Source organism: Cupriavidus sp. PB-02, from assembly GCF_058252315.1.
In genome coordinates, this window is record NZ_CM177694.1 from 3,391,875 (window position 1) to 3,446,500 (window position 54,626).

At 63.3% G+C, this 54,626-nt stretch carries 60 protein-coding genes, 1 tRNA gene and 1 pseudogene (2 of these 62 cut by a window edge); 13 read left to right on the plus strand and 49 right to left on the minus strand.

The annotated features are described in order from the left end of the window. From AC10V3_RS15910 to AC10V3_RS15930, 5 genes are all read right to left on the minus strand, one after another. On the minus strand, window positions 1–41 hold the start of the coding sequence (locus AC10V3_RS15910; protein ID WP_490922494.1) for an MFS transporter. Its footprint begins 1,195 nt before the window's first position; 41 of the gene's 1,236 nt are visible here — the first part of the coding sequence; its start codon is at window positions 39–41; the stop codon falls past the left edge of the window. Then, window positions 38–844, minus strand: coding sequence for a carbamoyltransferase C-terminal domain-containing protein (locus AC10V3_RS15915; RefSeq protein ID WP_490922495.1), 807 nt, complete (start codon window positions 842–844; stop codon window positions 38–40). Before AC10V3_RS15915 ends, AC10V3_RS15910 begins: the two co-directional genes overlap by 4 nt. A 251-nt stretch (window positions 845–1,095) precedes the next feature. After that, the gene (locus AC10V3_RS15920) at window positions 1,096–1,788 is read right to left on the minus strand and encodes a helix-turn-helix domain-containing protein (RefSeq protein WP_490922496.1); all 693 of its coding nucleotides are present in this window, start codon (window positions 1,786–1,788) and stop codon (window positions 1,096–1,098) included. Between the two features lie 15 nt (window positions 1,789–1,803). After that, window positions 1,804–3,174: an MFS transporter gene (locus AC10V3_RS15925; protein WP_490922497.1), complete on the minus strand. Its 1,371-nt coding sequence runs from the start codon at window positions 3,172–3,174 to the stop codon at window positions 1,804–1,806. Between the two features lie 274 nt (window positions 3,175–3,448). Then, entirely contained in the window at window positions 3,449–3,799 is a 351-nt protein-coding gene (locus tag AC10V3_RS15930; RefSeq protein ID WP_041681569.1) for a DUF2958 domain-containing protein, read from the minus strand. Between the two features lie 279 nt (window positions 3,800–4,078). Here AC10V3_RS15930 and AC10V3_RS15935 point away from each other — a divergent pair, with 279 nt between their 5' ends. Further along, window positions 4,079–4,486: a hypothetical protein gene (locus AC10V3_RS15935; RefSeq protein ID WP_022536244.1), complete on the plus strand. Its 408-nt coding sequence runs from the start codon at window positions 4,079–4,081 to the stop codon at window positions 4,484–4,486. Window positions 4,487–4,542: 56 nt separating this feature from the next. On the opposite strand, the pseudogene AC10V3_RS15940 reads toward AC10V3_RS15935, so the two are convergent. Together AC10V3_RS15940 and AC10V3_RS15945 are read right to left on the minus strand one after the other, a co-directional pair. Then, window positions 4,543–4,788: pseudogene (locus tag AC10V3_RS15940) on the minus strand (DUF2958 domain-containing protein); the annotation flags it as partial. A gap of 219 nt (window positions 4,789–5,007) precedes the next feature. Further along, a complete protein-coding gene (locus AC10V3_RS15945) occupies window positions 5,008–5,391 on the minus strand; it encodes a helix-turn-helix domain-containing protein (protein ID WP_454752300.1) in 384 nt (127 codons plus the stop codon). 280 nt (window positions 5,392–5,671) lie between these two features. On the opposite strand from AC10V3_RS15945, the gene AC10V3_RS15950 reads away from it, so the two are divergent. After that, on the plus strand, window positions 5,672–5,890 hold the full coding sequence (locus AC10V3_RS15950; RefSeq protein ID WP_490922500.1) for a hypothetical protein: 219 nt from the start codon (window positions 5,672–5,674) through the stop codon (window positions 5,888–5,890). Window positions 5,891–6,519: 629 nt separating this feature from the next. Here AC10V3_RS15950 and mobH read toward each other — a convergent pair. Continuing rightward, the gene (gene mobH / locus AC10V3_RS15955; RefSeq protein ID WP_490922502.1) at window positions 6,520–8,415 is read right to left on the minus strand and encodes a MobH family relaxase; all 1,896 of its coding nucleotides are present in this window, start codon (window positions 8,413–8,415) and stop codon (window positions 6,520–6,522) included. Window positions 8,416–8,621: 206 nt separating this feature from the next. Between mobH and AC10V3_RS15960 the strand changes: the two genes are divergently transcribed. The 3 genes from AC10V3_RS15960 to AC10V3_RS15970 all read left to right on the plus strand — a co-directional run bounded on the left by AC10V3_RS15960 (window position 8,622) and on the right by AC10V3_RS15970 (window position 9,744). Next, window positions 8,622–8,894, plus strand: a complete 273-nt coding sequence (locus AC10V3_RS15960; RefSeq protein ID WP_022536249.1) for a type II toxin-antitoxin system prevent-host-death family antitoxin — start codon at window positions 8,622–8,624, stop codon at window positions 8,892–8,894. Window positions 8,895–8,911: 17 nt separating this feature from the next. Further along, window positions 8,912–9,307, plus strand: a complete 396-nt coding sequence (locus AC10V3_RS15965) for a putative toxin-antitoxin system toxin component, PIN family (protein WP_454752303.1) — start codon at window positions 8,912–8,914, stop codon at window positions 9,305–9,307. 113 nt (window positions 9,308–9,420) lie between these two features. Further along, window positions 9,421–9,744, plus strand: a complete 324-nt coding sequence (locus tag AC10V3_RS15970; protein ID WP_490922504.1) for a DUF3742 family protein — start codon at window positions 9,421–9,423, stop codon at window positions 9,742–9,744. 20 nt (window positions 9,745–9,764) lie between these two features. Here AC10V3_RS15970 and tnpA read toward each other — a convergent pair whose 3' ends face one another. Continuing rightward, window positions 9,765–10,178, minus strand: a complete 414-nt coding sequence (tnpA, locus tag AC10V3_RS15975; RefSeq protein ID WP_374063612.1) for an IS200/IS605 family transposase — start codon at window positions 10,176–10,178, stop codon at window positions 9,765–9,767. Window positions 10,179–10,200: 22 nt separating this feature from the next. Here tnpA and AC10V3_RS15980 point away from each other — a divergent pair, with 22 nt between their 5' ends. Further along, entirely contained in the window at window positions 10,201–11,424 is a 1,224-nt protein-coding gene (locus tag AC10V3_RS15980; protein WP_022533340.1) for an RNA-guided endonuclease InsQ/TnpB family protein, read from the plus strand. A 159-nt stretch (window positions 11,425–11,583) separates the two neighbouring features. Here the strand turns inward: AC10V3_RS15980 and AC10V3_RS15985 are convergent, their stop codons facing one another. From AC10V3_RS15985 to AC10V3_RS16130, 30 genes are all read right to left on the minus strand, one after another. Next, window positions 11,584–13,101: a conjugal transfer protein TraG N-terminal domain-containing protein gene (locus AC10V3_RS15985; protein ID WP_490922505.1), complete on the minus strand. Its 1,518-nt coding sequence runs from the start codon at window positions 13,099–13,101 to the stop codon at window positions 11,584–11,586. Between the two features lie 15 nt (window positions 13,102–13,116). Next, window positions 13,117–13,422 (minus strand): hypothetical protein, encoded by a 306-nt coding sequence (locus tag AC10V3_RS15990; RefSeq protein WP_490923681.1) that lies wholly within the window; start codon window positions 13,420–13,422, stop codon window positions 13,117–13,119. Between the two features lie 44 nt (window positions 13,423–13,466). Beyond that, complete coding sequence (locus tag AC10V3_RS15995; protein ID WP_490922507.1) at window positions 13,467–14,870, minus strand: integrating conjugative element protein; 1,404 nt, start codon at window positions 14,868–14,870, stop codon at window positions 13,467–13,469. 10 nt (window positions 14,871–14,880) lie between these two features. Beyond that, a complete protein-coding gene (locus AC10V3_RS16000; protein WP_490922508.1) occupies window positions 14,881–15,831 on the minus strand; it encodes a TIGR03756 family integrating conjugative element protein in 951 nt (316 codons plus the stop codon). Beyond that, complete coding sequence (locus AC10V3_RS16005) at window positions 15,828–16,274, minus strand: TIGR03757 family integrating conjugative element protein (protein WP_490922509.1); 447 nt, start codon at window positions 16,272–16,274, stop codon at window positions 15,828–15,830. Before AC10V3_RS16005 ends, AC10V3_RS16000 begins: the two co-directional genes overlap by 4 nt. Window positions 16,275–16,466: 192 nt before the next feature. Beyond that, on the minus strand, window positions 16,467–16,958 hold the full coding sequence (locus AC10V3_RS16010) for a JAB domain-containing protein (RefSeq protein WP_041681127.1): 492 nt from the start codon (window positions 16,956–16,958) through the stop codon (window positions 16,467–16,469). 193 nt (window positions 16,959–17,151) lie between these two features. Beyond that, the gene (locus tag AC10V3_RS16015) at window positions 17,152–17,916 is read right to left on the minus strand and encodes a DsbA family protein (protein WP_490923682.1); all 765 of its coding nucleotides are present in this window, start codon (window positions 17,914–17,916) and stop codon (window positions 17,152–17,154) included. Window positions 17,917–17,926: 10 nt separating this feature from the next. Further along, on the minus strand, window positions 17,927–20,818 hold the full coding sequence (locus AC10V3_RS16020) for a conjugative transfer ATPase (RefSeq protein WP_490922511.1): 2,892 nt from the start codon (window positions 20,816–20,818) through the stop codon (window positions 17,927–17,929). After that, the gene (locus AC10V3_RS16025) at window positions 20,818–21,252 is read right to left on the minus strand and encodes a TIGR03751 family conjugal transfer lipoprotein (protein WP_022536260.1); all 435 of its coding nucleotides are present in this window, start codon (window positions 21,250–21,252) and stop codon (window positions 20,818–20,820) included. Before AC10V3_RS16025 ends, AC10V3_RS16020 begins: the two co-directional genes overlap by 1 nt. Then, window positions 21,233–22,714 carry a TIGR03752 family integrating conjugative element protein gene (locus tag AC10V3_RS16030; RefSeq protein WP_022536261.1) on the minus strand — a complete coding sequence of 494 codons (1,482 nt, stop codon included), beginning with the start codon at window positions 22,712–22,714 and terminating at the stop codon, window positions 21,233–21,235. Before AC10V3_RS16030 ends, AC10V3_RS16025 begins: the two co-directional genes overlap by 20 nt. Next, window positions 22,704–23,624, minus strand: coding sequence for a TIGR03749 family integrating conjugative element protein (locus AC10V3_RS16035; RefSeq protein ID WP_022536262.1), 921 nt, complete (start codon window positions 23,622–23,624; stop codon window positions 22,704–22,706). Before AC10V3_RS16035 ends, AC10V3_RS16030 begins: the two co-directional genes overlap by 11 nt. Continuing rightward, window positions 23,621–24,310 (minus strand): PFL_4703 family integrating conjugative element protein, encoded by a 690-nt coding sequence (locus AC10V3_RS16040; RefSeq protein WP_490922512.1) that lies wholly within the window; start codon window positions 24,308–24,310, stop codon window positions 23,621–23,623. The genes AC10V3_RS16035 and AC10V3_RS16040 overlap by 4 nt, the downstream gene beginning before the upstream one ends. Further along, on the minus strand, window positions 24,307–24,756 hold the full coding sequence (locus AC10V3_RS16045; protein ID WP_490922513.1) for a TIGR03750 family conjugal transfer protein: 450 nt from the start codon (window positions 24,754–24,756) through the stop codon (window positions 24,307–24,309). The genes AC10V3_RS16040 and AC10V3_RS16045 overlap by 4 nt, the downstream gene beginning before the upstream one ends. A gap of 12 nt (window positions 24,757–24,768) precedes the next feature. Then, the gene (locus tag AC10V3_RS16050) at window positions 24,769–25,131 is read right to left on the minus strand and encodes a TIGR03745 family integrating conjugative element membrane protein (protein WP_022536265.1); all 363 of its coding nucleotides are present in this window, start codon (window positions 25,129–25,131) and stop codon (window positions 24,769–24,771) included. A 23-nt stretch (window positions 25,132–25,154) separates the two neighbouring features. Then, window positions 25,155–25,394 (minus strand): TIGR03758 family integrating conjugative element protein, encoded by a 240-nt coding sequence (locus AC10V3_RS16055; RefSeq protein WP_490922515.1) that lies wholly within the window; start codon window positions 25,392–25,394, stop codon window positions 25,155–25,157. After that, window positions 25,391–25,759 (minus strand): integrative conjugative element protein, RAQPRD family, encoded by a 369-nt coding sequence (locus AC10V3_RS16060; RefSeq protein ID WP_490922516.1) that lies wholly within the window; start codon window positions 25,757–25,759, stop codon window positions 25,391–25,393. Before AC10V3_RS16060 ends, AC10V3_RS16055 begins: the two co-directional genes overlap by 4 nt. Before the next feature lie 554 nt (window positions 25,760–26,313). Continuing rightward, entirely contained in the window at window positions 26,314–27,063 is a 750-nt protein-coding gene (locus AC10V3_RS16065) for a TIGR03747 family integrating conjugative element membrane protein (protein ID WP_490922517.1), read from the minus strand. Next, entirely contained in the window at window positions 27,060–29,231 is a 2,172-nt protein-coding gene (traD, locus tag AC10V3_RS16070; RefSeq protein ID WP_490922518.1) for a type IV conjugative transfer system coupling protein TraD, read from the minus strand. The genes AC10V3_RS16065 and traD overlap by 4 nt, the downstream gene beginning before the upstream one ends. Before the next feature lie 15 nt (window positions 29,232–29,246). Next, window positions 29,247–29,783: an integrating conjugative element protein gene (locus AC10V3_RS16075; RefSeq protein WP_490922520.1), complete on the minus strand. Its 537-nt coding sequence runs from the start codon at window positions 29,781–29,783 to the stop codon at window positions 29,247–29,249. Then, window positions 29,780–30,367, minus strand: coding sequence for a lysozyme family protein (locus AC10V3_RS16080; protein WP_490922522.1), 588 nt, complete (start codon window positions 30,365–30,367; stop codon window positions 29,780–29,782). Before AC10V3_RS16080 ends, AC10V3_RS16075 begins: the two co-directional genes overlap by 4 nt. Beyond that, entirely contained in the window at window positions 30,352–31,047 is a 696-nt protein-coding gene (locus AC10V3_RS16085; RefSeq protein ID WP_490923683.1) for a TIGR03759 family integrating conjugative element protein, read from the minus strand. The genes AC10V3_RS16080 and AC10V3_RS16085 overlap by 16 nt, the downstream gene beginning before the upstream one ends. Before the next feature lie 45 nt (window positions 31,048–31,092). Next, window positions 31,093–31,746, minus strand: coding sequence for a hypothetical protein (locus tag AC10V3_RS16090; protein WP_490922523.1), 654 nt, complete (start codon window positions 31,744–31,746; stop codon window positions 31,093–31,095). After that, window positions 31,743–32,333 (minus strand): PFGI-1 class ICE element type IV pilus protein PilL2, encoded by a 591-nt coding sequence (pilL2, locus tag AC10V3_RS16095; protein ID WP_490922524.1) that lies wholly within the window; start codon window positions 32,331–32,333, stop codon window positions 31,743–31,745. Before pilL2 ends, AC10V3_RS16090 begins: the two co-directional genes overlap by 4 nt. A gap of 314 nt (window positions 32,334–32,647) precedes the next feature. Continuing rightward, window positions 32,648–33,442, minus strand: coding sequence for a GTPase (locus AC10V3_RS16100; protein ID WP_490922525.1), 795 nt, complete (start codon window positions 33,440–33,442; stop codon window positions 32,648–32,650). Window positions 33,443–34,905: 1,463 nt separating this feature from the next. Beyond that, window positions 34,906–35,214 carry a single stranded DNA-binding domain-containing protein gene (locus tag AC10V3_RS16105; RefSeq protein WP_490923684.1) on the minus strand — a complete coding sequence of 103 codons (309 nt, stop codon included), beginning with the start codon at window positions 35,212–35,214 and terminating at the stop codon, window positions 34,906–34,908. A 24-nt stretch (window positions 35,215–35,238) separates the two neighbouring features. Next, window positions 35,239–35,787: a DUF3158 family protein gene (locus AC10V3_RS16110; protein ID WP_490922527.1), complete on the minus strand. Its 549-nt coding sequence runs from the start codon at window positions 35,785–35,787 to the stop codon at window positions 35,239–35,241. Continuing rightward, window positions 35,784–36,560, minus strand: coding sequence for a PFL_4669 family integrating conjugative element protein (locus AC10V3_RS16115; protein ID WP_490922529.1), 777 nt, complete (start codon window positions 36,558–36,560; stop codon window positions 35,784–35,786). Before AC10V3_RS16115 ends, AC10V3_RS16110 begins: the two co-directional genes overlap by 4 nt. 343 nt (window positions 36,561–36,903) lie before the next feature. Then, window positions 36,904–37,611, minus strand: a complete 708-nt coding sequence (locus AC10V3_RS16120; RefSeq protein WP_490922530.1) for an OST-HTH/LOTUS domain-containing protein — start codon at window positions 37,609–37,611, stop codon at window positions 36,904–36,906. 394 nt (window positions 37,612–38,005) lie between these two features. After that, window positions 38,006–38,566: a DUF2857 domain-containing protein gene (locus tag AC10V3_RS16125; protein WP_349608013.1), complete on the minus strand. Its 561-nt coding sequence runs from the start codon at window positions 38,564–38,566 to the stop codon at window positions 38,006–38,008. 15 nt (window positions 38,567–38,581) lie between these two features. Then, the gene (locus AC10V3_RS16130) at window positions 38,582–40,252 is read right to left on the minus strand and encodes a ParB family protein (RefSeq protein WP_490923685.1); all 1,671 of its coding nucleotides are present in this window, start codon (window positions 40,250–40,252) and stop codon (window positions 38,582–38,584) included. A 650-nt stretch (window positions 40,253–40,902) separates the two neighbouring features. Between AC10V3_RS16130 and AC10V3_RS16135 the strand changes: the two genes are divergently transcribed. Continuing rightward, window positions 40,903–41,136: a hypothetical protein gene (locus AC10V3_RS16135; protein ID WP_490922532.1), complete on the plus strand. Its 234-nt coding sequence runs from the start codon at window positions 40,903–40,905 to the stop codon at window positions 41,134–41,136. Window positions 41,137–41,156: 20 nt separating this feature from the next. On the opposite strand, the gene AC10V3_RS16140 is transcribed toward AC10V3_RS16135, so the two are convergent. Next, window positions 41,157–41,462 carry a hypothetical protein gene (locus AC10V3_RS16140; RefSeq protein ID WP_490922534.1) on the minus strand — a complete coding sequence of 102 codons (306 nt, stop codon included), beginning with the start codon at window positions 41,460–41,462 and terminating at the stop codon, window positions 41,157–41,159. A 227-nt stretch (window positions 41,463–41,689) separates the two neighbouring features. Between AC10V3_RS16140 and AC10V3_RS16145 the strand changes: the two genes are divergently transcribed. After that, a complete protein-coding gene (locus tag AC10V3_RS16145) occupies window positions 41,690–42,550 on the plus strand; it encodes a transglutaminase-like domain-containing protein (RefSeq protein WP_490922536.1) in 861 nt (286 codons plus the stop codon). 170 nt (window positions 42,551–42,720) lie between these two features. Here AC10V3_RS16145 and rffA read toward each other — a convergent pair whose 3' ends face one another. From rffA to AC10V3_RS16175, 6 genes are all read right to left on the minus strand, one after another. Further along, a complete protein-coding gene (gene rffA / locus AC10V3_RS16150) occupies window positions 42,721–43,896 on the minus strand; it encodes a dTDP-4-amino-4,6-dideoxygalactose transaminase (RefSeq protein WP_490922537.1) in 1,176 nt (391 codons plus the stop codon). A 75-nt stretch (window positions 43,897–43,971) separates the two neighbouring features. Continuing rightward, a complete protein-coding gene (locus AC10V3_RS16155) occupies window positions 43,972–44,394 on the minus strand; it encodes a GtrA family protein (RefSeq protein WP_490922538.1) in 423 nt (140 codons plus the stop codon). 67 nt (window positions 44,395–44,461) lie between these two features. After that, complete coding sequence (locus AC10V3_RS16160) at window positions 44,462–45,133, minus strand: acetyltransferase (RefSeq protein WP_490922539.1); 672 nt, start codon at window positions 45,131–45,133, stop codon at window positions 44,462–44,464. Continuing rightward, window positions 45,130–46,059, minus strand: coding sequence for a glycosyltransferase (locus tag AC10V3_RS16165; RefSeq protein WP_490922541.1), 930 nt, complete (start codon window positions 46,057–46,059; stop codon window positions 45,130–45,132). The genes AC10V3_RS16160 and AC10V3_RS16165 overlap by 4 nt, the downstream gene beginning before the upstream one ends. A gap of 2 nt (window positions 46,060–46,061) precedes the next feature. Continuing rightward, window positions 46,062–46,751 carry a WbqC family protein gene (locus tag AC10V3_RS16170; protein WP_490922542.1) on the minus strand — a complete coding sequence of 230 codons (690 nt, stop codon included), beginning with the start codon at window positions 46,749–46,751 and terminating at the stop codon, window positions 46,062–46,064. Next, a complete protein-coding gene (locus AC10V3_RS16175; protein WP_490922544.1) occupies window positions 46,748–47,707 on the minus strand; it encodes a hypothetical protein in 960 nt (319 codons plus the stop codon). Before AC10V3_RS16175 ends, AC10V3_RS16170 begins: the two co-directional genes overlap by 4 nt. An 877-nt stretch (window positions 47,708–48,584) precedes the next feature. Between AC10V3_RS16175 and AC10V3_RS16180 the strand changes: the two genes are divergently transcribed. Further along, a tRNA-Gly gene (locus AC10V3_RS16180) sits at window positions 48,585–48,659 on the plus strand. 67 nt (window positions 48,660–48,726) lie between these two features. After that, the gene (trmB, locus tag AC10V3_RS16185; protein WP_490922545.1) at window positions 48,727–49,515 is read left to right on the plus strand and encodes a tRNA (guanosine(46)-N7)-methyltransferase TrmB; all 789 of its coding nucleotides are present in this window, start codon (window positions 48,727–48,729) and stop codon (window positions 49,513–49,515) included. 72 nt (window positions 49,516–49,587) lie between these two features. On the opposite strand, the gene AC10V3_RS16190 is transcribed toward trmB, so the two are convergent. The 3 genes from AC10V3_RS16190 to AC10V3_RS16200 form a co-directional block, all read right to left on the minus strand. Next, the gene (locus AC10V3_RS16190) at window positions 49,588–50,469 is read right to left on the minus strand and encodes an undecaprenyl-diphosphate phosphatase (protein ID WP_022536290.1); all 882 of its coding nucleotides are present in this window, start codon (window positions 50,467–50,469) and stop codon (window positions 49,588–49,590) included. Window positions 50,470–50,549: 80 nt separating this feature from the next. Next, on the minus strand, window positions 50,550–51,110 hold the full coding sequence (locus tag AC10V3_RS16195; protein ID WP_022536291.1) for a DUF1439 domain-containing protein: 561 nt from the start codon (window positions 51,108–51,110) through the stop codon (window positions 50,550–50,552). Window positions 51,111–51,165: 55 nt separating this feature from the next. Next, entirely contained in the window at window positions 51,166–51,471 is a 306-nt protein-coding gene (locus AC10V3_RS16200) for a YkgJ family cysteine cluster protein (protein WP_022536292.1), read from the minus strand. A gap of 264 nt (window positions 51,472–51,735) precedes the next feature. Between AC10V3_RS16200 and AC10V3_RS16205 the strand changes: the two genes are divergently transcribed. The 3 genes in view from AC10V3_RS16205 to AC10V3_RS16215 are tightly spaced (at most 7 nt apart) and all read left to right on the plus strand, a layout consistent with a single transcriptional unit that may run on beyond the window. Continuing rightward, window positions 51,736–52,533 (plus strand): TetR/AcrR family transcriptional regulator, encoded by a 798-nt coding sequence (locus tag AC10V3_RS16205; protein WP_490922546.1) that lies wholly within the window; start codon window positions 51,736–51,738, stop codon window positions 52,531–52,533. Continuing rightward, window positions 52,530–53,654 (plus strand): efflux RND transporter periplasmic adaptor subunit, encoded by a 1,125-nt coding sequence (locus AC10V3_RS16210; RefSeq protein WP_490922547.1) that lies wholly within the window; start codon window positions 52,530–52,532, stop codon window positions 53,652–53,654. Before AC10V3_RS16205 ends, AC10V3_RS16210 begins: the two co-directional genes overlap by 4 nt. Window positions 53,655–53,661: 7 nt before the next feature. After that, window positions 53,662–54,626: the 5' end (the start) of an efflux RND transporter permease subunit gene (locus AC10V3_RS16215; protein WP_490922548.1), read on the plus strand. 2,284 nt of this gene lie beyond the right edge of the window; the window shows 965 of its 3,249 coding nt (coding positions 1–965); the start codon lies at window positions 53,662–53,664; the stop codon falls past the right edge of the window.

Here is a 54,626-nt window from a genome sequence, read left to right on the forward strand (position 1 = left end):
GTAAGTGTGCGGTACCCCGGCACCGACTGCAGGTTGGTCATACGGTCATAGTGTTTGTGGACCTGCGGGGATCCCGACTGAACAGCACGCTGTTGATAGCGAAGCCATCCAGCCCCATGCTCTCCGCGTAGCGTACAAGATCGGATGTCCGATTGATGAAGCCAGTACCGTTGAAGTTCAGCGACGTGTTGCATAGCACCCCGAAATGCGTCAGCGCCTTGAACTTGGAAAGCAGTCGATACAACATTGGATTCTGTACGGCATTTACGGACTGGACCCGGGACGACCCGTCGACGTGGGTAACGGCCCGCAGCCGGTCGCGGGATTTCACCTTGCAGAAATAGAGCATGTACGGACTCGGGCGTTCCAGATCAAAGTGGGTCGCGATCTCTTCCTCCAGACATACAGGGGCAATTGGCCGGAAGGATTCTCGTCGCTTGATCGTATTCAGTCGGTCGAGCATCGTCTCGTCGAACGGCGCAGCGAGAATGGAGCGGTTTCCCAACGCTCGGGGCCCCATCTCGGCACGGCTGGCAACCCATCCCAGTACGTTGCCGCGCCGCAGCGCATCCGCGATGGCTTCCGTTCCGCCAGGCATCCGCGTGAACGGCCCAAGCTGGCGCGCCGTCGTGTATCCCACGTCATCCACAAATGTCTGGCCGCAATAGACGTTCCAGTTAAGCTTTGCATTCCCAGTAAGGTGCCATTGCGCATCGGCGGCCGAGCCGAGCGCGGAGCCGACGTCATTGGCACATGGAGGGATGAAAACATCGGAGAACAGCCCGGAATCCAGCCAGCGGCGATTCCATTCGCAGTTCAGTCCGCACCCGCTCCCAATCAGCAAGGAACGTTTCTCCCGCACCAGTTGGATTTTTCACACGTTCCCCCAGGCCGTGGAAATGACGTGCGCCGCCCTGCGGCAGGCGCGCAGTGCCACCTTCCACTTCGCCGCAGCGAGCTCGAGTGACACCGCCAACACCAGTACGTCACTACTACCCGTGTATGACTGATCGGTACGCATGATGTTCCTCCTGTGTGCAAACCTCAGCAGCTGATTGTAGGCGTCAGCTCGTGGAGTGCTTCGCTTCATAGGATCTACAGACGAATATCAACGGAAGTTGGCGTGGCGAATAGCTTGGGTTCCTTGCCTAGCGGAAACCCGATCACGTACAGGACGTTAGCTGGCATTGGCCTGTCCGGGTCCGAGCCCCCCTTCAGCAGCACTTTGCGCTCGGCATAGCATAGCGAAACGCCAAGGGTCTTGAGCACATCGATGTTGGCTTGCATCGTGTCAGACGCCTCGCGCTTCTGCGCTTCGCTGTAGGCGTCCAGGCCATCCCGGTAGTTGCGGAAATATTCCATCAGCGCGGCGAAGCGTTTATCCGCTTCGCTGCCCATCTCGAAGGCCAGCTGCGACATGTCCATCGTGCTGGTCTGCGCCAGCTCGGCCAACTGCTTACCCGTGGTCAGCCGAATCGCTGCGAAGGTGACGTGCTCCTGGTCGAACTGTTCCTGCGCAGCCTTGAGTTCGTCCTCCGGTGGAATCGCGAATGGCTTGTTGAGCGCGTCGATGTCCAGGAAATCGAACGCCCTGGCCAGCGCCCGGCAGGTGTCGGGGCCGGCGGGCCAGCCTTGCTCGACGCGCTGAACGGTTCGCACGTTGAGCCCGGCGATCACGGCCAACTGCTCGTGAGTCCATTGCCGGGCGTCGCGGAACACCTTGATGCAGACAGCCAGCTCGGCGGGGGTCAGCAGGCGTACTGGTGGCGTGTTTTCCGTCGCGTTCATTTCGTTGCTCCTTCGTTATCGACCGGCGTGGCCAGCACGACTGGCCACGCCATTGCGCATCGCATGGCCGCACCTGGCGAGAGGCCAGAATGCAAGCAAGAATCCGACAGCGGCCAGGACTGCCACATAGTGAGCAGGCGCCATGGTGTCGTGCTGCAACCACAGCGTGAGAATCATCGGCGTGAGGCCGCCAAAGACTGCGTAGGACATGTTGTAGGCAAACGAGAGACCCGTGAAGCGCACCGGCGCCGGAAAGGCGTGCACGCCGGCAATCGGCACGGTGGCGATGGTGCCGACGAACAGACCCAGCAGTCCGTAGTGCCAGAACAGCGTGCCAGGCGTGCCGGGCAGGCTGCCGTAGAAGAGGTAGGCGGTCATGAACAGTCCGCCCCAGCCGATCAGCATGACGGCGCGGGTGCCGATGCGGTCGCTCGCCCATCCGACGATCACGCAGCCGATGGTCAGCGTGAGGGTGGCGAACGCATTGGCCTCGAGCGCGAGCGCGGCGGGAATGTGGTGCACCTTCTGTAGGTAGGCGGGTGTATACAGCACGACCACGACGATCGAGGTGGAAAGTACCCAGGTCAGCAGTGCGACGAACAGACTGGCCGAGCGGTGATCGCGCAGCACGGTGCGGATCGGCAGTTCGCGCGCCAGGTTGCTGCGGCTAGCCAACTCGCGGAACACGGGGGTCTCGTGCAGAAACCGGCGCAGGTACACGGACACAAGCCCGAAGACACCGCCCAGGAGGAAGGGAATGCGCCAGGCGAAATCGCTCACCTGCTCAGGCGAGTAATGGCGATTGATGGCGACGGCAACGAGCGAACCCAGCAGGATGCCGCCCGTGATGCCAGCGGTCAGCGTGCCGATGCCGAAACCGTAATGCCGGCTCGGCACGTGTTCGCCGACAAACACCCAGGCACCGGGCATCTCGCCCCCAATGGCCGCGCCCTGCAGCACGCGCATCGCCAGCAGCAGCAGCGGCGCCGCTACGCCGATGCTGGCATAGGTGGGCAGCAGGCCGATCATCAGCGTGGGCGCGGCCATCAGCAAGATCGAGAGGGTGAACATGCGCTTGCGGCCGAGCCGGTCACCAAAGTGTGCGATCACGATGCCGCCCAGCGGCCGTGCCAGGTAGCCGGCGGCGAAGATGCCGAATGTCTGCAGTTGCCGCAGCCAGTCTGGCATGTTGGCCGGGAAGAATAGCGCTCCCAGTACCGTGACGAAGAAGACGTAGATGACGAAGTCGTAGAATTCGAGCGTGCCGCCAAGGGCGGCGAGACCCAAGGTCTTGTAGTCGCGCGCAGCCAGCGTGCGTGCCGGAGCGGGTAAGACGCCGCCCGGTACGCTCAGGGGATTCACATTCGGTTCTTGTTGTGGATTCACGTTCGGTCCTCGTCAGGTTGTGATCAATGGACTTCGGTCAGGGCCGGTCCTTTTGAGACCCAGACCCCATCGTTTGCGCGTGAGGGATGCCGATCAGGCATCGTCCGGTGCGCCACGCCCGCATGGAAACGGTCAGTTGCTGCGCGGACATCAAGCCGTGCGCACCGTCTTTCTATGCTGGCCGGTTTTGTGCGGAATCGAAGCCCCTGCTGCAACCAATGAGGCGCAGCAGAGGGCGGCCGGGTCCGGCTAGCGGAATGGCCGGCGGGTTCGGTCAGTCGGGGATTGAACCGTCTACCTGCGCCAGCTGCGCATACGCCGATAGCGATCGGTTTGGCCGGAAGTACAGGTCGCGAAGAATCGGCCTTTTGAGCGGCCCAACGATGGATGCCAGGTCGGACAGCTTTACATGGCCCAGTTCGGGCATGCCAATACCCACGTCGCATAAACCGTAGGCGGTGTCACCATCGGCGGGGTCGAGCGCAGCCAGTAGCCAGGTCGCATGTGCGTCAGGGGTAAACAGCCGCACTACGGGCAGCGGATCGCCAGCGTGGCCGGCTACGTACGCGTGGCCGTTGGCGAGCAGTTGTGCTCGTTGTTCCGCGGTGATGAGGGGTTGGATCATGGTCATTACCTCCTGGAAGGTTCACTGCAAGTCAGAGCTAGACAATATTGGGCGCACGCTGCGCCGAGAAAGTGCTCGACAGCTTTGCCTGCGCCGCAATGGCACCCGCAGTCCGATAGCGTAGTCCTATGAAGTGCACACGCTGGGATGGCGTGGTCCACCGCACATTGATAAGGATGTCTAGAGCCTTATCCTGAGCTAGCTAAGTTTAAACTATAAACGATATTTTTAGCCCATACGGTTGATCGCAAGAACGGCACGTCAACACAGAATGGCGAAATGCCTACCGATGCCGACAAGCAAGCCTTTTCTAATCGCCTGCGCTTGGCGCTACGCCGCGCCGAGCAGGAGGTTTCCGGCCCGACCGAACTCGCGTTGCAGTTCAATCTTCGCTACAGATCGGGGACGCCTGTCACGGCACAGACCACGCACAAGTGGTTGTCAGGAAGGGCGATTCCGACCTCAGACAAGATCGCAGTTTTGGCCGAATGGCTTCAGGTGACCGAGCATTGGTTGCACCATGGGCCGCCCCCAGCCACCAAAGGTCAAGAACCGCGAAAGGCCGAGAAGGTGGGCCCTGAGCTGCTGGCATTAGCCCACAAGATTCAGACCTTGACGCCTCACAGACGATATCTCATCGAGGAATTGGTAGAGCAGTTGCGCCAAGAAGCCCAATTAGGCGGTTAGCACAGGGTCCCGCCACGCAGCATTTGTCAATGGTGCAGAGAGTCATGGTTCGCTCTCACTATGGATGCCAGGTCGGACAGCTTCACATGGCCCAGGTCGGGCATGCCGATACCCACGTCGCACAGTCCGTAGGCGGTGTCACCATCGGCCGGGTCGAGCGCGGCCAGTAGCCAGGTTGCATGCGCGTCCGGGGTAAACAGCCGCACCACGGGCAGCGGGTCGCCAGCGTGGCCGGCTACGTATGCCTCGCCGTTTGCGAGCAGTTGCGCGCGTCGTTCCACAGTGATGAGGTTTGGGATCATGGGTCTCAGCCTCCTGGAAGGTTCGCTCCACGGCGGAGCGAGGCGATATTGGGCGCACGCCCAAACAGCGCCGTCATACCCCAACACGGTCCGGTTCGGACCCTGGATTGACGGCAAGCAACGTGCACCAGCGTTGAGCACTTTTCTGCGGCGCGGAATCTTAATGGCGGTCATTACCGGTACGAAACCGAGGAAACGCGGATGAGCTTTGCGGGGGCGTCACGGAAGCGCCAGGCGGGATCGCAGGAGATCAGTGAACTGCTGAATAAAGCTGATCACAAGCGCTCGTTCATCCGGCTCTAGGTCCTTCAAGGCATCTGACACCACAGCAGTCTGGTCATCAATATGCCTTGAGCCCCGACGCAATAGGTCATCCACCGTGCATTCCAGTGCATCGCTTAGTTGCTGGAGGCGATATAGCGTTGGAACACGAGTGCCGCGTTCCCAGCGGCTGACTGCTTCCTGTTCTAGGTTGATCATCTCCGCCAGCTTCGCCTGAGTCAGGCCGCGAGCACGTCGTTGCGCGGCAATAGCTAATCCAACACGGGCCGCAATGGCTGCGTCCTTCGCATCTTCGCCGAATGGTGCTGATCGAATTGGCATAGGACGCAATGGTGGTGTCAATTCGATTCGCTATGAACATCCCAAATGGAATTAATAGGTCCAAAATGGTTGATTTTTCGCTCGGGCAAGAGTTGGCCTCCACTGCTGCGGTCTCGGCGGCAGCAATGTCGGCCTCGCTCGCGAACATTCTTTGCGCAGTCCACGCCACAAGTGACGGCTCACAGCAATAGCGAGCAGGTGCTACTGACCTTGCCGGCCTTAAGCATTCCAGAATCGACGCACCATTTCGCCAGCAAAGTTGCCTGCCTCGAAGCCGGCAATGTTCATCGCACAGCAGATGTCCGGGCTAAAAAAATCAGGAAAGGTCAGACCAGAAGTGTTTGCTCACAATCTACGCAAGGGCCTGTTCTTGGTCTGGGACAGCACGGAAAAGCTTGTATCCGATCAAGCTAAAGACGTGGGTTCGATTCCCATCGCCCGCTCCACTTCAACTTTCCAAAGACTTCCACTGGAGTCCACGGGTGCTGTAAGTCAATGATCTGGTTAAGATCTTGATTCACGGACGTTCAGCAAAAAAATCCACTGACAGCCGGCCCTGACCGGTACATTTCGTGGTGCATCAATGCGGCGAGCGGCCATCGCGCATAATTGCTGGAGAAGCCCTAGGGTCCGGTAACGAACACGGTATCCAACTCGCTTTCCAGGCATTGGACTCATGCTCACAGACATGACGGTCCGGCAGGCGTAGGCCACCGGCAAGCCGTACATCATCGCCGATTTCGACGGCCTTTCCCTCTTCGTATGGGCCAACGGCGCCAAGGCTTGGCACTTCCGCGAAACCTGGATAGGCCAGCGAGCCCGCATCTACAAATGGAGCAGCCAGCCGATCGTGTCGCGGCCTTCGTTGAAGGTGTCGAGCGTTCCGAGTCGGTTTGATAGATCGCAGAGGATGTCATAGTCGCCTCGCGCCTTCCTGCGGTACGGCTCGGAAGGCGCGGCATCAACAAGACCATCAATCCAAGCATGTGTCCAGGAGTAAGGAATCGCACATATTGCCGGCTCCCTCGCGCTCGCTCAGGGGCGTCAAAATCAGACGGAACGCCGATCAAGCTTGAAGTTTCGTCTCCGCTTGCGTCGCAGCTCCATGGAAGGTGCCCCTGCGCAAGCTTATGCTGTTTTGGCCGATATCACACGCGGCGACTCCTGCCCGGAACCGGCGGACGGGGATAGCGACAGGTAAGGGTTGTTCGGCGGCATATCGGAGAACAGGACTCGCGGGTCTTCCAACAGGTAGCCGTGAAGTCTCCGCGACTTCCGCGGCCCCTTCACTGTGCAGGTCCAGATGTTCAGGCCACCCTGCTGCTTGCTGTGCAGTTGCAGCTTCTCGAACCGTTTCTGCACCCATTGCCAATCTGCCACTTGGTTTTGCTTGGCAAGGAAAGCAGTCTTGGGATGTTCCTGGGCATAGCGCTGGAACACACCGGGACTCACCAGATAGACGGTATCGGCGACCGTATGCACCAATGCCTTGGCGTCATTGATGATGAGCGCGCGCTCTTCGATGCGCCGACGCAGCCAGGCAACAAAATGCTCCCCTGACGGCGTTTCCTCCTGCCCCGAAGTCAAGGCGGACGCCAGCGACACCGAGCCGGTTGGCGCCCTCAGCTCTCTGGACTCTCTGGACTCTCTGGACTCTCTGGACTCTCCGGACTCTCCGGACTCGAGAGCACGGTCGTCCAGAACTGGGGGACGGAGTTCGATGGCTGATGAGGAAGCGGCCGACGCCGCGCTGGGAGGGACAAGCAGATCCACCAAGGCTTCGACGCTATCGCCCGTTGGCTGGCCGGCGGACGAAGGCTCAGATGCGGACGAACTCGCAGCGATTGGCAGGGATGCGAGAATCGTTGCCTCCCCCGCTTCCTGGACTACCGTCACCGTACCGGTGAACGATGGGGGCCGCTCATCTCCTTCCCAGATCAGCGAGGGCGCGAGGCGCAGAAGCGTGAAGGTATGGGACCAACCGACATCGCTTGTCACGGTACCTTTCCAGATCGCCTTGCCGTCCGGCGTGGCCAAGGCGATGCCATGGTCCTGCAGCACGTTGAAGACGGCGGTGTTGCTGGAAGGAATGCCGTCGATGCCCTGCGACAACAGGTGTGCGCGCAGCTTGTCGGAAACAGTCTTGCTCACCAGCCAGAGCGCGTCCTGGGTCAACCAGCCGTCCGAAGCCTGAGGCTGGTTCAACTTGAACTCCTCCTTGAGCAGGTAGCGCAGGCCGTCCAGCAGCTTGCGCTGTAGCGCGTTCCTGGGGGCAGCCAGAGCCTTACTCGGATCGCCGCCGAGTTCCTGCGCGACCGAGGCCTGATCGGCCTGGACCACCAGTTCGCCCAGCGTGCCGGCGTGCTCGTCCTGGCCGGCCAGGACATAAAGCAAGGCGGACCACAGGTCGGGATACTCACTCAGCCAGTCGAAGATGTCCGTATCGAGCAGTCGTGCGTACAGCAACCCGGTTGCCGCGCCGTGAAGCCGGTACTCGCGATCCTTGCGGTAGCGGTATGGGCGCCGCAGCGGGCCATGCCAAGGGTGCCAAACAGTGCCGTCGCCATACTCGACATGCAGATCCACGGCGATTTTGCCGACATCGTGCAGCAGTGCCGCGTAGGCAGTGCCTGCGGTCCAGGCTTCAGCCTGCGCGGCTTGGGCTTCCGGCGTAGCACCGGCCGGCAGGAGATGGGATTGTCGCAACTTCAGCGCGTAGGCGACGACTTCCAGGCCGTGGTCCAGCATGCCGCCCGGGTAGGCATGGTGGTGGCTTTCCGAGGCCGGGATCTGCTGGACCAGTTCAGCGTAGCGTTCCAACGGCGCGAGATACAACCTTGCGAACTGGTCACAGGAGACAGAAGTGCGCTGCCAAATGTGCTCCAGCAGCTTCTGTCGGCGCGCTGTCGCCAGCAGGGACGCCGCCGATTCCGGCCGCGTCAGCCCTTTAGGAGGCTCCATGGTAGGTGTGGACGGAGTGTCGGTGTTTGGCGGCACTCTTCTGCGTAGGAACAACGAAAGCATGGCGAATTCCGGATGACGGGCAGACCTTTGGATAGAGCAACGGCTCTTCTCAGGCCACACCCAATGCGGGCTTGGCCCAGGTCGGATTGAGGTGGGAAGGCTGCCTGTGCCGGACCTAGGATTCTGGCTCCTAGAACAACCGGGTGGACATCATGCGGCATCTTAGCCATAATGACCATATTAATCGATATGGTCAGGGGTGTATCATGATCACCGAAGTCAGCGCCGTGAACTTCCGGCAGAACCTGGGTGAGATGCTCAACCAGGTGCAGTACCGCAACGACAGCATCGTCATCAACAAGGACGGCAAGCCGGTCGCTGCCCTGGTGGACGCCGAGCTTTTCGCCCGCATCCGGCGTATGCGGGAGCGTTTTGACGCGCTGAGCGAACGGATCGCCCAGGCGTATGCCGATGTGCCCGTCGCGGAAGGTCTGGCCGAGATCGACGCCGCGGTGGCGGCCGAGCGGAAGCAGCGCTGATGCCGGGATTGCGTGTCGTGCTCGATACCAACGTGCTGGTGTCGGGACTTGCCTACCCAGGCAGTGTGCCGGGGCGCATCGTCACCGCCTGGCGCCAGGGCGGCCTGGAGGTGACATTGTCGCGCTACATCCTGGACGAGTTGGTCAGGGTGCTGCCGCGTCTGTCTCGGGTGAACATGACGCCAGCAGAAATCCGCGACCTGGCCGACAGCTTCATGTTCTTGGCGGATGTTGTCGAACCCGAGGGCACCCAGGACGCGAACCTGCGCGACCCCGCCGACCAGCCCGTGCTGCTTACGTTGTTGGCGGCGAAGGCCGACTACCTGCTCACCGGCGACAAGGATCTGCTGGCGCTGGCCAGCCAGTACCCCATCCTCACGCCCGCGGAGTTTTGGGCACGCCACGGGGTCTGATTGGATGTTGCAGGGGAATTCGCCTCTCGGTTGAAAAACCGCACAGGATTTAATCAAGCAAACCAAGCGCGAGTATCGAGAGAGCACGACAGGACAACCATGAGGTAGCCACCATGAAGACCGCTGCACAAACCACTTTCACGGAGCGTGTGGGCCGGACCCTGGGCCGGCTGTGGCGGGGTTGCGTGCGGCTGAATCGGAGGGCGACGAATTGGCTTGTGGCGCAAGGATGGCCGCTTGGTGTCGCCAAGGCTGTGCTGATAGTGCTCAAGCTCGCCGCGCTCGGCGTGTTGCTCTACACCTCGTTCTGGCTAGCGTTGCTGCTCGCTTTCGCTCTGGCCGGCGCCTGGATCATTCGGAACGATGATGGAAGCTATGACCCAGTGCGCGGCAAGCCCCGCCATTCATGGTGGGGAAGGATAGCGCGGACGGCGTAGCCGTCCTTGCTGTTGGTTTTTCAGTGTGGGGTCTGCTGTTGTTCGATGTACTGGCGCACGATGGCGATCGGTGCGCCGCCACAGGATGATGCGAAGTAGGAAGGCGACCACAGCACGCCCTTCCAGTAGCGTTTCTGGATGTCGGGTCTTTCCTTGCGCAGCAGGCGGCTGGACACGCCCTTGAGGCTGTTCACCAGATTCGACACCGCGACCTTGGGCGGGTACTCCACCAGCAGGTGAACGTGATCGTCCTCGCCGTCCATCTCGATCAAGTTCGCCTCGAAGTCGGCGCATACCTTGTCGAAGATGGCGTGCAGCCGTTTGATGGCGTCGCCGTCGAACACTCTGCGGCGGTATTTCGCCACGAAGACCAAATGGACGTGCATCTTGAAAACACAGTGTCTTCCGTGTCTAATATCGTTGTCATCGCTCATAGGCCAAGAGTATGATTGAGCCATGCAGCGACTTCAAGCCTACAAGTACGAACTGATGCCGACCGGCGAGCAGCAACGCAACATGCGTCGCTTTTCTGGTTCGTGCCGGTTCGTCTTCAACAAGGCACTGGCGTTGCAGAAGGCTCGTTACGAGCAAGGCGAGAAGAAGCACGGCTACGCCGGACTGTGCAAGCTGCTCACCGAGTGGCGCAACAGCACGGAAACCGCATGGCTGGCCGATGCGCCGGTTCATCCGCTGCAACAGACGCTCAAAGATTTGGAGCGGGCCTACGGCAACTTCTTTGCCAAGCGGGCCGACTTTCCGCGCTTCAAGAAGAAGGGCCAGGGCGACAGTTTCCGCTATCCCGACCCCAAGCAAATCAAGCTCGACCAGGCCAGCAGCCGCCTGTTTTTGCCCAAGCTGGGCTGGCTGCGATACCGCAACAGCCGGAAGGTGCTGGGGGTGGTGAAGAACGTCACAGTCAGGCAGTCCTGCGGCAAGTGGTTCGTGTCGATCCAGACCGAGCGTGAGGTCGAACAGCCGGTGGCACGGGCCGCGAGCGCGGTTGGCATCGACATGGGTGTTGCCCGGTTCGCCACGCTTTCGGACGGGACGTTCTACGCCCCGCTCAATAGTTTCAAGCGGCAAGAGGCCGCGCTGCGCAAAGCGCAGCAGGCGATGAGCCGCAAACAGAAGTTCAGCAGCAACTGGAAGAAGGCGAAAGCCCGCGTCCAGCGCATCCATTCCCGCCTCGGCAATGCCCGCCGCGACTACCTCCACAAGTGCTCCACCACGATCAGCCAAAACCACGCGATGGTGTGTATCGAGGACTTGCAGGTACGGAACATGTCCAGGTCGGCGGCAGGCAGCACCGAACAGCCGGGTAAGCAGGTTCAGGCCAAGTCCGGCCTGAACAAAGCCATCCTCGATCAAGGCTGGTTCGAGTTCCGCCGCCAACTGGACTACAAGCTGGCTTGGAACGGTGGCTATCTCATCGCCGTGCCACCGCAGAACACGAGCCGCACCTGTCCATGCTGCGGCCATGTCTCGGCAGACAACCGCCAGACGCAAGCCCGGTTCGAGTGCGTGGAATGCGGTTTCGAGGAAAATGCCGATGTGGTCGGCGCGATCAATGTTCTAAGGGCGGGACACGCCCGGTTAGCCTGTGAAGTGAACGCTGCGGTAACGGCGTCAGCAGCAGGAACCCACCGAAGCGACTCAGGGGCGGCTCAATGCCGCGTCTGAGCGCCGTAGGAATCTCCGGCCTTCAGGTCGGGGAGGATGTCAAGAGGAACATAAGTCAGAATGGAGGTATGGTCCTGCCGGGTATGGCTTGTATTCTTATGATGGTCATCGAATCGATCCTCACGATCCTGAAGTCGAACAAGACTATTAATAAGCAGGTCACTTAACAGTCTTCAGGGCGATGCCGGAGCCTTTCCCTCCTGCAGCCTGCGCCGCCTTAGTTCCTGCGCTCAATGCCTGAATCGCGGCGCCAGCCCGCACGCCTACCCACCCGAGTGCGGCCACCCAGAATGTCGGCAAGATGCCGAACATCGTCGCCATGACGAAGTTCAGCAGCATGTCGCCGAAGGCATTGTTCAGGCCGATCAAGGGATCGAAGTTCGAGTGCGGCCGGTTCGCACCAAACCCCCAGCCATAGAGCGCATCGAGGATCGTGCTGTCCAGCCAGCGCGCAAGCTGGAACCAGAAATCCACGAAGAACAGCGCCAACTCGACGCAGCTCACGGCTACCACGGCCTTCAGCTCGTAGGTGCCGAACAGCAGCACCAGCGGGATGCAGATGACGAGTGCCATCTTGAGCAGCGACAGCACCATCGGCAGCGCCTGGCGCACCACGTCCATGGCTGGGAAGAAAGCAGGCGACCCGGCGGCCAGGCCGAGATCGCCGGTGCCGCGCGCCACAATGTTGGGCAGCGTCTTCTCGATCTGACCGCCGTAGTCGGTATAGACGGTCCCCTGGTTCATCTTCTGTTGCCGGGGCGAGACGACGGCGCGGATCACCGAGTCGTTGACCTCATTCTGCGAGAGGAACCCCGCCCATCGCCCGATACGAGAGAGCAGATCGGGATCGACCTGGGCCAGCAGGCGTGCGCGCAGCCCACTGCTGCCATCGGACCACCATTGCCGGCAGGTCGGATAGCCGCCGCCACTGTCCACCTGGGCCAGCCCCGCATCGCGGGACGCGTCGTAAGGCCAAGCCGTGCGCGGCGTGCTCGAATGGTAGGTGTCGTAGAAGCCGGCGGTGTTGAGGAAGTAGCCCGAACCGATCCAGGTGACGTCGTTCATCTGTTCGTCGGAGAGCGTCGGCCGGCTCATGAACAGCTTGGCGCGCGAAGGGCCGTAGCAGTCACGCACGAAATCGCCGACTTCCTGGGCGAGCACCGGGTTATCGATGCGCGTAGCGTCCACATCCATGCGCATCTGCCGCAGGTCCGTTCCACAAGGAATCGCCGCCACCGCGGCGCCCGTGACGGCCTTCGAGATGGCGTGCATGAAGAACCACCACACCGGCACCAGTGCGCTCTGGTTGTTGAGCGTCGTATAGGCGCTGGACCAACCCGTATCAGCCGGCTGGGGGACATTGACTTGGCACTGCACGGAACGGCTCGTGTCGAGTTTGATCGTGCTGAGATCCATCGGAATGAAGGGGATGCCGGCGAACAGGATCACCACGATCGCTACCCACACGCGGTTCTCGATGCGCATCGAGGACAACACGCCCTTGTTGCCCTCGTCCGCCCCGTCTGCCCTCGCGCGCAGCCACTCGTGGATCACGATGGCAACGAACGGCAGCGCGAACAGGCCGCTCGCCACGAGGATGTTCCAGATGCCGTTGTTGACCACCCACCCTACCAGGGTCAGGTAATACTCCAGGTAGTCGGTCGTGTAGAGGGTCATGAGGCCCTCCCAGCTTCAGCCATGGCGCAGCAGTTGGCTGCCTTCGAGCAGCACGATGGTGATCACGGCCGCGATCTCGACTCGCAGCAGGCGTTGATGCGCTTCGCCCGACGGCTCGCGCTGCCGCAGGCGCCCGCGCATCCACCACCAGCCATAAGCCGTCGCTGCGTAGAGAAGCAGCCGCCAGACGAAGAAATGGGCCGCGTGAGCACGCAGCCAGCGTTCCCAGCCGTCGATGCTGCCGACGACGTGGATGCCGGCCACGCTCACAACCACGGAGATGCCGGCTACCACCAGTAGCCACAGCAGTGCAATGCACATGCGGCGGTTGAGCAGCCAGGCCAGCCGCAGCCAGGTCCGGGCGGTCACGGCGTGCTCCGCGGCTTCTGCACTTCCTTGAGCCGATCGCGCGTGGTGTCGCCCTCGAAGATGCCGCGCGATCCGCCGGCGCGGGTCTCGTGGCGCTGCACGATCGCCAAGGCGGAGTTCCCGGCCAGCGTGCGCCGCAGCTCCAGCTCGGCCTTGAGGTTGTTGATCTCCTGCTCCAGCGTACTGTTCTCCCGGTCGACCTGCTTCACGGCCAACTCATTGGCTGCGACGTTCGGCTCCTTCTTGCCGGTCAGCAGCGTGCGCTGCAACAGCAAGGCCTTCTCCAGCACACTTGACAGCGCCGCCTCGGAAGCCAGCCGCTTGCCCAGCAAATCCTGGTCGGGCTCGTCGCGCAGGGCTTCGATCACGCCGCGGGTGATCGGCAGCGAATTGCTGCCGGCCGCCTCGAGGTTCAATACCGTCGTCGGCTTCACACCCGTCACCAGCTCCTGCAGCGCCTGCAGTTTGGCTTCGTACTCTTCCTGAATCACCGGCGTGAGGCCGACGCCCGGCGTGGTCTGCGTCTTGGTGCAGTTGTCGCAGGTGCGCTGCTCGCGCTCGCCCAGCACACGGGTGGCGAAGTTGGTAGCGGCCTGCGGCGAGGACCAGGTGAGGCAGGTCAGCCGATTGCCGCAGGAAGCACGCGGAATCGACGAGGTATCCGTGACGTTGCGCCCATTGAGCAGGTTGTAGCCCGCGCGGGTTACGTCGCTCACCACCTTGATCGAACTCTGGCCCGAGCCGCCCGCATTGCCGCCGCCGACCCAAGGCACGCCGTTGTTGCCCTTGTTCGATTCGGCCCGCTCGATGGCCGACACGGCATCGGTGCTGCTGACCGCATCACGCAGTGCCATGCCCTCGGCGAGCTGATCCCACCCCGCCTGGCCGCCTGCTATGTCCGCCGTGCGGTTGGCGATGGCGCGGCAGGTCATCTTGGAGCGGTCGAAATCCAGGCGCGCCTGCAGCACGCCGTTGGTCAGCAGGTTGTAGAGGGCCGGATCAGCGCGCTGGATGATCAGCGCCGGCAGCGACGCCACGGCGCTGGTGGCGTTCTGGATCACCGAGGACATGATGGCCTGGAAGCCGTTAGTGATGCCGTTGAGCTGGTTCTGCAGCGTCGTCGTGATGCTCATGTCGCCGCAGATCAGGTTGCTGTTCCAGCCGACCCCGACGCCGATGCTCTGCATGTTGCCAGCCCCGCCCATGGACACGGCCCGACCGCCGCCCACACTGTAGAGCACGTCGTCGCCGATGACGCTGCCGCTCACGCTCGCGCCGTTGCGGTCGATACGGGTCTGCGCCCAGGCGATACCAGCTCCGGCCGTGACGGCGCAAGCGAGCACGATGGTCAACGCGCAGGGCGTGGCACGCCCTGCTATACGGGAATGGGACGCCTTCATCGGGAATACCTCACATGAAATCGACGCTACCGAGGAAGACCTGCCCCCGGCGCTGGCAACAGGCATAGGGCCGCCACAGCGCCCAGGCGTAGTCGCCCTGCTGGGCCTGCACGCGCGGGCTGTTGTGCGGAAAGACCGCACAAGAGTTCGAAAGGGTCGGCGTCAGCTCCTGCCACTTGCCGGTGGAGGTATCGCCTTCCATCAGTGCGCCGGCCGGCCAGTAACCATCACGGGCACTGGCCAGCAGCGGTTGATAGACGTGGGGCTGGGTGCGCCGCGTCACGATGTCGCCCGCGCGCTGCGCGACCACGGCACCGCTCTTGTAGTCGTCGGTCTGGTGCAAGAAGCCGCCGCGCGGATAGACATTGCCCCACAGATCCAGCGTCGCGCGGCCGCCGATCTCTCGCATGCCGGGGATCCGCGCCTCCGGATACACCATCTCTGGCACGTTGTAGCGCCAGGCCATTGTGTCGAGCGTGCTCAGAAGGTATGGCATGAAAGCCGTACCCGCACCCTGACAGGTGTAACCAGAGGCGCTGGCGAACTGGCTGAACACCGAGCCGGCGGGATGCCCGATCACGTCGGCGTTCTTGAACTTCGCCAGGTTGTTTTCGTTGTCATGGTTGGTGGCGCCGTCGCCGCCGGCCTGGGCCGTGGGATTCGGCATGCTTATCGCGCGCACCTCGATCCACGGGTTCTCGCCAGTGTTCGAGTAACTCGACACCACCGCATCCGGGACGTAGTGGCGCACCTTCACCGACGTGCGTACCCTGCAACCCGACCACGAGCAATACAGCCAGTAGCAGATGCCGACGACGCGGTACTCCAGACAGCCGGGCGACGCAGAAGAGGCCACGATGGTGGCCGTGGTCAAAGCGAATGCCGACGCGGCACCGCTCAGGAGCGCTAATGCCATAGCCAGCCGAAACCGGCGAGAGAGTGGCAAGAGCAGGCGATTCATGGCTGTTCCCTCCGATGGCTTTCGATGCGCGCCACGGCGCGCGCGACGTCCGGGTCGCCGTAGACCACATAGCGGCGGTCGACCACTACGGCGGGCACCTTGACGACGCCCAGACGCCAGGCATCGGCAACGCCCTGGTAGGCTAGGCCTATCCGGAGCTGAAGTTCGTCCTTGCCCCCGCTCATGCGCTGACGCACGAGGTCGGCGGCCCTGCTCACATCTGCAGGCAGGCCCGCGGACAGCTCGGCCTCGATCCGCGAGGGAAGGTCCAGTTCGATGACCCGCTCACCGCCCATGGTTCGTACTGGATGGCGGCTGTCGGTGATGACAAGCACGTCGGCGGCGAAGGCGGGCGTGCTGAATGTAATCAGCATGGTTGGCAGTACAGCAGCGATGCAGTGGGCCGGCCACCCCGGCAAGAACTTGAGTAGAAGGGCCGACATGCACGGGATCCTGGGAAGCTGATCAGAGCCATAGTCAAACGCTGAAGGCGGCATCGCCTCGACAAACAAGACGCACTGCGCGTGTTCCGTTTGTTGCCTCAGCACGGAACGCGTTGGATTGGCGACAAGAAAGGCGGGAGCCGAAGCTCCCGCAGGGTGGAATATGCGCGTCCGGAACGTCGCCGTAACCGGTTACAGCAGCCCCGAATCGGCGAACGAGTACGGTGTGTCCTTGCCGATGATGACGTGATCCAGCAGACGAACCTCCACCAGCGCCAAGGCGACAATGAGTTGGTCCGTGAGCACTCGATCGGCCATCGACGGCTCGGTTATCCCGGACGGATGTTGATGCGCAAGGATGAGCGCCGAGGCGTTGAGGGCCAAGGCGCGCTGAACAACCACTCGCGGATATACCGCGACCTCGCTACGCGAGCCCTTGAACAGCGGCTCGTAGGCGAGTACCTGGTGCTGACCGTCGAGGAACACCGCTGCAAACACCTCGTTGGCCTCCGCAACCAGTTTGAGACGCAGGAAGTCGCACACGGCCGCGAGACCGTTCAGCACCGGACCGGACTTGAAGACACGCTTTTCCAGCAAGGTGATGGCCTGCTGGATGATCCAATCCTCGTGCTGGGCGGCAAGCAGAGCGAGCGACTGCGGGGTGGAATCAGACACAAAAGACATGGCAAACCTCCAATGGTTAAAATCGGAGGCGCATGCCCCGGGAGGGCAAACCCTCCAAGGGATGACAGCATGAGACAGCGGACAAACAGGCATCCACCACCGCGGTGGCGATGGCTGTTCGCGCCAGGGATGCGATGCGAACGGGGTTTCGATCAACGCGGTCGCGCCGCGCCGTAGCCTTGAAGATCGAGGGCTACCTGGGCATGTCGCCGACGATTGCGGCGGGCATATCTGTAGAACTGTACGGATCGGCAGCGGTGTGGCCGCCAGCGGCGAGCAAATCGAGCGCAGAAAGCAAGGCATCGCCCTCGACTGGCCCGTGCAGCAGGAGCGTCCTACCCGTCTCACGGTCCAGTAGAAACAGGGCCGGCGTCGCCGTAACACCGCTCTTGGCCGCCTCCTCGGCTTGGGCGCGAATGAATGCATTGGGCCGCTCGGACGCCAAGCACTGCTGCGCGGCTGGCGACAGGTCGGGATAGCGCAGTTCCTCGGGCAGGCCCTGGCCATTGCCGCGGGTATGGGTATAGACCCATTCGACCGCCTGCCAGAACGCAGCATCGCCGCCGGCAGCACCGACGCATTCGACGAGGCGGGCTTCGGCGGATGCGGCCGGCTCGTGCATCGCGAGCGGCAGATGGTGCCATTGCAGCGCTACGTCTGGGTGTTCATCGATCCAGCGCTTAAGGACCGGGAAGTAGGTCTGGCAGAACGGGCATTCCAGGTCGGCATATTCGATCACGGTGAAACGCGCATCAGAACGGCCGCGGCGCCAAGGCGGTCCGGGTACTGCCGTAGACCGAGCCCCAGTCTTCGCCTCGGCATGAGACTCGAACTGAACAGTGGCTGGCGCCATGGCCTGCGGACGCAGTACCAGCCAGGCGCCTACGCCTATCAGCGAGGCGGCCACCAGCAGTACGGCAAGAAGGGTCCGGGATTGGTTAGCGCCGGAACGTTGCATCATGCGCTCCTTACGGCGTCAATCCATCGAGTGGAAGCGATGCGATGCCGCGGGCGCAATCGATCCTCTCAGCGATCTTCAATGCAGCATCCAGTTCGCCAATGCCGTACTGCTGCATCAACTGGAAGCGCTCGGCTTTCTCCTCAGGTTCCGTCTGAGCCAGGGCCAGGTAGAGGCTGGGTGGGACAGCACGAAACAACACTTCCATCGATTTGGAGAGGATCACGCCCTCACTGAACTTGCCAGCCTCCTTGCGCGCCGATAGCATCAGTGCCTTCTGCGCCGGGTTCAGCTCGCGGAAGCGCGCGATCTTCTCTACCTCGTCCGGCGGCATCGACAGGCAGATCCACCACTCGATCATGTTGAGCATCGGTTCGGCCGCCTTGGGCAGGTCGTCGATGTTCTGGGTCGCGAGCCAGTACCAGGCGCCGAGCTTGCGCCACATCTTGGTGATCTTGACTACGTAGGGTGCGAGCAGCGGGTTCTTGGTGATGATGTGCCCCTCATCGGTCACGTTGATGATCGGCCGCCCCAGAAACTGGTCGCGCTCGGCGATGTTGTTCACCGTGTTGATGAGGCTGATGTAGGCGATGGAGAGCTGGGCGTTGTAGCCCTCGCGCGCGAACGTGGCCAGATCGACGATGGTGATGTCGGCTTCGGGCCAGGGCGTGCCGGGTCGGTCGAACATCTCGCCATCCACGCCTTGGCAGAACATGTCCATCGCGTCGGCCATCTCCAGCAACCGGGCGCGGCGGACCTCGGGCAGTGTCGTGTCGTTAGCGCGCCCGCGCAGCGCGTCGCGCACGTTGCGCGTGAGTACCGTGCGCTTGTCGGCCACACAACGCTGGGCCGCGTCGAGAATGCACTGGCGGATGAGGCTGCGGTCGGCGCGCGTCATCCGGGCCTCTTCCTTGTCCTCGCCGCCGGTGATCATCAGCCGCGCCGTGATTTCCAGTTCGCCAAGCACGTCGCGCTGCTCATCAGCGTCCGTGACCTGCGTTGTCTCGTCGCGGTCCTCGTCGAGGTCGTCGGCATCCAGCGTTTGCACTTGGCCAGGCGTGTCCACCAGACGCCAGGCGTCGGCGAAAGGGGCCAGGCTCATGCCGGCGCCGGGGGCGAGCTTGACGCGGTGCACCGACAGGCCCAGGCGCGTGGCGAAGTCGCCGAAAAGGCCGAAGCTGTTGCCCGCCTCGACGATGAACAGGCGCGGCCGGTAGATCGCCGTGATCTGATTTAGGATATTGTTGAGCGTGGCGCTCTTGCCCGAGCCGGTGGGGCCGAACAGAAACAGATGCGCGTTCATCTGCCGATCCAGCCGGTTTAGCGGATCGAAGGTGATCGGCCCGCCGCCACGGTTGAAGAAGGTGATGCCCGGATGCCCCGTGCCCTGGCTGCGGCCCCACACCGGCGCCAAGTTCGCGGCGTGCTGCGCGAACATGAGCTGGGTGTACCACTGCCGCTTGTCCAGGGCCGGGTCGAAGACGCAGGGCAACCAGCGCAGGTAGCTGTTGAGCGGCGCAACCTCGTCTTCCTCGCGCACCAGCTGCAGACCGGCGTTGAGCATGACGTTGACCAGTTGCAGGCCGCGGGCGTCGAGTTGCTGCAGGTCGCGCCCGCGCAGGTAGAAGGCCAGCGCGCCGCGGTAGAGCTTGTGCGCGCTGCCGATCAGGCTGCGTGCTTGCTGCACGTCCTGGCGAGTCTGCTCCGAGGCCAGCGTCTCCCCCACCGATTTCTTGCTCAGGTGGTTCAGGTGCGCCTCCAGCACGTCCTGAGGCGTGGCGACCAGGGTGAGACACATCACCGTGTCTTCCGGCATCTGGTCGAACAGCGCATTGACTGCATCGCCGCCCTTGCGGGTCTCGCCGGTGATGTGTCCCGTCGCCGGGGGCATGCGCAGCCGGTCCATCACAATGACCCGATGCGGCATCCCGTCGAAGAGCCAGGCGCCGTTGACCACGTCCGAGCACGGCTGCCCGAAGAACAGGCGCTGGGCAAAGTCGCCGCTAGCCAGTTCGATCTCGCCTGTTTCCCTCGCCTCGGGATAGCGGGTCAGCGCGTAGAAGCGCTCACGATCTTCAGCACTCGGCCCCAGCAGGGTCGGATGCGGGTTGAACCAGCGCAGCAGCCAGTCGTGGATGTCGGCCGCATGCATGCGGCGGGCCTTCACGCCCGCATTGGCGAGCCCGCCCACGAGTCGATCACAGATCGTGGACAGGGACTGCTCGGGCGATTGGCCGCGCCGGGAGACCGCTGTCGTTGGTGCGCGCCGGAAGACCACCATGCGCACGCGCCGGACCTGGCCGCGCCACGGCAAGCGTGTCACCGTGGTGTCCTCGAACAGCCCGCCGGGCTTGGCGATCGCGCGCAGATGGTGCGCGAGGAAGCGCAGATAGAACTCGCTGAAGGCGATGCCCTGAGCGCGCGGCCGGACGTAGTCTGCCAGCGTGCGCAGATAGCCGTCCCAGTTCGCCTCGTCCTGGGCATAGAGCTGGACCACCCAGGGGTGCTCGTCGAGTTCATCGAAGGAATCCTGCAGCGCGTTCTCCAGCGCGTCGCGCGCCTGCCACAGCCAAGCCAGCTCGCGCCCTTCAGTGCCGACAGGGGCCAGCTCGAAGAAGGCCGCGACCGACTGGCCGTCCTCCAGCAGCATGCTCATCGATTCGGGCAGGTATTCCACCCAGGGCAGCAGATCGGCGAAGGACGGGGCGACGTCATAGAGCGCCTGGGCGTCCGCCTCGGTGGCCGGGTTGCGGCGGCCGGCGGCCAATGCGCTGCCGGGCTCGGTAATGCCATGCGCGGCCAGCGACGACACATGCCGGGTCCAGGCGTCGTCGGCTGGCGCGTCAGCACCGGTTGGCCTTTCGGCCTGGCGCGCCCGAAAGAAGGGAACGGACCGGATCATCAGTAGCCCTCCAGGCGTTCGCCCGGCATCGCGTACTGCACTCGCTGGTAGAGCGGGAACACCGTGGTGTAGCCGGGCACCGGCACTGGATCGGTGCCAGCTAGGTGCGGGAAGACGTACATCACGAGGTCCGGGTTCGGCAGTCGGTGGAACTGGCGGTAGATCTCGTTGGCGGCGGTGCGGGTGTAGGCCGCATTGGTCGCGGGCATGCCCTGTACGTCGGCTTCGGTCACCGGCCGGCGCAAGCCCTGGCGCACATCGAGCAGTTGCCCAGCGGGCTGGCCACCGCCCGCACTGCCGCCGGCCTCCTGGTTCCAGACATCGAGCATGGTGTGATCGCCCTGCGGCAGCAGCTTGTCCTTGCTGGTGGCACACCCTCCCAGCACCATGACCGCGATCAGGGTTGCGGCCGCTTCAGTCCAGATCCGACGCATGAGCTTCTCCAATGCGGTGATTGACCCGCCGCCCCTTGGCGTCGTAGTCGATGTTGAGGGGCTGCTCCAGATGGACGGCGACCTTGGCACCAGGCTGCACGTAGATGGCGGCAAACGCCTGCCCGTAGAGCTTGTTGACCCAATCGGCCATGTCGCGCACACCGCCGGCCAGGATGCGGCCCATGGCCTCGTTGCCGGAGATACCCACCGTGCCGAGCGAGCCGTTGCTGTTGGAGACCACGGCCACGCTACCGTTGTCGGACTTGATGAGCGAGGCCACGCCGGCACCGGCCGCGGTAATCAACGCCTGCGAACCGAGGTACTGCTGCGCGTTGCTGCGCCGCTCGCCGGAGACGCAGGGAATGCCATAGGGATCGCTGATCCAGCCCAAGGCGCCCCGTGTGGCGCTGCCGTCCGTGCCGTTGCTGCTGGCCTGGCCACCGTTGGCGCCCTGGCTGCGCGAACTCTTCTCCGGCACGGTTCGGATGGTTCCGTCCTGGAAAACGAAGGTCACGCTGCGGATCTGGCCGCGCACGCATGAAAGCGTCCAGTCGCCCGAGGCGGTGCCACTGACCACCGCGCCGGCCACGTCAGGAATGTCGATGCCGTTGGCGGTGAGGTTGTCCGGACCGATCAGCACCTTGAAGGGATACGGGTCGTTCACCGTACCGTCGATCGGCACACGTCCGATTAGCGCTGTCATGGCAATCGAGCCCATCAGCGTTGAGTTGGACGGCACCGTGTAGACCGGCTCGGCGGAGGCCTCCACGGCGCGGCTGCCGCCCTCATCGACGGTGCTCATAATGCTGTCGGCCGTATCCGTCAGGGTCTTCTGCGCGGGTCCGAAGCTGGTGGGTAGGTTCGGGCCGCTACCTGCACCGCCGCTCTTGGAAGGCTTGGCATCGTCCGGCTCCACCCAGCGCGTGCCGCCACTGCTGCGAGCACCGCCACTCTGGCCACCGCCGAAGTTCTTGCCATCGACCTCCTCCAGGCCCAGCCCGATGGGCAGGTCGGACTGGCTGCCCTTGCCGGAAAGCCCGTCGAGGCGCCGCTGCAGGTCTTGCAACTGGCCCTGCGTCTGCTGACGATCGTTGGCGATCTGATCGCGCTCCTGTTGCAGGCGGCCGCGCTCGCCATCCAATGCGGTCTGGATGCGTTGGTCGATCGCGCTCTCGCGGGTGCGCATGCGCTCGTTCTCGGCCTTCTGGTTCTTGTTTTCGTTGAGCGCTGTCTGTAGTTCATTGCGCAGCTGCTTGACCTGGGCGACCAGCGTGGCAACGGTGTCGCGCGGCGTGTCGCCCTCGATACCCACGGCCTTCATCTCTTCAGGCGTGAGCGGATTGGCAGCACCGGGCTGACCGAGCTTGGTGCCACGATCCCCCGAGAAGAGCTTGATGCCGACGAAGACCACCAGTAGCACCATCGGGATCAGCAACCACTTGAGGAGGGGGTTACTTTTCATTACGGGCACCTCCTCCTTCGGCCTGGCCGGCTGCGGCTGCCGCCGGCAGGTCCACGGCGGCGTCGATGGGTGCCACCTTCGGCAACAGCGACTCGGCCAGGCCATGGCCACGGGTAACGAGGTAGACCACGGTGGTATCGGCCGACTGGCCGGCCGGCCCCAGGGCCGCATGTTGGAAGGTTGCCGCGACGAAATCGCCCTGCAGTGCGCGCGGGTCGAGCACCAGATGCCGTGCCGAGGTGTTGGTGAGCTTCACAGCCGTCACCCACTGGTCCTCGAGCCGCCACGCGGCCAGCGCCTGCGCGTGCACCGGGAGCGTGGGCAGCAAGGTATCCAGTTTGAGATGCCGGTGCATGTTCACGCGGGCGATGCCGGCCACCGGCTCCACGGTCCGCAGTGGTGCATAGAGGTTCTGTGCCGCATAGCGTGTCAGCACCACGGGCACCGGGGTCGCGCGCCGCGCGGCCGCGCTGGCCGTGTCGCGAGGCTCGTCCGCGCTTGTGACGGTACCGGCCAGGGCTTTGGCGGGGGAAGATGTCCCATCGCCCGCGACGATGCGCACGGGCTCCAGCGCCGGCTGGCCCGCCTTGGCCGGCTCGGCAGCGATGTCGAGCAGGATCAGCACCCCGGAGTTCACATCCTGCAGTTGCAACCGAGAGGGCGGAATCGGCTCGCTTGCGCGCAGATAGATCGCGCCGCCCGCGCTCTGCACGCGCAGGTGCGATCCGATGCTCTCCGGCAGGCCGATGCGCACGTTGCGGTCGATGAAGATCACGCGCTCCTGGCCGACCACGAGCGGCACGGCCAGGGGCAAACGCTCCCAGCGCAGGATCTCCACGGCGTGGCCGGTGCAGACGAGCCCCATGCTGAGCAGGAAGCCGGCCAGGGCCGGCACGACAAGGCGCTTCATGGGGCGCCTCCTTGCAAATGGGTGGCAGCGGCGGGTTGGCTGGCCGACGCAGGTGCCGGCGCAAGTTCAATGCGCTGCGGCGCGCTCGCGTAGCAGTCCACGGACAGACCGAAGGGGTTGTGCTCCGGATCGACATCCATGCGCACGACCCTCAAGGCGTAGCGCACCAGTGCGCGCTTGACCTGCTCGGCGCCCAAGTACTCGTCGGCGCTCACGTCGAGCATGACGATCCAATCGTTCGCCGACACAACTTGCACGCGCGACGCGGGATCGTCGCCGTAGCCTCGACCGGGAATTTCGTAGATGCCGCGCACGCGCAGGCGCAGCTCGCCGTTGTTGCGCCGGAATTCGTAGTCCTGTTGCAGGAAGGACAGGCAGCTCGGCGTGAAGTAGGCGGACAGGGCCCTGAGGTTGCGCGGGTAGTCCTCCTCACCATTGGTCGGCCAGCGCTGGGCCTGCTGCCAGATGTAAAAGGTGAAGGCGTAGACGCTCTCAGGAGGCACGTCCCACCACTTGCGGGTGCTTCCCGAACGCAGGTCCGGAGGCACGTGGATGGTCAAGCTCTTCGGCGAACTCCACCAGGCGAACCCGAGCAGCAGCGCCACGACGAAAAGCGCGGCGGCACCGAGGCGCAAGGTTTTGACATGCGCCTGCAGGTGCATGACTTCGTTCTTGAACCGGCTCATGCGGCACCTCGACGGATGCACGTGGAAGACCCCTGGCGCCGCGTGGTCCACCAGCCAGAGCGAGTGATGAGCTGCCCTCCCCCTACGTGGGCAACCAGCGAGGGGTAGCGCAGCGCAAGCCGCCACTGGAGCTGGCGGTACAGCCAGGTGTCGGGCCGACCGCGCTTTTGCCGGCGCAGTAAGCCGCCACCCGCGAAGACGCCGATCCCGATGCCGACGACGATCAGTGTCGGCACCATGGCGATACTGTGGGTCAGCCAAGCCAGCGGCAACCCGGCCAGGAAGCCGGCTACGGCCGACAGGCCGGCGCAGACCCACAGCTCGTCGGCGGTCAATCCGCGTACGACCACTGGATGGCGGTTCAAACGATGCGGCAGGAAGGGCACGAGCCCATCCCCCGGGCCATCATGTTGAGCCTGCCTCGGGATTTGCGGGTAGCTGGCCATCGGTGCCGGCCCTCAGAGCACACCGGCCGCCTTGGTCAGCAGCCAGATGCCAACGATCAGCAGCATAGCGCCCACCGCCACCGTGAGGCCGAACTGGCCCCAGGTGGCACGGCCGGTGTGGATCTCGGCGTAACGCGTATAAGCGTGGTAGCAGACCCCGATGAACATCGAGGCAACCACCAGCAGCGCAATGAGCATCACGATGTCGTAGCCGTAGTTCTGCAGCGTTTGCAGGATGCCCTTACCCGCGCCGCGCGATGGGTCTTCCATGGTCGGCAAGCCGGCGAACGAGGCCAGCGGCGTGGCCGTGATGCCCAGCGAAACGAGCATGGCAGCAGTGCGTGCGGCGCGATGAGAAGTCGAACAAGTGTTCATTGCGATTCAACCTTTCGTGGTGGTCAGGACAGGAGGAAGAAGCTCAGCACCAGGTACATCGCGACGAAGCGTACGACCACACCGAGGAACTGGCGCTGAGTTATTCGGTTCTCGGCCCAGCCGACATAGGCGGTACGCATCGCCCAAACGCCCCACAGCAGCAGGACGGCGAAGACGAAGCCGAGGACAACGATGGAGACGGTCGCGGGCGTGAAACCGCCGTTGGCCTGGAATGCGGCGACCTGATCGGCGGAAGGCGTCATGGCGATGACTCCTGCCGTTCATCGCGGTGCACGTAGTCGCCGGCCAGGGGAACGGGATCGCGCGGCTGGGCTCGCTGCGGGACGAGGTAGTCCTGCACGCCTGCGCGGATGCGCTTGAGGTCCGCTCGCAGCCGGGCGTAATCGAAGTGGTAGCGAGCACGTTCATTCAGCGCGGTGTTGGCGGCGTGCTCTGCCAGGCGGTCAGCCAGTTCGATCTGGCGTGCCAGAGCGGAGAGCTCCTCACGCTCCAGGGCGCCATCGGAGGCAATGGCCGCACGCACGTCCGAAAACGAGAGGGTCAGCGCCAGGAGCAGCATGACCATTGCACGCGGCCACGTGCCATTGCGTCGGCAGGTCTGTTTCATCGTGCCATTCCCCGGTGAAGTGAATGGCGTCGATGCTGCGGCGCGCCTCGGTCAGGCGCAGTAGAGAAAAAGAACTTCTGCGCGACCGGATTGATGGCGCCATGTCCCGCCAGCGGCCCCATTTAGGGTGCTCATCGGAAGCCGTTTCTCTTCTTAGAGCTTCCTTGGAAGCAGTTATTACCTGTTTCAGCAGATCCGGTTGTGCATTGGCAAGGCGGGCCTGCCGGTCGATTCGCTCGTCTATGTCCGGCAAGGCCGGCCTTGAGAACTGCGCCTTCGCCTATGACGAGGCCTGGCCGGCCAACCCGGCGCGATTCAACGTGTCGTCCGACGTGCAACTGTCGGCACCAGGCTCTTGTTGCTCGAGGATCTAGAAGCGGAGGTGGCGGTGCTGCTGAACCCGGAAGGCATGAGCGCACGGAACTTGTACGTCGCCATGCCCCCCGGTCTCGATGAGGCTGGTGGTGGGCAGCGCCAGCCTCATCGTCGGGTTGAAGCGCATGTTGATGATTGCCGCCAAGGCGAAACCGCAGACGTCCACCGCCTAGAGTCGCCTAGAGGTACTTCTTGAACGTCGCTGCTGCGATGCACACGGCTACGCCGAACATAGCTGCGCTGGGCAACAGGATCAGCAGCGGATGGACGCTTACCGGCAGTGCCAGGTAAGTAACCCACGGCAGGATGGCCAGCGGCATCAGGCTGGCCTTCGCTCGGTGGTAGACGAATCCCGTCTCTCGGCCGGCTCCGAAGCTGCGCACGTCGCGCCGAACCAACCCATCCACCAGGCCGACGAAGGCGGCCATCAGGAACAGCGGCAATGTCAGCGTCAGCACCAGCAGCCGCACGAGAAATACGAGCGCGGTGTAGGCCGAGGCGATCAAGTAGCGCTCCACATGCACATAGACCATGCCCAGGTAGTAGCGCAAGTCATGGGCCTGGCTGCGGACACCGGCGCTGGCGTGGCTGGTGGCATCGCGTATCCAGTCGAGCAGCCCGCTTTTCACGAAAAGACAGTCGTAGGCCAGCTCGACAAGATGCCGGGCGGTGCGGCCTGGTTCCTGCACCAGCACGCTACGCGTAAAGCTCTCCGACACCAGGGTCAACTCGTGGTTGAGCATGCCCTGGGCGTGACGCCAGCTCTCCTGCGGCCAGAAGAAGTGTACCCCGATGCACTCGATCACGATGCACAGGAGCAACGAGCCGCATAGCACGCCGAAGAAGCGGAACGGCAAGGTGATAAGGCCCGCGATCAGCCCCTGTTGGTGGACCTGCTGGCGCTGCGCTGCGGCGGCCGGATCGCTCATGTTGGGGCGCCTTCGTGGCCAGCCTCATCGGCCGCGGCCATCTGCTGAAAGTTCGCCAGCAGATCGTCGGGTAGCGCCTGGTCCTGCAGGCCGGGGACGCCCTGGCTCGCCCACCAGTCGCCGGCCTCGACATAGTGCTGCCGCATGAAGCCGGCCAGCTCCTGCAGATCCCTGGGCATGGCCTCGTCGGGATCGGGTGCCGGCAGCGGCATGCGGATCTTCCACAGATTGCCGCCCTCAATCAGCGCGAAGCATTGTCCCTTGGGCAAGGCGACCACGTGCGCGGGCTCGATCAGCGGCACGCTGGTGCTGCTGATGCGATCCTGGGTGTTGGAGGTAAAGGCAGTCTTGCCGGTCGGGTCGGAGCTGTCGGTCGCGCCGCTCGTCACCGTGGTGGCATACACCTCGACCTTGGGCAGTTGCCGCGTCAGCAGTTCGGCCGTGGCGGTCTCGCGAACGCGCAGCATGAACAGGTTATTGAAGTTGCCGACCACCTGCCCGGCCTTGGCGCGGCTGCCGATGCGCGCCTCGATGTCAGAGAGCGTCTGCGTGTAGGCCGTCACTTGAACCCCGGCGCCGCCGCCCTTGTTGATCATCGGCATGAACTCGTCGCCCATCAGTTCGTTGAACTCGTCAGCGTGGACGTTGATTGGCACCTTCACGCCGGTCGATGCGCCCGGCAGACCTTCGTCGATACCGAACTTGTAGATGTGGCCAGCCACTGATACCAGGTCGCTGAACATCGAGTTGCCCACGGCGGCGGCGACTTCCGCGTCCGAGAGCGCGTCCAGGCCGACGTAAACCACTGCGCGCTTGCGGATGATCTGCATCCAATCGAAGATGGGCCGCAGGTCGCTCAGGTCCGAGTAGTTTGGCGCGAGCAGTTGCGCGATCTTTCCAGTGGTCAGCTTCTCCAACAGTGGCAGCAGGCTCGCAACGATCTTGTCGAAATAGGTGCGGTCGTAGCGCACTGCACTGCGCAGACCATCGAGCACGGGGTCGTAGATGTGCACCTGCGAGAGGTACTGCTCCAGCGCCACGACCCGCTTCTCGCGGCCGATCATGTTGCGCGGAATGTTCCTGTCGTTCAGCCGCGCCTCGAGCTGCACGATGATCTCCCAGGCTTTCGGCTCGCTCTTGGCGAAGAAATGCTGGGCGTACTCGATGAACAGCGCGTCGATGTTGATGACGTGGCGCTGGATCAGCAGGTAGTCGGGACGCTGACCCAGTTCGACCAGGGCGCGCGCGATGATGTTGACAAAGCGCCAGGCGAACTCGCGGAACGCTGCGCTGTTGCCCTCGCCCGAAAGCTGGCCCGCAATGCGCGTGGCAACCTCCGATATACGGTCGAAGCGGCCCACAGCGTTGTAACGTGCCGATATATCCGGCCAGCCCAGGTGAAAGGCGTAGAACTCCCCTTCCCTTCCGGCACGCCTGGCCTCCACGTACATACGTTTGAGCAGGTCGGCGTCCCCCTTCGGGTCGAAGACGATCACCACCTCGTGCTGGCCGCCCGCCTTGCGGCGGATGTCCTGGGTGATGAACAGCTCGGCCAGGCGGGTCTTGCCCACGCGCGTGGTGCCCAGCACCAGCGTGTGGCCAACCCGCTCGCCCAGCGGCAGCGTGACGTCCACCTCGTGCGGCTCGATGCCGTGCAGGCGTGGCAGGCCGCCGACCGGCGGCAGCGGCCGCGCCGGATTGAGTGGGCTGTCCCAGGCCAGAGCCTTCGCCAGCCTGGACACAGGGAACGGTGCGAATTCCAGCCGCTCCTCGATCCGCCGTGCCACCTTGTAGATCACCGTCGGCTCCACGTAGCGACGGAACTCCGCCCGATAGGTCTGCAGGAGCCTATGGGTGTGGCGCTGATCCCATCGAAAGCCCCGGCCGACGAATAGCCGCTGTTGGCTGACGGGCACGTCGCGGCTGGTCATCACGTAGCGCGGTAGCCTGCGGATGTTGCGCCGGTAGCGGAGGATGGCCCAAGCGTCCCGCAGCCGGATGGCGCCGAAGGAGAGGAACGCCAGCGCGCTGCCCAGGCCCAGCAAGGGGCTCAGCGCGAGCGACCACGGTGCCACCAGGCACAGCAATGCGGCGCCCGCACAGATCGCGACGGTGTATAGCTCCACCGCTGGCCGCAGCAAAACCTCGATGGTCTGGGACTGTGCCATGGTCGGCGTTTCACGTCACGGCTCGATGCCGCTGGAGGTGATCAGTACCGGGTAGTGACGGATGCCCAGCCGCTGAGCCAGGTCGTCGCCCGAGGCCGGCGACAGCATCAGGCCCGGCGCGAGGCGGCGCAGCGCGGCCAGCGCTTCGGGCGAGGCCACGTTGACCACCAGCCCCACCGCGCGCAGCTCTTGCAACGCCCCCCGGCGCTGCAGGAGCCAAGCGCGGGAGCGGTCATCGTCGCCGATCAGGAACAATGGTGTGAGGCCCGGCGCGCGAATGACGCGGCGCGGTTCATCACCCGGTGACAGCCGTGCCGAGCGCACCGGCAGCATGGCCGCCTCGGCTTCTGCCGGACCTCCGATGCGGGGTGCCGGCATCGGCGCGGCCGGCTTGGCCGGACCCGCGCCCTGAGGATTCAATGTCTGGTAGTACGGCAGCGCCGAGACGCCGCCGCGGTCCTCGACAACGATCAGCGGTTGGGTGGTCGATTGCGCCGTGGCGGTGGTGGCAATGAGCAGCCCCATGGCGGTAGTGAAGAGCATGCGGTTCATGGCGTGGTAACTTTGGTGACAGAAAGCGTTGTGCGCGGCCCCAGCACGCGGACGAGGTACTGGCGGACGCTGCGGCGGTAGCGGGCGGCCGGTGCGCCGCCGGCTGGACGGTGGTAGCGCCCGATGGCGACCACCCAGTCCTCGCCCTCTATGTGCTGCTCCTTGAGGATTTGCGCGGCGATCGCAAGATTCCGGTAAGGGTCGAGCAGCTCGCAGGGGTGGCTGTAGCGGTGCGCGTGGTAGCCGAGATTGACCTGCCCGAGGCCGGCGTCGATCCGGTTGGCCGGGATGCGGGCGAGCGCCCTGCGCAAGCCGGCGCAGGTCTGGGCCTGCGTGGCATAACGCTCGGACCTGCCAGCGACATTGAGCGTCCACGGCCAAGGGATCAAACGGCCACGCAGCCTGGTGCCGCTCTCCTGCAAGGCCACCGCGTACAGCACCGGCGACGGCACGCCTGCCTGCTGCGCGGCAATCTGGTAGGCCGGTGGTGGCACCTCTTGCGCGCAAGCAACCGATGCCCAGACGCAGGCGCCAAGCAGGAGCGTGGCGCGCAACGCGGATGGCGCACTTACTGCCGCTGCCATTTGCCGTTCACCTCACGCACCACGGCCGGCAGCTCGCCCCGCACGCCGAGGGACAGCCAGCGCCCTGCATCATGGTTGAGCGTGATCGTGCGTGTGCGCACCCGGGCCGGGTCGATGCCGGCCTGGGTCGCCCACTGGCGGATGCGAGCATCGTCCTGGCGGCTGCCGACCATATAAACATCGAAGGCCGTGCCCGCCGCCTGCAACTGGCGCACGCGCTGGTCGCACGGCGCGCAGTCGGCCTTGACGAAGACGGCCAGGCGACCAGAGCCCCTGTTGCCCACGCTTGGTGCCTGTGTACCCGGCAGATTGACGCGCTGCTGGCCCGGATAAAGCCGCTTCCAAGCCGCGTCGTAGGCCCGCTGGTAGGCGAGCGTCTTGTTCACGCGCCGTGACTCGGCCTGCACCTGCAGCTCGGCGTAGTGATTGCGCTCCTCGTCGCTGCGCGCTTCGATGCCCAAGGCAGTGAGCGGATCGAGGTTTGGAGAATAGATGCCCAACGGCCCTTGCATCAGTTGCCGGTAGCGCGCCCATTCCTCGGGACGCAGCCCCCAATCCTTGGCCTGGCGCTCGTCGAGCGCGGCGTCGGCGCTGTTCAGCAGCTGACTCTGGGCCACTCGGGAGGTCGCCAGCGGCTTCGCCTGTGCGTATGCGCGGGGTACGCCGGCAGCCAGCAACATGGCAAGAACAGCCGAAGGCAGCGAGCCTTGCTTCATGGCCCGCTCCTACGGGATCGCGATGCGCAGCGTGTGGCCGTCGATGCGGAACACCGCGGCATGCGCTTCGATGGACTGGAGGTGCCAGGCGCCCAAGGTGTCGCCCTCGCGAAGCAGCCGCACGTTGCGGACCGAAGCTGCGCCGCGCGCCGCGACGGACAGGAAGCGCTCTCCACCGCGCAGCTCCAGGCCGACGACGTTGAACGGCGGCTCAGGTACCTTGGGCTTGGGAGGTTCAGCGGCGCGCCTGAGTGCCTCGGCCACGGTGGTTGCGACTCTCTTTAGGCGATCCTCGATGGCGCCGACGCGCGCCTGCAACGCCTGCACCTCGCTGGCGCGGTCATCGGCGGTATGAGCCTGCTCGACACGCGCCAGGCGCTCGTCCAGCGCTTGGCGCGTGGCGTCGAGATCGCCCCGGGTGACGGGCGCGGGCTGACGCTTAACGGCCTCGGCCTGCTCTTCCAGGGCGTCGATGCGCGTCGCCAGCGCCTGGACATGAGCATCTTGGGCGCTGGCGCGGCTTTGCTTGGTGAGACGCGACAACCCGACGCTGTTGACGATCGTCAGCGCGCTGACGAGCAGCAGCCAGACACCCGCGGCGATCCAGGGCCAGCGTGCCCGTCCTTCGCGGTCGGACGGGGCCGGAATGTTCGGGACGTTCATGGTTGCACCTCTGGAGTAGCGATGCGTTTGACGGATTCGGCGCGATCCACAGCCGGTGCCCTCGGGGTGGTGGTGGCGGGCGCCAACTCTTGCTGGAAGCAGACCTGGCGGGCGGTGTCATCGACCGCCATATCCCACGCCGGACCAGCGAGGGTCAGCAGCGCATCGCGCAGGACCAGCGGCCCCAACCGCAGATGGGCAGCAGGCAACGGCAGCGCATACAGCGTTGCAGCCGCCGGGTCCTCGCACAGCCGGTAGCCTGAGCGCTGGAGGACATGGCGCATGGCGTCGCCAACCGTGGTGTCGAGCGCGGGGGGGATGGCGATTTCCACGACCTGCTGCATCAGGTCGCGCTGCGCCGGCTCCGGCACCAGTTCGACCAAGGTGTAGCGCCCGTAGCGGTAGACGGGCACCGGGCCGGCTGACGTGTCCATGCCGGACATCGGCGCCCGGGGCTGCTCGCGTGTGCTGGGCGTCTGCATCAGATCAGGCGGTGGTACCGTGGTCGCACAGCCCGTGGCGAGGATGGCCCCTGCCAGCCCGGCGAGACAGGCAAGAGGGCGAATGGAACAGGCGGACAGTCGCATTTGAATCGGATCCCCGGAACATGGAGCCGTTACCTTCGCCTCACTCGATGCAAATGGCAGCACCAAATGGGAAACACACTGCCGCCGGATTGGCGATGTCAGCAGGCGGGCATTGCGGCTCAACATCCTGCGCGCCGGCACGCTTCTCCTTGGAGAGCGACGCACCGGGAGCTGCGCTTCACGAACCCGATACGCGCGTGTCGAAACGCACGTACCGGGCCCCAGGTCCGACCCTTTGAATCGAAATAGACATGGGGTGATCTCCAGAGACAGGGATGAGAAGCCCCCGTCGCGAGGACGGGGGCGCATGGCAATCAGCGCTGGACCGGTTTGCGACCGGACAGGCACTGTACGCGGATGAGACGCCAGTTCCCGTCGTCGATCAGCTGTTCCAATATCTCGCCCAGGGTGTCGAAGAACACCTCATCGACCCGTTCGACCAACTCGCCGTCGCAGCGTAGCTCCACCGCGTAGAGGTCGTCGCCGCGCTCGTAGAGCACAGTGACATGTCCCTGGAACTTCGCCGAGGACACGGTGAAGCCGATGGCCGGTGGCGTCGCGATGTCGTCGAGTAGCGGATCCACCCAGGTAAAGTCCCGCGCGCCGGCATCCACCAGCATGTGGGTGATGCGACGAAAGCCGTCGGGTGCTGGCATCTGCTCCAGTTGCTGGATCAGCGCCTGCAACTCGGGGCAGCGCGGCTCGGGAACCGGCAGCTTCGCCGGCGCGGAGCCGAACACGTATCGTTTAACCGTGTAGGGTTGGCCGTCGACGGTGAACTCCGTGCTCTCCTCGGGCGTGTCCGCGCGCAGGCCGTCGAAACGGCGTCTGGCGTAGGGCTCGACCTGGACCTTGGCGCCCTCGTCGGGCTCCTCGGTCACGAGCGATCGGTCAAGCACCGCGAACTCAGCCCTGCCCGTCTTGACGACAATGGCCTCGTCGGTCTTGGCGATCACCTTGCCCTCAAAGGGCTTCGGATCGATATGGAAGCCCAGCGTCGAGACCTTGGGCTGGCCATCGAAGATGTTGAACTTGAAGCTGCGGACGTTGGAAGGCACGTGGCCGCGCACCAGCATCGGCATCAGTGCGCGGATGGCTTGGGTATCCATGGGAGAACTCCTTGTAGCAACCAAGGGACTCCCGCCCGCAAGGGAGGTATGTCCCTTGTAGGTGGATGGACGCTGGATGCGTCCGGCGATAGAAGAAGACCAGAACGGCGAACCGGACCGCAGTCTTCAAGGTCTCGACTGCCTGGGCAGACTGCTGGCAACACCAGCGGACATTGGACCAGCCTGCGGCAAGCATTCGCGCGTGTCGTGAAAAAATCGGCACCGCGCCGCCACCTCGTTAAAAAGGGACATGGTTTCTCCTGGCCGAAGGACCCGGAGCCCCACGCCCTGACGGAAGCGGAAACGTCCCGAAGGTTGAGGAAAGAAGCATCGGCGTCGGGAAGACACTCGTCCCCGGTGGGCGATGCGAAGCACGGACCGGTTCGATCCACGCGGCGATGACGCGTTGCAGCCTTGAAGATCGGAGCTGCGTGGGCATGGCACTGACGGTGGTCAGCAGCGCATGGCTTCAGCATGGTCGCGAAGCCATGCCCGCGTTGCGCGCCAAACCGCATCGTGTTCGTGCCGCCTTGCGCCGGCGCGGCGCCGTTTTCTGATCAAGCAAAGAACAACAGGCCGAAAGCATGAAGCCTTCGGCCTTGGACGAAGGCACCACCTGTGGGCTGTAGCAGCCGTCGTCAAAGCCGTTTGCTGCACCAGCAGTCGCACTCGACCCGTATCGTGGCTGGGGTCGACATCCTTCGGCACACATCCGCGCACAAAGGGAGCCCGTTGTTCCACCGGCGGGCACCGGCAACGAATACCGCCAACCCGACGGGTCTCCTGGCGGCTCGCTGCGGCACAGGCCGGCCAGCCGCCAGGAGACCCCTCGCCATCGACGGAAGCACCTGGATCAATGCAACCGCGCCGAGCGCGGTCTGCCGAGGAATGGCCTTCTCGCCTCGCATGTCCATGACAGCACCGCGAGGCGCGCGCACCGTTGCAGAAGGTGACATGCGCTGGGGTATCCCGCGGGATGCGGGAGCTTGGCCCCGCCGTCGAATGCGGCCGGCGTGGCGCAGGGTTCGTGGGCTTCAGCGTGACCTGTCATGATGACCTGGAAGATTCACGCCGCCTGCGCGATGCGCTGCGCTGCCCCTCCGAGGTCTTCAGCGGTCGGCGTCTGCCCCCAGGCATGAAGCCTCCTTGTAAATGTGCGGTTCATCAGATAGGCGACAGCATGACTGCGCCGGATGAGACGGGCAGCAAGAAAGCCGGACGGCATGGATACCAATTTGTGATCGAGGGGGGAACGGTTGTCGCAGCGGTATACGTAGATCGCTGCAGGCTGCGGGGCGGGTGATTCGCGTCGGGAGGGCGGGAGGAACCCGGTGGACCTCAATGGAACTATCCCCAGGGGATTGTCCACTGGTGCATGGCGGACATTTGAGAATTGCTACAGCCGCCCTCGGCGGCTGTAGAGAACAGCGACTACTGCCTGCCGGCGGGCTTAGCGCTCAGCGTCACGGCGTCGACGCGGTACCGCAGGATGCCCACGCACCGGGCCTCGAGCTTGAACGTGACGCGCACGTTCTCGTTGGCATCCTCCCCTTCGTCGCGCACCGTGTGGCCCGCGACCAGCACCCGCATGCCATTCTGGAACATCGTGGCTCGGCATCGCGGTGCAGTTCCACCGGCGCCCAGAAGCCGCCGCGGCCCGCCTCGCCGTCCTTGCGCGGGATCGGGTTGTCGAAATAGACGTTCAGGCGCAGCAGCCGGCTCGGCTCGTGATTGCCATTGGGGAATTCGCGGTAGTCCGGCGCAGAACCGATGTTGCCCTCCGACGAAGTGTGTGCTCATGGTGAATCCTTGGGAAGGATGGCAGTGGACGCGGCATGGCCATGGATACGCCGCAGGTGAATCGCCTCGGCCTGGGCCATCTTGTTGGCGCATTCCAGGGCGTGGCGGGCGATGCTGTGGGTCAGGCTGATCTGCATGTTCAGCGCGATGCGCTGCAGCTCCATCGCATACAGGTCGTCGATCAGCGAGGCCGGTATTGCGGGACGGTCGAGCAGCGATTCCCACAAGGCCACGCCCATGGATGAGCGGTCGAGATTGCGCCAGCGCAGGAAGGTCGTCCCTGCGCCAGTGGTTTGCTGGGCCAGTTGCACATCGAGCAGTCTGAAGGGGTAGGCCCGCGCCTGGGGCAGCACGCGCCGCTGTGCCAGGACAATCAAGCTGTCGCGCAGCGCCAGGCACTGGCTGGCCCAGGCCTCCAGACTCCCCTTACCTTTAAAAGGTTGTAAAAGGCCTTTTAGGTAGCCTGCGTGTTCCAGTCGCTGGAAGTCCGCCTGTTCCAGCGCCGTGAAGCGAGTCGGCTGGCCGGGAATAGTAGGTGCCGTCATTCCGTCGCATCCTCGTCGCGTGCCACGGTGCTGGCTGCGCCATCAATGGAGGTGGAAGTCGGGCCCGCCGCCGTTGGCGCGGCCGAGGATTCGGAGCGACCGTCCCGACGCGCGATGGGTGGCGCAAAGCGCGAGCGGTGCGTGCCTTCGAGCACGTCCTGCGGCAGCTCGCCGAACTTCTCCACCGCCGCACGCGCCGCCTCGTTCTTCGCCGCGAAGTCATCGCGCGTCGTGCCAGAGTAGCGATACTGCTGTGCTAGCGAAAAGAGGCTGCGCAGTGCGTGCGCGCCATCATTGAGCCAGCGCTCCAACGTGCTGCGGTCGATCATCGCCGTGTGGTGGGCGAGGATCAGCTTGCGCGCGAGGTCATCGTAGTCGGCCAGCAAGTAGACGGCGGCGAAGCCGAGCTGGGCGTTGACGAACAGCGGGAGTTTCACCGGTTGCACGTTCAGGTTCTCACCCAGGCTGAGCGCCGGAGGCACGCCGGCCAGCGCCTGCTCCACCTGTTCGCGCAGCGTCTGTAGACGCGTCTTGGTGTCGGCCAACTTGTCCTCGATGCGCAGCATCCACCAGTCCGAGTAGGGATCGTCCTGCTCGGCGCCGCGCTTCATCTTGCTCATCACGCTGATGTAGCCATTGAGGCCGATGATGCCGGGACGCCCCTCGGCGGCAGCGCGGCCACGCCAGATGCGGGACGCGTGGTGTGTGTGCAGCGTCAGCGACATCGCGCTGCGCAGCGATCCGAGATTCAGTTGCAGGGATTCATTGGCCATTGGACGACTCGAGAAGAAGGAACGAGTCGCCAGCATTGGCGTCGGCCGGAAGGCCGTCAGTCAACAAACCGCAGCCCGCGCTTGCCCACTTTGTTCGACGCGGAAGGCCGGGTGTGCCAGTTATCTCCTGGGGATAGCACGGCAGTGTTCGGCCAGTTCATGGAGCGCTCGCACAGCGCCTTGCGCGCAGTGGGCGCTATACCTCTAGTGCTCTGTACCAGGCGGCCCGCTGTCCATCCACGTCTCGGTAACGAAGCTCGAACAGCCGACACTCATGTACCACCTGGCGCCAACTGCTGCATCCGTACTTGGCGGGCAGTTGCTCGGGATGCCGTTCGGAGATTCACCGTCCGGCCGCGGCAATGGGCGTCCATCCATCGACGGCCAGTTCCCCGGCGGCCTCGCGCAAAACGCGAACGATGCCGGCTACCGGCCAATCTACCGTGCCGTCGGGTGCAATGCCGTTGACCACCAGATCGTGAAACACATCCGACTGGGCGAACTCCGCCGCCAGGCGCCGTACCTGATCCATGTGCTCAGCCCAGCCGCGCAATTGCTCGAAGTGCTGATCGACGCGCGTATAGGCGGCGGTGAGTGCATCGTGTGCTGCGCGGCATCCGTCCGCCGTCCAAAGGTCGTGCAGGTCGATGAAGTGGTGTACCAGGGTATTGCGCAACGACACCAGCTCCTTGAGGTCCGCCTGCGTCTTGGCGTAGTTCTCGGCGGACAGGCTCAGTTGGACCCGCGTGCGAAAGGAAATCGCGTCGCCAGGCAGGTCCGCGTCGGGCTTGGTGTCGTCACCGCCCTCCGTGACGACATACGATCCGAACAGTTGGCCCACCAGCGTGCCCAGGGTCTTGGTCGCCGTGTCCTCGATGCGCGCCACGCGAATCGCCTCCAGCGAATGCGCCGGCCCCGAGATGTCGTGGTGTGCCACGATGGCTTTCATCAGGCGTTCGTACTGCTGAAGGCGCAGCAGGCAGCGGCCCAGCATGCGCTGAACCTCTCTCTGCACCGGTTGCAGCGCGACGTCGGTGGATGGTGTCGTCATGTCGGTGGTCGGCGTGGCGTCGTGCGCCTCGGGTTCTTTCTTACCCTCAGGCGACAGTTTCGCCCGTGGTGCGATAGGAGCAATCGAATGCGGAGGAAGGACGTCGTTCCACCTATCCCCTGGGGATAGCGCCCCTCACGAATCATGCGAGGAAGCTCGGAGCTGCGCCAGGTATGCGCGTGCGGCCTCGCGACCGGCACCATTCGTGCGATAGGCGGTGACGGCGGCGTGGGTGCTGTGGGGCGCTGCTGCGGCGGCGCCGATTCTCCTTCACCGGCCCAGGTCTTGAACTTTCCGCGAATTGCCTTCTGGATGATGCCAAAAAAGTAGCCGGCCGGGTTGCGCACCTTGCTGCCGCGGCACCGCGCTGTGGTGCGCCGCCCGTCGCCATGGTCTACACCAGCCCCTCGTCGATCCAATTCCGTATCGCCGCCCAGACCACCGACATCGGCAACGTCAGGGTCTCGGCCAGGTCCATCGTCAGGCCCAGCATGGCCAGATCGTCGCCCAGCGCGATATGACGCTCGCTGACCCCGGCTTTCCAGCGCTTCCACAGGATGGTGCCCTGTGCTTCGTCCAGCACCGGGTGCCGACCCTTGCGTTTGGGCAAGCGGAGAATGTCGCGCCGCAATGCGACTTCTTGATGCGTGAGCCCGTAGAAACGGCTTACCATCTCCGTGCTTGCGCCCAGGCGCAGCATGCGATCCACCGTGGCGATTTCCTGCTCCACGTCATGTACCTGGCTCAGCAGCCGCTTCAGCACCTCGCGGTTGACCGAGACCGAACACCACGACACCGTGGCGTTGACCAGCACACTGACCTGCGCCGGATGCTTGAGCGCCTCCAGATCTTCTTCGCCGAAGCCCATCGCCTTGCAGCGACGCAATTGGCCATTGCGCAGATCGTGCAGCGCTTGGGCGATGACAGCCTGGTTGAGCGGATGAGGTGACGACACGGTGGCCTCCCGCCCTCAGGAATCGTGGCCCCGGTCGGCAAACGCCGTACCGTTCTCCAGGTCCAGCAGCCGTCGCGCCAGGCGCAGCAGCCGGAACAACTTCACCACGCCAGTGTCGCTCAGGCGCATGGCCGTTCCGCCTCCGCCGTGCAGTAGCGGCGCCAGGTCGTCAGCCAGTCGCGTACGATCCAGTCCTGTCGCGGCTGGCTGAGCCATGCTCAACGCATGCAACAGCGCCAGCACGGCACGAGCGAAGTCAGGCAAGGCCCTCGCCTGCGCAACGGGCGGAGTCACGCAGACGAAGCCGATGCCATCGTCACTGGGCTCGATCTGCTCGGCGACCGCCGCCTCTTCGGCGACCTCGCGGGCGAACTGTGCGATATGCACCCGAAGCCGGTCCGGCACGTCCAATCCTGGCTCGATATACCAGACATCCGAGACGGGGTAGAGGCCACCGACCTGCGCGGGGATCGCGCGCAAGGCATTGGTCTCACAGTCGGGTAGCCTGTCGCCCAACTGGTCCCCTACTAGGCGTTCGGTGGTCGGCGCCGGGGACACGATGCGCCCCTGCAGGTGCTGCGCATCATGGTCGGCCCGTACTGGCGCGGCGCCTACTTCCCCGGCTTGCCCGCTGTCGGCCGCGGGCGCCATAGCAGTCCGTGTCGAGGGCCTCTCGCCAACGGATCCGGTCGGTACGCCGGCCTGCTGTGCAGTAGTTGTCGCCGCCGGAGGTGGCGATGCAGGACTTGGCGTCGCGGACACGGTAGAGGCTGTTGGCCTCACCGGCAACGGCTCGCTGCTCAGCGCGCGCTGCCGGCTTTCGCTGTCGTCGATCTCCAGGCTCAGTGTGTCATAGTCTGTGTCCAGCAACTCAGCCATCTGGCCCGCCAGTTCGTCCTGCACCCGCTGGAACGAGAAGTCATCCGGTTGCGCGTCGAACTGCGAAAGCACATCCTGGAACAGCGAGGCGAAGTCCACGGCGAGGTAACGGCCCAACGCTCTCCGTTCCCAGGTGTGCTCGCAAGCCTTGCGCAGCACTGCGAGCCGTTCCACCTGATGCCGGCCGAGCCCGCCGTACAGCACGGTTGGAATCGCTGGCAGCAGGTAACACACCGCCTCCTGCATGCGGCTGATGCGCGATTGCTGCACCGGATACCCATCGGCCGTCAGGCGCCTGGCGAGCTCGGATTGGGTCAGTGTGCTACCCGTTTCCTGCTCGTAAAACTCGCGCGCTTTCTCGACGCCCAGGGCGCGCTCGATGAAAGTCAATCCGCCGCGCAGCTCGTTTTCCGCCAGGTGGCCCGTCAAGGCGGCGATCTCGCCCCGTTCTGGCCAGGGGCGGAATAGGCAGGACATGCGAAAGAACCGTTCCTGCTTGGTCTCAGCCCACAGCTCGCGAAGAATTGCCAATCGCGTATTGCCACCGTTGCGAATGATGTAATGCACTTCGCTTGGGCGCCGCGTGATCGCCGGTGGCGCATCCAAACCGCGCTCTCGGATGGACGCCTTGATTTCCTCATAAGCCGGATTGCGCTTGACGCGCGGATCGTGGTCATACGGGCGCAACTGGTCCAGCGTCACGATCATTGGTGTGTCGGCAATGGGATCGGTCAAAGCCGTCGCAGAAGGGCCAGCTCGCTGAAATCCGGCGGCGAGCAACTTGTCCGCCTTATTCCGAGGGCTCATCTCAACCACGACTACCCTCCTTCGCCTCGGCATCGAGGGTGCAACGCGCCGCGCGATCGGCACGACGGATCCGAGTAAATTTTGGATATTGATTCAGGGAGGTGAATGCCATGGCCGGGGCCATCCACGCCAGTTTGGCTATTCGCCCCTGTTTCGTTGATTCGCTGCCAGATTTCAAAGCACCTCCAGTTTCTCGGGAGCGATTCTGTTACGCTGCGCGGGCGGTGCGCAGCAGTAACATCGACATATGCGGTGTGCGTACTGCGTGAGTAGACCCGCTCTGCGGGCGCTTAGCAAGGACTCATTTTGCAAGAATTGTTGCGCCTGGAGTCTTAATTGCGGACTCACCACAAGTTTCCTGATCAACACCATGCGGCACGTTCAGGCACGCTCGGTTTAGCCGAGCTCGCACTTAGCTGTGCTGAAGCACTTAGAGACGGTTTCTAAAGACCCCGAGGGGCTGTTCGCCAATCCGGCCGAAGACTATTGGGGCATGAACGAGTCCCACCTGACCGGCTACGCGCAGAAGAAGGTGATGGAGACCGGCGACCTGACCTGGAACGGCTACTACCTGATCGCGATGGCCTACCTGCGCGCCATCACGCTGATGCACGCCTTGCCCGGCGTGCGCACCGAGAGCGCGGTGCCAGGTGAAAGCGGACGCGCCGCCGGCCGACGTCAGGCTCTTCTACGCCTGCAAGCCCGTCACCGTCGACTGGCGCAAGGCGAAGTGGGAATCGGTGCCGATGAACCGGGATGGCGAAACCTATGCCGCAACCCTCGCGCTGCGCGCCAGGCATCGGCTGGCGTACTACGTGGAGGTGGAAGACGAAGGCAAGGGCGGAACGGTGTTCGTGAGTTCGCTGGTGAATTTGGCCAACTGAGACGGCCGCATCCGTACGCGTCAGCCAGGGTCCGGAGCAGCGCTGCGCCGGTGGGCGTCTTGCTGCGCTTCGAACGTCGCGATATCGTCGCGGGCCTTGGCAAGCCCATAGTCCAGAGCTGCCTCCACCGATGGGAACAGCGCCGTGCCCAGATTCAGTTCATAGGAGCACACGGTCGGAAAATTCGGACGCACAGGCGCGCCATCGGTACGGGCGATGGTGTACCGCACGGCATAGCCCGCGACGTCGGCCGACTCGGCTTCATCGGATTTCGGCTCTGCCCGGATCGAAACCCGGTGCTGGCCGATGACAACTTCCCTGTGCATGCCTCCCCCTGTACTGATGGTGACGCGGACGCGGGTGCGATGGCGCCATCTACCAGTATAGGTGCGGGCACGCGCTGCCCCCGCGTGCGGCGCCCTCCTCACCCGTGGCCCGCACAACGCGGCGAAGGTGCGTGCTGTGGCACTACACTGGAAAAGGCACGCATCGCCATCTTCCGAACGGAGGGAGCACTCACCTTCGTCCGACCAGCGCCAAGGCGGAACCTCAGATGAACCGACTCAGGTACGCGGCAAGCCTGTCCTACGAGGTCAGGGACGACATGGCAGACTTCCTGCTCAATATCGAAGCCGCCAGCACACCGCGGCAATCCATCGTTTCGGAGCGGCTGGCAATCTCCCCTGATCTCGAGGTTGCCCGCTACACCGATCCCGTGCTGGCAAACCGGCTGCTGAGGCTGCGCGCGCCTCAGGGCCGCCTTGCCATCCGCTACGAAGCGATCGTCGACATCGATCACCACCTGGAAGACGGCCACAAGCTGTCGGAAGTGCCCGTCACCGAACTGCCATTCGAGGTATTGCCTTACCTGGCGCCGAGCCGGTATTGCGAATCCGACCGCCTGATGGAGTTCGCCAACCGCGAGTTCGGCGGCATGCAGCCGGGCTATGCGCGCGTCTACGCCGTTCGCGAGTGGGTGCGCAACCATGTGCGCTTCCTGGCGCGCTCCACCAACGAACGCACCTCCGCGGCCGATACCATCGTGGAGCGCACCGGCGTCTGCAGGGATTTCGCCCACCTGATGATCGCCCTGTGCCGTGCACTGAGCATCCCGGCGCGCATGTCCAGCAGCCTGGACTATGGCGCGGATGCGCGCGTGGGGGCGCCGGATTTCCATGCGGTGGTAGAGGTCTACCTGTCGCACCGGTGGTACCTGCTGGATCCGTCGGGGATTTCGATCCCTACGGGGCTGCTCCGCATCGGCACCGGCCGGGATGCCGCGGACATACCGTTTGCGGCCATCTTCGGCCAGGTGGAATCCGAGCGGCCGCTGGTGGAGATCGAGCCGCTGACTGACGCGGCGGCCGGGATCGGGATGCCGGTTTTTACGCCAAAGGCGATTTCGACCTGGTAGCGCGCCGGCAAGCACTTATTCTGAGAGCCGGCGAGCAGAGCACGGGCGAGTTGGCTTCCGCGGCGCGCTCGACAAATGCATGTGAAACGCAGGAAGTTACTGAAGCGCCTCTAGGCGATCATACGAGTCTGTTCAAATACAATGATCTGACAGGTGCGAACGTTTTTGCACTAGCGTAGCGCCAAGCGGATTGCATCGCGCAACGCTCCAACCACTTCGGCTTGCTGAGCCGCGTCAAGCCCTACCCAGAGCGGCAAACGAATCAGGCGGTAAGCCAGGTCCTCCGTATTGGGCAGCGCACCTGCCGCTCGCCCGAAAGATCTTCCCGCCGGAGAAGAATGCAATGGGACATAGTGGAACACCGCGCCAATGCCACGACTCTTCAGTTCGGACAGCACCCGCTGGCGCTCAATGTGCGGCGCCAGCAAAATGTAATACATATGTGCGTTGTGCTCGCATTCCGATGGCACCCCCGGCCGCCGCAGCCATCCTTCCATCTCGAATTCCGCCAGTAGTAAGTGATAGCGCTGCCAGCTTTCCAGCCGATTTAGCGTGATCTCATCCGCGTGCTCGAGTTGCGCCCATAGAAAGGCCGCGATCAGTTCGCCGGGAAGGAACGACGACCCCACGTCCTGCCACGTGTACTTATCAACTTCACCACGGAAAAAGCGACTTCTATCCGTGCCCTTCTCGCGAATAATCTCTGCCTTGGTGACATAGTCCGGCACATTGACCAGCAGGCTCCCGCCTTCGCCTGAAATGACGTTCTTGGTCTCGTGGAAACTGTATGCACCGAAATGACCAATTGCGCCGAGAGCCCGGCCACGATATCGGGCCGTTACACCTTGCGCGGCATCCTCGATTACCGTGAGTTGACGATGCCGGGCGATATCCATAATCACGTCCATTTCGCAACCGACGCCGGCATAGTGCACCGGTACGATGGCCCTCGTCCGAGGCGTAATGGCAGCTTCGATTTGCTGCTCGTCCAGGTTCAGCGTGTCCGGACGAATGTCGACGAAGACAGGCACACCACCACGCAACACAAAGGCGTTCGCTGTGGAGACAAAGGTGTAAGACGGCATGATCACTTCATCTCCCGGCCGGATGTCAGCAAGGATCGCAGACATCTCCAACGCTGCCGTGCACGAGTGGGACAGCAACGCCCTACTTGTGCCAGTACTCCGCTCCAGCCATGCATGACAACGCTTCGTGAACACTCCGTCGCCGGCAAGGTGAAGATTGGCATGTGCCTCCGCAATGTAGCCGAGTTCGCGGCCGGTCATGTGAGGCTTGTTGAATGGAATATGGATCATTGGTGATTCGGTTTTGCGCTGTTGCGACATAGAATTTTGCTATTTTCAGTTCCAGTGGTTCACGCGAAGCCAAGCCCTTCGACTCTGGATCTCGCCCGTCTTCTGCTAAGGCTGTTGCGGCTTGGACACCGGAAACACAAACAGCTTGAAGGCCACGAACAGAAATCCCGCCACAATGAATACAGCGACGATTTGCACAAGCTGGTAGGGGTAGCCCCACAAATCAACCAGAACGAAAAGCAACGCTAGATTGATTAGATACCCTGCAACATGCGCACATACGAATCTGAAGCCGGATCCAAGAAAATCATCCGTTGACCCGAAAGTCCAGCGACGATTTCCGAAGAATCCCACCACGACTCCTGAAAGATAGAGCAATGACATCGCAACTTTATGCTCTATCCCATAGTGTGTAAGCAGAACAAAAATCACATACCCGGAAATATTTACGATGGCGCCTACCACACCATAGCGAACCAGTTCCCCCGCAAGTCGTCCCCAGCTACCCCGCATTAAAATCTTATCCATTCCCATTCACCGCTCATCCCGGATTCCGCAGCGCAGGAGACCGCGTGACGGCACAAGTCGATGATCTCTACGCATCGTTCACCGTCACACCGACGCCCGCATCGAGCTTACGGATCAACCTTGCGGGGCTACCATGGTATTGCGCAAGATCATGCGTGTTCTTGTTCACCAACGACAGAGCGCCGACGATGGTCTCATTGCCGATTTTCAATCGCTGCGTGATAACGGCTGAAAATCCTATAAAGTTCTTATTGCCAACGGTCACACCACCGCCGACTGTCACATTCGATGCGATGAAATTGTGGCTACCGATAACGGAGTCGTGACATATAGTCGCATTGGACCAGATCACGTTATTGGCGGCCACTCGAGTCCCTGTTTCAATCACAGCACCTGGCATTACGATGTTGTTGTCGCCAAGCTCCACGTCGCCCGCCACGTAGCTGCTCGGGCAAATCAGATTCGGGAGGCAATATCCCAGCTGGCGAGCGGCAAGATAAGCAGCTTCTCGGCCGCGCATCGTCCGGTACCCCACGGCAACGAACATGGATACCGAACTGGTGGGGAATTGTTTCTGCGCGTCTTCCGGCGACAGTACCGGCAGAGACTCGAACAGAGCGTTCGTCCGATACTGTGGATGCACCACGAAGCCAACTACCCGCATTCCTAGTTCGCGCTCGGCATACCGGCGCACTAGGCTGGCAAATGGGCCCGCACCAAAGATCAAGAGGTCAGTCATCCCCGGCCCTCCTGGTACACCCTGCGCACAATGGCTGTGGGACGCCCCTTGACCTCCAGGTATATTTTCGACACATAGATACCCACAATGCCAAGCGCGAATATGATAATTCCGCCGATCATGAACAGGGCCGCCATCAGAGATGTCCAACCAAGGAATACGTGCCCCCAGACGAGCTTGCGCACAAAGAGGTAGACGATGGCGAAAAATGCGCCGGTAGAGAACAGCAACCCGAGATAAAAGATCAATACTAGCGGCTTGCTGCTAAAGGACGTAATCGCCTCCACAGCCATCGCCGCCCGCTTACGGAAGGTGTAGGAAGAGTTCCCATCGAAAGTCTTTGTCGCCACTACCCGACGCTGCCTGAACCCGGCGTCAGCCCAGATCGCAGGAAAAAACACTTCCTTTTCTGCATACAGGATCAGCGCATCCACATAATTGCGCTTCATCAAGCGTGCAACGATATCCCGGTCCGACAGCTTCACGTTCGAGAACATATTGAAGACCTTATAGAAAAGATCACTGGTCATGCCCTTCCAGAGAGGCAATGTCTTCTCTGTCAACTGGCCAACGATAACGTCCGTTTCCTTGTCGTCCTCCATCGCTTGCCAGAAGCGCCCTAGATTCTCCGGCTCCTCTTCAAGGTCCACGTCAGTTAGAAACACACGCTCGCCTTGTGCATGCCGCAGCCCGCACATTAGTGCCCGGTGTTGTCCGAAATTCCGAGCGAGATCTATCACGACGACGCGCGCATCCTGCTCAGCGACCCTTCTCGCGACAGCAAGTGAATCGTCGGGCGAGCCATCATTGACAAAAATAATCTCAAATTTCGAGGTCAGTGTCTCTGCGACCGCTACGATACGGCGGTAGAACTCGTCAATGTAGCGCGAGGAGCGATACAGTGTAGTAACAACGGACAATTCCATGCTCACGCCACCTTAATGTATTCTTTCGCCCGTGGACCGGTGCAGAACAACAGATCCAGGATGCTTACACTGTGATCGAACGGAGGAAATAGCTGGCAATACTCCGGGTAGCCGCTGTAGTCCATCCAGGCAACCTGAATACCCTTCGCCTCGAACGCGGCTTCGTCCAAGTACTGACGTGCAGCTGGGCCAGACAAATACACGTTCGCGTTCGCCTGTTGACAGATATTGACAAGCCGCATCGTACGATCTCCGGACAAGTCGTAATCGCGGGACGAAGAAATCTTAGTATCGATAGCGACCAGATTGCAGATAACCCGGATGAATAACAGATTGATGTCGCTGAGCAATTCAAGCTTGCCCGCCTGCAAATACGTATCTTCGATCACATCTGCGTAGTACCTGAAATGAGGCGCCTTTGCATAATTATTGGCAATCGCCTTCCAATGCTTCACCGCCCAACGCGAATCCAAAACGCGAGTTTCACTGATTTTTTGCCCAAGGCACTCTTGGCGAACGGGAATACTGAGCCATTCGGTCCCGCTGCGTGTCTTGATTTTGTTTCGGTTTCGCCAGTCGTTCTTAGTGTATTGAACCTCATCGTAGATGAGAAACTCATCAACGGCAGCCAGCATATCGAAATACCCTTTCCAGGGTATGTAATTGGACTGAAGGATTGCTACTGTCTTCATGAAGCCACTTGAGGGGAAATCGAGCTTCGAGCGCGAAACCGATATGCCAGCATCTTATTGAAGACGACAACAGCGAAAACAAGAAATGCAAATCGAAGTACGAAGAAGTACCTACTCTCTACGTGAGCAATGGCCGTGCTGAGAGAGACGGCACAGAAAGCAGTCGAAACGAATATTGCCAACCAGCGCTCTCGGGTGAGCAACGATAATAAAGAAATCAATGCAATGAGGATGTAGATAGCCTGAAATTGCACGATCTCGGCATGACTGTAATTCAGAATTCTTGGTGTCACATCGAATGGAGCGCGACCAGAGTAAACAGCCCAATAAAACTTGGTTAGTCCATGATAGAATTTTATCGCAAAGTACTGAAGCGCCGAGACGGGTTCCGCAAGATTTGACAAATAGGACGATTCCACTGGATCGGTAAATGCCACCAATTCGACAACCGGTTGGCGGTTAGCAGGCGCAAAAACCTCCATCGCCTTCCAACTGTATAGCCACATCTCACCTGAGTGATGGTAAACCCACACAATCTGTAACAACCCCAAAGACGCCCCCATCCCAAACCAAAAAACCGCTTGGAGATTCTTCGTGAAATCGCGTCTCCCGCCAAGTATCAACCAGTTCCCAACGAGGAAAACAATGGCGGTCGCGTAGTTTTGCTTCAGTAGGACTGAAGCGCCCGCCAACAACCCAGCAAACACCAGCGGGACAGGCCTTCGCGTGTTTCGCTGCGCGACCAAAATCGCGATAGCCGCCACAAACAGCGCAAGACTTTGATGATCGGCAAGCCGTACCGGAATAAATCCTATGGAAAAGAAAGCTGTCGAGGCGCAAAACAAACCTTCCCCGATTCTGACACCGATCGTACGCTCACCTCTTCGTCCGCCGGAAAGCTCACGGATTATTTTCACCCCAGAAAACAGCAGAACTGCGAGAAGCAACAAGTTCATCAGCAGAGTCACATAGCTGATCGTAACCTGGTCAGTCGAAAACAATAGCGGAAAGGAATAATACAATACTATTCCAATAGGCCGATATTTGTGATAACAAAGTTCAGCGGAGCCCCCAACCCCGGACAGATACTCGGTACACCGCTCTGCGAGCTCCAGATACTGGTCAGCGTCACCCAGTGATGGAAAGTCCATAATTCTTTGCCTCAGATCACTTATGACAAAACATCGTTATATATTAATATTTTTTTGATCGTACGATCATCGGCGACGCACAAGTAACCCAGCAGAGAGGTAACACTTACCGTGCACCCTTCGGAAGTAGCGTCACCCATAGCAGGCGCAAGAAGCTTCTAACTTTCCATAGCCCCTAGAATGGGAGAATATTTAAAACCCATAATTGGTCAGGCTAGTGAACAATCCCATACCTCCTGCCTGTCTGAAGACGGCGCGATGTCACCTGGCGCGATGATGGCATGGCCTGACAGCAATGGCGACGACAATGGATCCTTGCCATACTCCTGACAGCGGGAAGCCCATGTATCCTCACCGGCGTCGATCTTCAGCTCTCCACTCGGCCAGCAATCCATTCAATAGCGACCTTGTCCCGAGCCCATCCTGTCAACGAATGAGCGGGGATATAACTGCCGCGACTCACCGCCGTGCGCCTTCGCCATCACTAAAGCGCGAAGACCAACCGGCCCACCGACCGGGCACACATCCGGGAAGACCGAGGAACCGCATATGGTACCTCAGATCAAAAAGGGGACCGCGGCAAGCGCATCGCACCGACGAAGTGGATAGTGGAGCGGGCTATAGGGTGCGGAGCATAGACTGCCCGGAGAATCATGCTAGAATCCGCTCCGAATAAGCCATAGCGGGCGTCGTATAATGGCTATTACCTTAGCTTCCCAAGCTAAAGACGTGGGTTCGATTCCCATCGCCCGCTCCACCTCCAGTCGAGACAAGCCGCCTTTGCCACCGTTACGGTGATCTGCCCGGCGGCTTTTTTTGTTGCCATGCTTCCCCAAGACCCCAGCACCGAACCGACGCCGGCCGACGAGGCCACGCCGGTAGACAGCGCCGGACAAGCGTCCGCTCCCTCCCCCACCGATCCTGAAGGCGTTGCGCATCCGCGCCGGATCCGTTCGTTCGTGCGTCGCGCGGGACGGACGTCGACGGGGCAGCAGCGTGCCATCGATGAAGTCGGGCCGCGCATGATGGTGCCCTATGCGCCGCAACCGCTGGACTGGGACGCGGTGTTCGGCCGCAAGGCGCCGGCGATCCTGGAGATCGGCTTTGGCATGGGCGAGACCACCGCGCATATCGCCGGGCTGCGTCCGCAGGACAACTTCCTCGGCTGCGAGGTGCACGAGCCCGGCGTGGGCGCCCTGCTCAAGCTAATCGACGAGCGCGGCCTCAACAACGTGCGGATCCTCCAACACGATGCGGTGGAAGTGATCGCCCATATGCTGACCGACGACAGCCTGGACGGCGTGCATATTTATTTCCCCGATCCCTGGCACAAGAAGCGTCACAACAAGCGCCGGCTGGTGCAGCCGCCGCTGGTGAAGCTGCTGGCCGCGCGCCTGAAGCCGGGCGGCTATATCCACTGTGCGACCGACTGGGAAGAGTACGCGCACCAGATGGTGGAAGTGCTGTCGCGCGAGGCGTTGCTTGAAAACACCTCCACCGCCCCGGACGGTTTTTCCGAGCGGCCGGACTACCGGCCCGTCACCAAGTTCGAGCGGCGCGGCGTGCGGCTCGGGCACGGCGTGTGGGACGTGGTGTTCCGCAAGCGCGGCTGAGCCCGGACGCGACCGACAAAAAAGGCGTGGCACCCGGCCACGCCTTTTTCTTTGCCCGAACGGCTCGGCCGCTCAGGCGTGCCAGGTCACCAGGCCCGAGTACGCCGTCGCCAGCACCACGATGCCGAACGCGATGCGATACCAGGCAAACGGCTTGAAGTCGTGCGTGGCCACAAAGCGCAGCAGCCAGCGCACGCACAGGAAGGCGGACAGGAAAGCAAAGACGAAGCCCACTGCGAAGATACCGAGATCATCGCCGTTCAGCAGCGAGCGCGCCTTGTACAGCTCATAGACCGTGGCGCCGAAGATCACCGGGATCGCCAGGAAGAACGAGAACTCGGTCGCGACCTTCCGCGACAGCCCGAACAGCATGCCGCCGATGATGGTGGCGCCAGAGCGCGACGTGCCCGGCACCAGCGCAAAGCACTGCGCCAGGCCGACCTTGAGCGAGTCGCGCCAGTTCAGGTCATCGACCGATTCGATGCGCGGGGCGCCGGCCTTGGCGGCTTCCAGCAGCGCGTTGCCTTGCGGGTGCGAAACCGTGCCGCGGCGCGCGTCGCGCCATTCGGCCAGCAAAATGATCACACCGCCGACGATAAACGCCATTGCCACCGAGATCGGGTTGAACAGGTGGGCCTTGATCCATTTGCCGAAGATAAAGGCCAGCAGGATTGCCGGCACAGAGGCGATCACGACGTTGGCGGCGAAGCGCTGCGCCTGAGGGTCGGAGCCCAGGCCGCGCACGACGTTGCCGATGCGCGCGCGGAACTCCCAGCAGACCGCCAGGATCGCGCCGAACTGGATCACGATCTCGAAGATCTTGCCCTTCTCGTCGTTGAAGTCGAGCAGCTGGCCCGCCAGGATCAGGTGGCCGGTGCTCGAGATGGGGAGGAACTCGGTCAGTCCTTCGACGATGCCGAGTATCACGGCTTTCAGGGCAAGTGCGATGTCCATGCGGAACGGAGAGAGACGTTGTCATGGGCGTTGCCCGGCATGCGTGCCGGGCCGCCTGTATTGTTGTTTGAGCGCCCCGATCAGGGACGGTTGATCTTGACGTTGATGCCGTCAGGCAAAACGGTGATTGTACCGGGCTCCACCTGCGTGCCGGCAACCCGCAGTTGGTCTTCGCGGAAGGTATAGAGCGGATAGCCCTGCAGCAGCTGCTCGGCCAGGATGCCGCCCAGCGCATTGAGCTGGCGCGAGAACTGCACGGGCATGCCCTGCACGTCAAAGCGCTGCACTTCGGGATCCTGCAGCACCAGCGAGCGCGTGGGCTCGTCATAGCGCAGGCCACTGTCCAGCGCGAAACGCCCGCTCAGGGCACGGGGGAAGAACAGCTTGTTGTCGACGGTGGCGTCGAACTGCACGTTGACGCGGTTGCGCGTCGGGTCCAGCGTCAGGCGCGGGTTGGTCAGTTGGATGTCGAACAGCTCCATATAGCGCTTGTTGAACGGGAACTTGCGCTCCAGCGCCGCCTGCAGCTGGCTTTGCGAGAAGGTGTATTCGCTGCGGAACGCACCGCAGGCGGCCAGCCCCAGCGCCAGTGTGGCCGCGGCCGACGCGGCAAGCCAGCGCCGTCGGGAAGTCCGGATCATCAAATTGCCTCCGATTACAGGATGTCGGGCGTGTGCGCCGGCACGGCGGCGGGCGTCACACGCGCGGACCGGGCCGGGCGGACGTGGCCTGCGGCGCGGTCAGGATTTCGAGTCGGGTCAGCCAGTGCAGCGCGGCTTCGCGCGTGTCGCCGCACATTTCGGCCGACGGCTTCAGGCCGGCACAGAACGCGGGCCGGTCGAGCCTGCCGAACACCGCGCAGCGCATATCTGGCAACAGCTGCACGCAGGGCACGCCGGCCGGCTTGCCGTCGGGCATGCCGGGCAGCGGCGAGGCGATCGACGGGGCAATGCAGCAGGCGCCGCAGCCCGCGCGGCAAGGGTGGTCTGACCGACAACTCATCGCAATGATTCAGGGAACGGCCGCACGAAAAGGAAACCGGCGGCGCGCTTGAAGTCACCATTGTGCCCGAAGGGCCCCTGGTGTCCTGTAAGAAAAGGCAAGCGTCGTGCAAGCCAGCGCAAGCCCTCGCCCTTAAGGGCATCAAGCATCACATGTATCACATTCGCCTCCGTGTGTACCCGGAGGCGGCTGCCGGGCGCTTGACCCTCCCATAGCGCTACTCTACATTACTGACCGACAAGTTATTAACAACCATCACCCCCCGTGCCCCGCAGTACCCGCAACACACCCGTGAAAACGCCCGCCGATCCGCACAAAGACGCCGACGCCCCGCGCTGGAGCCGCCGCAAGGCCGCCCGCCCGCAGGAACTGGTGGCCGCCGCGCTCGAACTGTTCGTGGAGCGCGGCTACGCCGCCACGCGCCTGGAAGACGTGGCCGCCGCGGCCGGCGTGTCCAAGGGCACGGTCTACCTGTATTTCGCCAATAAGGAAGAGCTGTTCAAGTCGGTGGTGCGCGAGAACCTGGTGCCAGCACTGGCGCGCGGCACGGACCTGGTCGACAAATATGAAGGCAGCACCCCCGAGCTGCTGCGCGAGCTGCTGCGCGGCTGGTGGGGTCTGATCGGTGCCACCACGGTGGCCGGGCTGACCAAGCTGATCATGGCCGAGTCGGGCAATTTCCCGGACATCGCCCGCTTCTACAACGAGGAAGTGATGGTGCCGGGCGACGAGCTGTTCGCCAGGGTGCTGGCCCGCGGGGTGGCCCGCGGCGAATTCCGCGCGATGCCGGCCAACCCCACCACCACGCTGATCTGCGCGCCGCTGGTGTTCCTGATGCTTTGGCAGCGCGCGCTGCGCGCCACCTCGGAAAAGGACATCGATCCGGAAGCCTTCCTCGACAACCTGCTCGATACGCTGCTGTTCGGGCTGACCGCCGGCGAAGCGCGCGATCGCCCGCTGCCGCCACAGAACGGCCCCTATGTCTGGGAACGCATCCGCGACGAAATGCTGGCGCAGCGCACCGCCGCCGAGCCCGAGTCCGAGCCCAATCCCAGAACATGAAGCGAAAGACCCTGCTGATCACCGCCGCCTGCGCCGTCATCGCACTGAGCGCCACGCTCGCGGTGCGCAAGGCCGGCAGCGCGCGCCAGCCGCAGCCGCAGCCGCAGCCGTCGGCGCAGGCCGCGGTGAACGTGGTGGAATTCCTGCAGACCGACCTGGTCAGCGCCGGCCGCCATGACCTGCAGGTCTCGCTGCCGCTGTCGGGCAGCCTGCGCGCGCTGAACCAGGCCTCGGTCAAGGCCAAGGTCTCCGGCGAGGTGCAGCAGGTGCTGGTGCGCGAAGGCGAGCCCGTGCGCGCCGGCCAGGTGATCGTGCGCATCGACCCGACCGAGTACGAGGCCAGGGTGGCGCAGGCGCGCGGGCAGATGCTGGCCATGCGCGGACAGTTCCGGAACTCGCACCAGACCTGGGAGCGCAACCGCGAGCTGGTCGGCAAGGGCTTTATCTCGAAGACCGCATTCGACAAGTACCAGTCCGACCTCGACGTGGCCCGCGCCAACCTCGATGCCGCACAGGGCGGCCTGGCCGTGGCGCAGAAGGCGCTGGCCGACACGGTGGTGAAGGCGCCGCTGGACGGCGTGGTGTCCGCGCGCGCGGTGCAGCCGGGCGAGAAGGTGTCGCCGGACACGCGCCTGGTCGACGTGGTGGACCTGCGCGTGCTGGAGCTGGAAGCGCCGATCCCGATGGCGGACGTCGCACGCGCCGCGGTCGGCCAGCCGGTCGAGCTCGACGTGGAAGGCGCCGGCCGCTTTACCGGCAAGCTGGTGCGCATCAACCCGGCGGTCAGCCAGGGCACGCGCAGCATCATGGTCTATATCCGCGTGGAGAACAGCGACGCCAGGTTGCGCGCCGGCATGTTCGCGCGTGGCGCGCTGGTGCTGGGCGAGCGCGCCGGCGTGGTGGCGGTGCCGGTGTCGGCGGTGCGCATGGAAAGCGAGCGTGCCTTCGTCTATGCCATCGACAAGGACACGCTGGCCGAACGGCCGGTGCAGCTGGGCATCCGCGATGAGGCCAGCGGACTGGTGGAGATCGTCTCCGGCCTCGATGCCGGCGCCGAGATCGTGCGCAACAACCTGGGCACGCTGCGCAGCGGCAGCCAGGTCAGGCGTGTGAAGGCCTGACGCCGCCATGTGGTTCACCCGCCTGTCCATTTGCAACCCGGTGCTGGCCACCATGATGATGATGGCCTTCATCGTGGTCGGGCTGTTCTCTTACCAGCGGCTGCCGGTCGACCAGTTTCCCGACATCACCTTCCCGGTGGTGGTGGTGCAGACCGAATACCCCGGCGCCGCGCCGGAGTCGGTCGAGTCCGACGTCACGCGCAAAGTCGAGGAGATCGTCAACACCATCTCGGGTATCGACGAGATCTTCTCGCACTCGTACCAGGGCACCTCGGTCGTCGTCATCAAGTTCGACCTCAGCGTCGATGTCGGCCAGGCTGCGCAGGACGTGCGCGACAAGATCGCGCTGATCCGCCCGCAGTTCCGTGACGAGGTCAAGGAGCCGCGCGTGCTGCGCTATGACCCATCCGACGCGCCGATCTTCTACCTGTCGGTGTCCAATGCGCCCGGCGCCAGCCGCAGTCAGCGCGAGCTGACCACGATCGCCGACCAGATCGTGCGCAAGCGGCTGGAGACGGTGCGCGGCGTAGGCGCGATCAATATCGTCGGCGGCACCAAGCGCGAGGTCGAGATCCGCATCCGGCCGGCACAGCTGGAGGCGCTGGGCATCGGCGTCGACCAGGTGATGAACGCGATCCGCAGCGAGAACCAGGAGCTGCCCGCGGGCGAGCTACGTTCCTCGGCGACGGAAACCGTGGTGCAGATCAAGGGCCGCGTGCCCACGCCCGACGCCTTCCGCCACATCATCGTCGCGCGCCGCGCCGGCCAGCCGGTCACGCTGGGCGAGATCGCCGACGTGCGCGACGGCCAGGAAGAGCAGGAGAGCCTGGCGCTGCTCGACGGCAAGCGCGCCCTCTTCCTCTCCGTGGTGAAAGCGCAGGGCCAGAACACCGTCGATACCGTCGACGGCCTGGTGCGCATGACCAACGAGGTGCGCAAGCTGGTGCCCGCCGGCGTGCAGCTCAACGTGGT

Bases quoted from the DNA above. Each gene is read 5' to 3' on its own strand.
- AC10V3_RS15920 (WP_490922496.1), bottom strand. From the start codon at position 1,788: ATGAACGCGACGGAAAACACGCCACCAGTACGCCTGCTGACCCCCGCC.
- AC10V3_RS15930 (WP_041681569.1), bottom strand. From the start codon at position 3,799: ATGATCCAACCCCTCATCACCGCGGAACAACGAGCACAACTGCTCGCC.
- AC10V3_RS15935 (WP_022536244.1), top strand. From the start codon at position 4,079: ATGCCTACCGATGCCGACAAGCAAGCCTTTTCTAATCGCCTGCGCTTG.
- AC10V3_RS15945 (WP_454752300.1), bottom strand. From the start codon at position 5,391: ATGCCAATTCGATCAGCACCATTCGGCGAAGATGCGAAGGACGCAGCC.
- AC10V3_RS15950 (WP_490922500.1), top strand. From the start codon at position 5,672: ATGTTCATCGCACAGCAGATGTCCGGGCTAAAAAAATCAGGAAAGGTC.
- mobH (WP_490922502.1), bottom strand. From the start codon at position 8,415: ATGCTTTCGTTGTTCCTACGCAGAAGAGTGCCGCCAAACACCGACACT.
- AC10V3_RS15960 (WP_022536249.1), top strand. From the start codon at position 8,622: ATGATCACCGAAGTCAGCGCCGTGAACTTCCGGCAGAACCTGGGTGAG.
- AC10V3_RS15970 (WP_490922504.1), top strand. From the start codon at position 9,421: ATGAAGACCGCTGCACAAACCACTTTCACGGAGCGTGTGGGCCGGACC.
- tnpA (WP_374063612.1), bottom strand. From the start codon at position 10,178: ATGAGCGATGACAACGATATTAGACACGGAAGACACTGTGTTTTCAAG.
- AC10V3_RS15980 (WP_022533340.1), top strand. From the start codon at position 10,201: ATGCAGCGACTTCAAGCCTACAAGTACGAACTGATGCCGACCGGCGAG.
- AC10V3_RS15985 (WP_490922505.1), bottom strand. From the start codon at position 13,101: ATGACCCTCTACACGACCGACTACCTGGAGTATTACCTGACCCTGGTA.
- AC10V3_RS15990 (WP_490923681.1), bottom strand. From the start codon at position 13,422: ATGTGCATTGCACTGCTGTGGCTACTGGTGGTAGCCGGCATCTCCGTG.
- AC10V3_RS15995 (WP_490922507.1), bottom strand. From the start codon at position 14,870: ATGAAGGCGTCCCATTCCCGTATAGCAGGGCGTGCCACGCCCTGCGCG.
- AC10V3_RS16000 (WP_490922508.1), bottom strand. From the start codon at position 15,831: ATGAATCGCCTGCTCTTGCCACTCTCTCGCCGGTTTCGGCTGGCTATG.
- AC10V3_RS16005 (WP_490922509.1), bottom strand. From the start codon at position 16,274: ATGTCGGCCCTTCTACTCAAGTTCTTGCCGGGGTGGCCGGCCCACTGC.
- AC10V3_RS16010 (WP_041681127.1), bottom strand. From the start codon at position 16,958: ATGTCTTTTGTGTCTGATTCCACCCCGCAGTCGCTCGCTCTGCTTGCC.
- AC10V3_RS16015 (WP_490923682.1), bottom strand. From the start codon at position 17,916: ATGCAACGTTCCGGCGCTAACCAATCCCGGACCCTTCTTGCCGTACTG.
- AC10V3_RS16020 (WP_490922511.1), bottom strand. From the start codon at position 20,818: ATGATCCGGTCCGTTCCCTTCTTTCGGGCGCGCCAGGCCGAAAGGCCA.
- AC10V3_RS16025 (WP_022536260.1), bottom strand. From the start codon at position 21,252: ATGCGTCGGATCTGGACTGAAGCGGCCGCAACCCTGATCGCGGTCATG.
- AC10V3_RS16030 (WP_022536261.1), bottom strand. From the start codon at position 22,714: ATGAAAAGTAACCCCCTCCTCAAGTGGTTGCTGATCCCGATGGTGCTA.
- AC10V3_RS16035 (WP_022536262.1), bottom strand. From the start codon at position 23,624: ATGAAGCGCCTTGTCGTGCCGGCCCTGGCCGGCTTCCTGCTCAGCATG.
- AC10V3_RS16040 (WP_490922512.1), bottom strand. From the start codon at position 24,310: ATGAGCCGGTTCAAGAACGAAGTCATGCACCTGCAGGCGCATGTCAAA.
- AC10V3_RS16045 (WP_490922513.1), bottom strand. From the start codon at position 24,756: ATGGCCAGCTACCCGCAAATCCCGAGGCAGGCTCAACATGATGGCCCG.
- AC10V3_RS16050 (WP_022536265.1), bottom strand. From the start codon at position 25,131: ATGAACACTTGTTCGACTTCTCATCGCGCCGCACGCACTGCTGCCATG.
- AC10V3_RS16055 (WP_490922515.1), bottom strand. From the start codon at position 25,394: ATGACGCCTTCCGCCGATCAGGTCGCCGCATTCCAGGCCAACGGCGGT.
- AC10V3_RS16060 (WP_490922516.1), bottom strand. From the start codon at position 25,759: ATGAAACAGACCTGCCGACGCAATGGCACGTGGCCGCGTGCAATGGTC.
- AC10V3_RS16065 (WP_490922517.1), bottom strand. From the start codon at position 27,063: ATGAGCGATCCGGCCGCCGCAGCGCAGCGCCAGCAGGTCCACCAACAG.
- traD (WP_490922518.1), bottom strand. From the start codon at position 29,231: ATGGCACAGTCCCAGACCATCGAGGTTTTGCTGCGGCCAGCGGTGGAG.
- AC10V3_RS16075 (WP_490922520.1), bottom strand. From the start codon at position 29,783: ATGAACCGCATGCTCTTCACTACCGCCATGGGGCTGCTCATTGCCACC.
- AC10V3_RS16080 (WP_490922522.1), bottom strand. From the start codon at position 30,367: ATGGCAGCGGCAGTAAGTGCGCCATCCGCGTTGCGCGCCACGCTCCTG.
- AC10V3_RS16085 (WP_490923683.1), bottom strand. From the start codon at position 31,047: ATGTTGCTGGCTGCCGGCGTACCCCGCGCATACGCACAGGCGAAGCCG.
- AC10V3_RS16090 (WP_490922523.1), bottom strand. From the start codon at position 31,746: ATGAACGTCCCGAACATTCCGGCCCCGTCCGACCGCGAAGGACGGGCA.
- pilL2 (WP_490922524.1), bottom strand. From the start codon at position 32,333: ATGCGACTGTCCGCCTGTTCCATTCGCCCTCTTGCCTGTCTCGCCGGG.
- AC10V3_RS16100 (WP_490922525.1), bottom strand. From the start codon at position 33,442: ATGGATACCCAAGCCATCCGCGCACTGATGCCGATGCTGGTGCGCGGC.
- AC10V3_RS16110 (WP_490922527.1), bottom strand. From the start codon at position 35,787: ATGACGGCACCTACTATTCCCGGCCAGCCGACTCGCTTCACGGCGCTG.
- AC10V3_RS16115 (WP_490922529.1), bottom strand. From the start codon at position 36,560: ATGGCCAATGAATCCCTGCAACTGAATCTCGGATCGCTGCGCAGCGCG.
- AC10V3_RS16120 (WP_490922530.1), bottom strand. From the start codon at position 37,611: ATGACGACACCATCCACCGACGTCGCGCTGCAACCGGTGCAGAGAGAG.
- AC10V3_RS16130 (WP_490923685.1), bottom strand. From the start codon at position 40,252: ATGAGCCCTCGGAATAAGGCGGACAAGTTGCTCGCCGCCGGATTTCAG.
- AC10V3_RS16140 (WP_490922534.1), bottom strand. From the start codon at position 41,462: ATGCACAGGGAAGTTGTCATCGGCCAGCACCGGGTTTCGATCCGGGCA.
- AC10V3_RS16145 (WP_490922536.1), top strand. From the start codon at position 41,690: ATGAACCGACTCAGGTACGCGGCAAGCCTGTCCTACGAGGTCAGGGAC.
- rffA (WP_490922537.1), bottom strand. From the start codon at position 43,896: ATGTCGCAACAGCGCAAAACCGAATCACCAATGATCCATATTCCATTC.
- AC10V3_RS16155 (WP_490922538.1), bottom strand. From the start codon at position 44,394: ATGGATAAGATTTTAATGCGGGGTAGCTGGGGACGACTTGCGGGGGAA.
- AC10V3_RS16160 (WP_490922539.1), bottom strand. From the start codon at position 45,133: ATGACTGACCTCTTGATCTTTGGTGCGGGCCCATTTGCCAGCCTAGTG.
- AC10V3_RS16165 (WP_490922541.1), bottom strand. From the start codon at position 46,059: ATGGAATTGTCCGTTGTTACTACACTGTATCGCTCCTCGCGCTACATT.
- AC10V3_RS16170 (WP_490922542.1), bottom strand. From the start codon at position 46,751: ATGAAGACAGTAGCAATCCTTCAGTCCAATTACATACCCTGGAAAGGG.
- AC10V3_RS16175 (WP_490922544.1), bottom strand. From the start codon at position 47,707: ATGAACTTGTTGCTTCTCGCAGTTCTGCTGTTTTCTGGGGTGAAAATA.
- trmB (WP_490922545.1), top strand. From the start codon at position 48,727: ATGCTTCCCCAAGACCCCAGCACCGAACCGACGCCGGCCGACGAGGCC.
- AC10V3_RS16190 (WP_022536290.1), bottom strand. From the start codon at position 50,469: ATGGACATCGCACTTGCCCTGAAAGCCGTGATACTCGGCATCGTCGAA.
- AC10V3_RS16195 (WP_022536291.1), bottom strand. From the start codon at position 51,110: ATGATCCGGACTTCCCGACGGCGCTGGCTTGCCGCGTCGGCCGCGGCC.
- AC10V3_RS16200 (WP_022536292.1), bottom strand. From the start codon at position 51,471: ATGAGTTGTCGGTCAGACCACCCTTGCCGCGCGGGCTGCGGCGCCTGC.
- AC10V3_RS16210 (WP_490922547.1), top strand. From the start codon at position 52,530: ATGAAGCGAAAGACCCTGCTGATCACCGCCGCCTGCGCCGTCATCGCA.